Annotated in this window: 53 protein-coding genes and 1 pseudogene (1 of these 54 only partly in view); 32 read left to right on the forward strand and 22 right to left on the reverse strand. The window is 63.7% G+C overall.

What is annotated here, in order from left to right; genetic code table 11:
• Positions 1-278, reverse strand: a 278-nt coding sequence (locus IQ26_RS29375) for a transposase (RefSeq protein WP_145721835.1), incomplete at its 3' end; no start/stop codon positions are given.
• A gap of 83 nt (positions 279-361) precedes the next feature.
• The gene (locus IQ26_RS29380; protein WP_145721836.1) at positions 362-1,954 is read right to left on the reverse strand and encodes a peptide chain release factor 3; all 1,593 of its coding nucleotides are present in this window, start codon (positions 1,952-1,954) and stop codon (positions 362-364) included.
• 142 nt (positions 1,955-2,096) lie between these two features.
• Between IQ26_RS29380 and IQ26_RS29385 the strand changes: the two genes are divergently transcribed.
• Positions 2,097-3,197, forward strand: a complete 1,101-nt coding sequence (locus IQ26_RS29385; protein ID WP_145721837.1) for an NAD(P)/FAD-dependent oxidoreductase — start codon at positions 2,097-2,099, stop codon at positions 3,195-3,197.
• Between the two features lie 489 nt (positions 3,198-3,686).
• On the opposite strand, the gene IQ26_RS29390 is transcribed toward IQ26_RS29385, so the two are convergent.
• Positions 3,687-3,902, reverse strand: coding sequence for a DUF6356 family protein (locus IQ26_RS29390; RefSeq protein ID WP_145721838.1), 216 nt, complete (start codon positions 3,900-3,902; stop codon positions 3,687-3,689).
• 117 nt (positions 3,903-4,019) lie between these two features.
• Between IQ26_RS29390 and IQ26_RS29395 the strand changes: the two genes are divergently transcribed.
• The 6 genes from IQ26_RS29395 to IQ26_RS29420 all read left to right on the forward strand — a co-directional run bounded on the left by IQ26_RS29395 (position 4,020) and on the right by IQ26_RS29420 (position 8,527).
• Positions 4,020-4,490, forward strand: a complete 471-nt coding sequence (locus IQ26_RS29395; protein WP_145721839.1) for an Lrp/AsnC family transcriptional regulator — start codon at positions 4,020-4,022, stop codon at positions 4,488-4,490.
• Between the two features lie 84 nt (positions 4,491-4,574).
• Entirely contained in the window at positions 4,575-5,060 is a 486-nt protein-coding gene (gene dut, locus IQ26_RS29400) for a dUTP diphosphatase (protein WP_145721840.1), read from the forward strand.
• Positions 5,060-5,716 carry an HAD family hydrolase gene (locus IQ26_RS29405; RefSeq protein ID WP_162458110.1) on the forward strand — a complete coding sequence of 219 codons (657 nt, stop codon included), beginning with the start codon at positions 5,060-5,062 and terminating at the stop codon, positions 5,714-5,716. The genes dut and IQ26_RS29405 overlap by 1 nt, the downstream gene beginning before the upstream one ends.
• 81 nt (positions 5,717-5,797) lie before the next feature.
• Positions 5,798-6,646: a hypothetical protein gene (locus tag IQ26_RS29410; RefSeq protein ID WP_145721842.1), complete on the forward strand. Its 849-nt coding sequence runs from the start codon at positions 5,798-5,800 to the stop codon at positions 6,644-6,646.
• 68 nt (positions 6,647-6,714) lie between these two features.
• Complete coding sequence (locus IQ26_RS29415) at positions 6,715-7,518, forward strand: isocitrate lyase/PEP mutase family protein (protein ID WP_145721843.1); 804 nt, start codon at positions 6,715-6,717, stop codon at positions 7,516-7,518.
• 13 nt (positions 7,519-7,531) lie between these two features.
• A complete protein-coding gene (locus tag IQ26_RS29420; protein ID WP_145721844.1) occupies positions 7,532-8,527 on the forward strand; it encodes a proline racemase family protein in 996 nt (331 codons plus the stop codon).
• Here IQ26_RS29420 and IQ26_RS29425 read toward each other — a convergent pair.
• Positions 8,524-9,240: a sulfate transporter family protein gene (locus IQ26_RS29425; protein ID WP_145721845.1), complete on the reverse strand. Its 717-nt coding sequence runs from the start codon at positions 9,238-9,240 to the stop codon at positions 8,524-8,526. The two genes, IQ26_RS29420 and IQ26_RS29425, sit on opposite strands and share 4 nt — an antisense overlap.
• 100 nt (positions 9,241-9,340) lie before the next feature.
• A complete protein-coding gene (locus IQ26_RS29430) occupies positions 9,341-10,243 on the reverse strand; it encodes a DMT family transporter (RefSeq protein WP_145721846.1) in 903 nt (300 codons plus the stop codon).
• A 182-nt stretch (positions 10,244-10,425) separates the two neighbouring features.
• On the opposite strand from IQ26_RS29430, the gene IQ26_RS29435 reads away from it, so the two are divergent.
• Together IQ26_RS29435 and IQ26_RS29440 are read left to right on the forward strand one after the other, a co-directional pair.
• Entirely contained in the window at positions 10,426-11,418 is a 993-nt protein-coding gene (locus IQ26_RS29435; protein ID WP_145721847.1) for an adenosine kinase, read from the forward strand.
• Between the two features lie 401 nt (positions 11,419-11,819).
• Positions 11,820-12,479 carry a hypothetical protein gene (locus IQ26_RS29440; protein ID WP_145721848.1) on the forward strand — a complete coding sequence of 220 codons (660 nt, stop codon included), beginning with the start codon at positions 11,820-11,822 and terminating at the stop codon, positions 12,477-12,479.
• Between the two features lie 178 nt (positions 12,480-12,657).
• Here the strand turns inward: IQ26_RS29440 and IQ26_RS29445 are convergent, their stop codons facing one another.
• Entirely contained in the window at positions 12,658-14,937 is a 2,280-nt protein-coding gene (locus IQ26_RS29445; RefSeq protein ID WP_145721849.1) for an NADP-dependent malic enzyme, read from the reverse strand.
• Positions 14,938-15,183: 246 nt separating this feature from the next.
• Between IQ26_RS29445 and mutS the strand changes: the two genes are divergently transcribed.
• Entirely contained in the window at positions 15,184-17,952 is a 2,769-nt protein-coding gene (mutS, locus tag IQ26_RS29450) for a DNA mismatch repair protein MutS (protein WP_145721850.1), read from the forward strand.
• A 231-nt stretch (positions 17,953-18,183) separates the two neighbouring features.
• Here the strand turns inward: mutS and IQ26_RS29460 are convergent, their stop codons facing one another.
• The 3 genes from IQ26_RS29460 to IQ26_RS29470 all read right to left on the reverse strand — a co-directional run bounded on the left by IQ26_RS29460 (position 18,184) and on the right by IQ26_RS29470 (position 22,059).
• The gene (locus IQ26_RS29460; RefSeq protein ID WP_145721851.1) at positions 18,184-19,029 is read right to left on the reverse strand and encodes an aldo/keto reductase; all 846 of its coding nucleotides are present in this window, start codon (positions 19,027-19,029) and stop codon (positions 18,184-18,186) included.
• 88 nt (positions 19,030-19,117) lie between these two features.
• Positions 19,118-19,504 carry a CopM family metallochaperone gene (gene copM, locus IQ26_RS29465; RefSeq protein WP_145721852.1) on the reverse strand — a complete coding sequence of 129 codons (387 nt, stop codon included), beginning with the start codon at positions 19,502-19,504 and terminating at the stop codon, positions 19,118-19,120.
• 44 nt (positions 19,505-19,548) lie between these two features.
• Positions 19,549-22,059, reverse strand: a complete 2,511-nt coding sequence (locus tag IQ26_RS29470) for a heavy metal translocating P-type ATPase (RefSeq protein WP_145721853.1) — start codon at positions 22,057-22,059, stop codon at positions 19,549-19,551.
• Between the two features lie 334 nt (positions 22,060-22,393).
• On the opposite strand from IQ26_RS29470, the gene IQ26_RS29480 reads away from it, so the two are divergent.
• Together IQ26_RS29480 and murJ are read left to right on the forward strand one after the other, a co-directional pair.
• Complete coding sequence (locus IQ26_RS29480) at positions 22,394-25,195, forward strand: [protein-PII] uridylyltransferase (RefSeq protein WP_145721854.1); 2,802 nt, start codon at positions 22,394-22,396, stop codon at positions 25,193-25,195.
• 66 nt (positions 25,196-25,261) lie between these two features.
• Entirely contained in the window at positions 25,262-26,860 is a 1,599-nt protein-coding gene (gene murJ / locus IQ26_RS29485; protein WP_145721855.1) for a murein biosynthesis integral membrane protein MurJ, read from the forward strand.
• On the opposite strand, the gene IQ26_RS29490 is transcribed toward murJ, so the two are convergent.
• Positions 26,835-27,239, reverse strand: a complete 405-nt coding sequence (locus IQ26_RS29490; RefSeq protein ID WP_145721856.1) for a type II toxin-antitoxin system VapC family toxin — start codon at positions 27,237-27,239, stop codon at positions 26,835-26,837. The two genes, murJ and IQ26_RS29490, sit on opposite strands and share 26 nt — an antisense overlap.
• Positions 27,239-27,484, reverse strand: a complete 246-nt coding sequence (locus IQ26_RS29495) for a type II toxin-antitoxin system VapB family antitoxin (RefSeq protein WP_145721857.1) — start codon at positions 27,482-27,484, stop codon at positions 27,239-27,241. Before IQ26_RS29495 ends, IQ26_RS29490 begins: the two co-directional genes overlap by 1 nt.
• A 400-nt stretch (positions 27,485-27,884) precedes the next feature.
• Here IQ26_RS29495 and trpS point away from each other — a divergent pair, with 400 nt between their 5' ends.
• The 3 genes from trpS to IQ26_RS29510 all read left to right on the forward strand — a co-directional run bounded on the left by trpS (position 27,885) and on the right by IQ26_RS29510 (position 30,286).
• Positions 27,885-28,952, forward strand: coding sequence for a tryptophan--tRNA ligase (gene trpS / locus IQ26_RS29500; protein ID WP_145721858.1), 1,068 nt, complete (start codon positions 27,885-27,887; stop codon positions 28,950-28,952).
• Between the two features lie 97 nt (positions 28,953-29,049).
• Complete coding sequence (locus IQ26_RS29505; protein WP_145721859.1) at positions 29,050-29,541, forward strand: universal stress protein; 492 nt, start codon at positions 29,050-29,052, stop codon at positions 29,539-29,541.
• Positions 29,542-29,716: 175 nt separating this feature from the next.
• Positions 29,717-30,286: a NifU family protein gene (locus IQ26_RS29510; RefSeq protein WP_145721860.1), complete on the forward strand. Its 570-nt coding sequence runs from the start codon at positions 29,717-29,719 to the stop codon at positions 30,284-30,286.
• Positions 30,287-30,406: 120 nt separating this feature from the next.
• On the opposite strand, the gene IQ26_RS29515 is transcribed toward IQ26_RS29510, so the two are convergent.
• On the reverse strand, positions 30,407-31,024 hold the full coding sequence (locus tag IQ26_RS29515) for a L,D-transpeptidase (RefSeq protein WP_145721861.1): 618 nt from the start codon (positions 31,022-31,024) through the stop codon (positions 30,407-30,409).
• Between the two features lie 223 nt (positions 31,025-31,247).
• Here IQ26_RS29515 and cueR point away from each other — a divergent pair, with 223 nt between their 5' ends.
• Positions 31,248-31,670, forward strand: a complete 423-nt coding sequence (gene cueR, locus IQ26_RS29520; protein WP_145721862.1) for a Cu(I)-responsive transcriptional regulator — start codon at positions 31,248-31,250, stop codon at positions 31,668-31,670.
• A 299-nt stretch (positions 31,671-31,969) separates the two neighbouring features.
• Here cueR and IQ26_RS29525 read toward each other — a convergent pair whose 3' ends face one another.
• From IQ26_RS29525 to IQ26_RS29545, 5 genes are all read right to left on the reverse strand, one after another.
• Positions 31,970-32,179, reverse strand: a complete 210-nt coding sequence (locus tag IQ26_RS29525; protein WP_145721863.1) for a hypothetical protein — start codon at positions 32,177-32,179, stop codon at positions 31,970-31,972.
• Between the two features lie 70 nt (positions 32,180-32,249).
• On the reverse strand, positions 32,250-32,528 hold the full coding sequence (locus tag IQ26_RS29530) for a hypothetical protein (protein ID WP_145721864.1): 279 nt from the start codon (positions 32,526-32,528) through the stop codon (positions 32,250-32,252).
• A 275-nt stretch (positions 32,529-32,803) separates the two neighbouring features.
• Complete coding sequence (locus tag IQ26_RS29535; protein WP_145721865.1) at positions 32,804-33,016, reverse strand: hypothetical protein; 213 nt, start codon at positions 33,014-33,016, stop codon at positions 32,804-32,806.
• 240 nt (positions 33,017-33,256) lie between these two features.
• Positions 33,257-33,793 carry a Panacea domain-containing protein gene (locus IQ26_RS29540; RefSeq protein WP_145721866.1) on the reverse strand — a complete coding sequence of 179 codons (537 nt, stop codon included), beginning with the start codon at positions 33,791-33,793 and terminating at the stop codon, positions 33,257-33,259.
• A 57-nt stretch (positions 33,794-33,850) separates the two neighbouring features.
• Positions 33,851-34,804: an IS1595 family transposase gene (locus tag IQ26_RS29545; RefSeq protein WP_145721867.1), complete on the reverse strand. Its 954-nt coding sequence runs from the start codon at positions 34,802-34,804 to the stop codon at positions 33,851-33,853.
• A gap of 117 nt (positions 34,805-34,921) precedes the next feature.
• Between IQ26_RS29545 and IQ26_RS29550 the strand changes: the two genes are divergently transcribed.
• Positions 34,922-35,422 (forward strand): MmcB family DNA repair protein, encoded by a 501-nt coding sequence (locus IQ26_RS29550; protein WP_145721885.1) that lies wholly within the window; start codon positions 34,922-34,924, stop codon positions 35,420-35,422.
• Positions 35,423-35,677: 255 nt separating this feature from the next.
• Here IQ26_RS29550 and nhaA read toward each other — a convergent pair whose 3' ends face one another.
• From nhaA to IQ26_RS41325, 5 genes and pseudogenes are all read right to left on the reverse strand, one after another.
• Positions 35,678-36,898: a Na+/H+ antiporter NhaA gene (gene nhaA / locus IQ26_RS29560; protein WP_145721868.1), complete on the reverse strand. Its 1,221-nt coding sequence runs from the start codon at positions 36,896-36,898 to the stop codon at positions 35,678-35,680.
• A gap of 185 nt (positions 36,899-37,083) precedes the next feature.
• Positions 37,084-37,647 carry an ActR/PrrA/RegA family redox response regulator transcription factor gene (locus IQ26_RS29565; protein ID WP_145721869.1) on the reverse strand — a complete coding sequence of 188 codons (564 nt, stop codon included), beginning with the start codon at positions 37,645-37,647 and terminating at the stop codon, positions 37,084-37,086.
• Positions 37,648-37,733: 86 nt separating this feature from the next.
• Positions 37,734-39,059 (reverse strand): ActS/PrrB/RegB family redox-sensitive histidine kinase, encoded by a 1,326-nt coding sequence (locus IQ26_RS29570; protein WP_162458112.1) that lies wholly within the window; start codon positions 39,057-39,059, stop codon positions 37,734-37,736.
• 135 nt (positions 39,060-39,194) lie between these two features.
• Positions 39,195-41,660, reverse strand: coding sequence for an ATP-dependent helicase HrpB (hrpB, locus tag IQ26_RS29575; protein ID WP_145721871.1), 2,466 nt, complete (start codon positions 41,658-41,660; stop codon positions 39,195-39,197).
• An 89-nt stretch (positions 41,661-41,749) separates the two neighbouring features.
• Positions 41,750-42,639 (reverse strand): annotated as a pseudogene (locus IQ26_RS41325) (DMT family transporter).
• A 507-nt stretch (positions 42,640-43,146) separates the two neighbouring features.
• On the opposite strand from IQ26_RS41325, the gene IQ26_RS29585 reads away from it, so the two are divergent.
• From IQ26_RS29585 to IQ26_RS29655, 15 genes are all read left to right on the forward strand, one after another.
• Entirely contained in the window at positions 43,147-44,478 is a 1,332-nt protein-coding gene (locus IQ26_RS29585) for an ABC transporter substrate-binding protein (RefSeq protein WP_145721872.1), read from the forward strand.
• A 141-nt stretch (positions 44,479-44,619) separates the two neighbouring features.
• A complete protein-coding gene (locus tag IQ26_RS29590) occupies positions 44,620-45,567 on the forward strand; it encodes a carbohydrate ABC transporter permease (protein WP_145721886.1) in 948 nt (315 codons plus the stop codon).
• The gene (locus tag IQ26_RS29595) at positions 45,564-46,514 is read left to right on the forward strand and encodes a carbohydrate ABC transporter permease (RefSeq protein ID WP_145721873.1); all 951 of its coding nucleotides are present in this window, start codon (positions 45,564-45,566) and stop codon (positions 46,512-46,514) included. The genes IQ26_RS29590 and IQ26_RS29595 overlap by 4 nt, the downstream gene beginning before the upstream one ends.
• Entirely contained in the window at positions 46,511-46,717 is a 207-nt protein-coding gene (locus IQ26_RS29600) for a hypothetical protein (RefSeq protein WP_145721874.1), read from the forward strand. Before IQ26_RS29595 ends, IQ26_RS29600 begins: the two co-directional genes overlap by 4 nt.
• Before the next feature lie 3 nt (positions 46,718-46,720).
• Positions 46,721-47,833 (forward strand): ABC transporter ATP-binding protein, encoded by a 1,113-nt coding sequence (locus tag IQ26_RS29605; RefSeq protein WP_145721875.1) that lies wholly within the window; start codon positions 46,721-46,723, stop codon positions 47,831-47,833.
• Positions 47,826-48,845, forward strand: a complete 1,020-nt coding sequence (locus IQ26_RS29610) for an ABC transporter ATP-binding protein (RefSeq protein WP_145721876.1) — start codon at positions 47,826-47,828, stop codon at positions 48,843-48,845. The genes IQ26_RS29605 and IQ26_RS29610 overlap by 8 nt, the downstream gene beginning before the upstream one ends.
• Before the next feature lie 11 nt (positions 48,846-48,856).
• On the forward strand, positions 48,857-49,459 hold the full coding sequence (gene dhaL / locus IQ26_RS29615; protein ID WP_145721887.1) for a dihydroxyacetone kinase subunit DhaL: 603 nt from the start codon (positions 48,857-48,859) through the stop codon (positions 49,457-49,459).
• A complete protein-coding gene (gene dhaM / locus IQ26_RS29620) occupies positions 49,456-49,845 on the forward strand; it encodes a dihydroxyacetone kinase phosphoryl donor subunit DhaM (RefSeq protein WP_127278068.1) in 390 nt (129 codons plus the stop codon). Before dhaL ends, dhaM begins: the two co-directional genes overlap by 4 nt.
• 21 nt (positions 49,846-49,866) lie before the next feature.
• On the forward strand, positions 49,867-50,169 hold the full coding sequence (locus tag IQ26_RS29625; protein ID WP_145721877.1) for an HPr family phosphocarrier protein: 303 nt from the start codon (positions 49,867-49,869) through the stop codon (positions 50,167-50,169).
• Positions 50,153-51,754: a phosphoenolpyruvate--protein phosphotransferase gene (ptsP, locus tag IQ26_RS29630; RefSeq protein WP_145721878.1), complete on the forward strand. Its 1,602-nt coding sequence runs from the start codon at positions 50,153-50,155 to the stop codon at positions 51,752-51,754. The genes IQ26_RS29625 and ptsP overlap by 17 nt, the downstream gene beginning before the upstream one ends.
• 8 nt (positions 51,755-51,762) lie before the next feature.
• Entirely contained in the window at positions 51,763-52,188 is a 426-nt protein-coding gene (locus IQ26_RS29635; RefSeq protein WP_145721879.1) for a hypothetical protein, read from the forward strand.
• A gap of 36 nt (positions 52,189-52,224) precedes the next feature.
• On the forward strand, positions 52,225-53,211 hold the full coding sequence (gene dhaK / locus IQ26_RS29640; RefSeq protein ID WP_145721880.1) for a dihydroxyacetone kinase subunit DhaK: 987 nt from the start codon (positions 52,225-52,227) through the stop codon (positions 53,209-53,211).
• Between the two features lie 66 nt (positions 53,212-53,277).
• Positions 53,278-53,469 (forward strand): hypothetical protein, encoded by a 192-nt coding sequence (locus tag IQ26_RS40040; protein WP_145721881.1) that lies wholly within the window; start codon positions 53,278-53,280, stop codon positions 53,467-53,469.
• 196 nt (positions 53,470-53,665) lie between these two features.
• The gene (locus IQ26_RS29650) at positions 53,666-55,573 is read left to right on the forward strand and encodes a propionyl-CoA synthetase (RefSeq protein WP_145721882.1); all 1,908 of its coding nucleotides are present in this window, start codon (positions 53,666-53,668) and stop codon (positions 55,571-55,573) included.
• Between the two features lie 84 nt (positions 55,574-55,657).
• Positions 55,658-56,520 carry the 5' portion of an acyltransferase family protein gene (locus IQ26_RS29655; RefSeq protein ID WP_145721883.1) on the forward strand. The gene runs 217 nt beyond the window's last position, so only the first 863 of its 1,080 coding nucleotides appear in the window; the start codon lies at positions 55,658-55,660; the stop codon falls past the right edge of the window.

Consider the following 56,520-nt stretch of genomic DNA (forward strand, 5'->3'; position numbering starts at 1 on the left):
CCGGCGAAGCGCCGGAACGACAGCCGGTCGCCAAGCGCCTCCTCCAGTTCGCGATCCGACAGACCATAGAGCGATTGCAGCAAAAGCGCCTTGAACAGCACCAGCGGCGGCCACGCCGCCCGCCCGGGTCCGCCATCGCGCAGCGGGGTGAGCAGCTTCTCGAAACGATACCACTTCACCAGACCCGACAACCGGTCGAGCGGCGAAGAGCCGCCCGACAGCTTGTCGCCCAGAAAAGCCTCTGCCAAGCTCAACTGACCCGTCCGCTTCACCGCCATCGTGATTCCCTCCGAGCTGCCGTCTCACAGAATCACAACCACCGAATTTCGCAACAGTCCCACAAGGGGAGAAGGGGCGCAGTTCAAGCCGCCTTGTCGCGGACCTGATAATCCTTGACCGCGGCGAAACGGATCGCCTTCCAGCGCTCGGCCTCATAGTTGAGCGAAAAGGCGTGCTGGGCGAGAAACACCGGGTCGTTGTCGAGGTCGCGGGCGATGTCGCCGCGATGCGCCTCGATGAAGCGATGCACCTCGGCCTTGTCGTCGGCCGAGATCCAGCGGCAGACGGAAAAGCGCGACATTTCGAAATCGACGGGCAGCGTGTATTCAACGTTCAGCCGCTCTTTCAGGACGTCGAGCTGCAGCGCGCCGACGACGCCGACGATTGCCGGTGAACCGTCCTCGGGCGAGAACAATTGCACGACGCCTTCCTCGGCCATCTGGTGCAGCGCCTCCTTCAGCTTCTTGGCCTTCATCGCGTCGCCGAGGCGGACGCGGCGCAGGATTTCCGGCGCGAAATTCGGCACGCCGCGAAACAGGATCTCCTCACCCTCGGTCAGCGTGTCGCCGATGCGCAGCGTGCCGTGGTTGGGGATGCCGACGACGTCGCCGGCAAAAGCCTCGTCGGCGGTGACGCGGGTGCGGGCAAAGAAGAATTGCGGCGCCGACAGCGACATCGGCTTGCCGGTGCGCACCAGCTTGGCCTTCATGCCGCGCTCGAGCTTGCCCGAGCAGACGCGGACGAAGGCGATACGGTCGCGGTGGTTGGGGTCCATGTTGGCCTGGATCTTGAAGACGAAGGACGTCATCTTGTCCTCGGTCGCCTCGACCTTGCGGGTGTCGGCCTCCTGCGCGCGCGGCGGCGGCCCGTAGGCGCCAAGCGCTTCTATCAGGTCGCGCACGCCGTAATTGCGCAGCGCCGAGCCGAAATAGACCGGCGTCAGATGGCCCTCGCGAAACGCGTCGATGTCGAGCGGACGGCAGGCTTCGCGCGCCAGTTCCAGCTCCTCGATGAAATCCTCGCGCTCGTTTTCCGGCAACAGGCCGGCGACGCGATTGGAGTCGGGACCGTTGACCGGCATGCGTTCCTTCTCCGCGTCGCCCCTGCGCACGGCGTTCAGCGCCAGGTGATAGGTGCCGGAAAAGGTTTTTCCCCGGCCGATCGGCCAGGTGATGGGTGCCGTGTCCAGCGCCAGCTTCTGCTCGATCTCGTCGAGGATCTCGAACGGATCGCGGCTTTCGCGGTCCATCTTGTTGACGAAGGTGATGATCGGGATGTCGCGCAGCCGGCAGACCTCGAACAGCTTCAGCGTCCGCGGCTCGATGCCCTTGGCGGCGTCGATGACCATCACCGCCGCGTCGACCGCCGACAGCGTGCGATAGGTGTCGTCGGCGAAATCCTCGTGGCCGGGCGTGTCGAGCAGGTTGAAGACGTTGTCCTCGTACTCGAAGGTCATCACCGAGGTGACGACCGAAATGCCGCGCTCGCGCTCGATCTTCATCCAGTCCGAGCGGGTCTGGATGCGGTCCTTCTTGGCCTTGACCTCACCGGCAAGCTGGATGGCGCCGCCGAACAGAAGCAGCTTTTCGGTGAGCGTCGTCTTGCCAGCGTCTGGGTGCGCGATGATCGCGAAAGTGCGGCGGCGCGCCACCGCGTGCGTGATGTCTTCAGCCAATTTATGGAATCCCGTGTGGTGCGCGGCTTCTAGCAGCGCTTTTGTGGCCTGTCGAACAGTTTTGGGCGGATGGCCCTCGCCCGGTGTTCAGATAGGATTGCCGTCACTACATCAGAAGACCCGATTCGACAAAGGACCACCCATGAGCGCAGCCAAGCAAGTCATCGTCGTCGGCGCCGGCATCATCGGCGCGTCCATCGCCTGGCATCTGGCGAAAGCCGGGGCGAAGGTGACGGTCGTCGCCGACAGCAGCGCCGGCGGCGTCGCCACGCCGAATTCCTTTGCCTGGATCAATGCCAGCTGGGGCAATCCAGAACCGTATTTCCGGCTGCGCACCCGTTCGATGGTGGAATGGACGCGGCTAGCGCAAGACCTGCCCGGCGTTCCGCTCGCCTGGTGCGGCGGACTGTGCTGGGACTTGCCGCCGGCCGAATTGGAAGCCTATGCCTCAAGACATTCCTCCTGGGGCTATGGCATCGAGCGCGTCGATCGCGCGGGGGCCGCACGCATCGAGCCTAATCTTGCCGAGCTTCCCGAATTCGCCCTGCATGTGCCTGGGGAAGGCGTTGCCGAGCCGGTCGCGGCCACGCAGGCGCTCCTGGCAGATGCCGAGCGCCGCGGCGCGCGGGTGATGGCCGGAACCGCCGTGACCGCGTTGGTGCAGGCCAACGGCAGGGTTTCCGGCGTGGATACATCAGGCGGACGCATTGCCGCCGACGAGGTGGTGATCGCGGCGGGCGCCGGCGCTCCGGCAATCGCCGCGACCGCCGGGATAGACCTGCCGATCAAAACGCCGCCCGGCCTGATCGTCCACTCACGCCCCTACGAAAAGCTGCTCAACGGCCTGGTGATCGGCGACCGGCTGCACATGCGCCAGACGGCGGAAGGCCGCATCATCGCCGGCTCGGATTTCGGCGGCGCCGATCCGGGCATGGACGCCGAAGCCACCGCCCGCGAGCTGTTTGCGGCGATGAAGGGCGTATTGCGCGGCGCGGACGGGCTGGAACTGGATTTCCACACGGTCGGCTACCGGCCGACGCCGATCGACGGCTTTCCGATCATCGGCCGCGCTGAAGGCGTGAGCGGCCTTTATGTCGCGGTCATGCATTCCGGCATCACGCTGGCGCCCGCCGTCGGCCTGTTCGCCACCCGGGAAATCCTGGACGGGGCGCGCGAACCGCTGCTTGAACCTTATGGGCTGGGGCGGTTTGCTCAACAGCTTCCTAGTGTATATTGCGTATAATGGCCCTTTCGTCGACCGTAAACGCAATGGGCATTTTTATCAAGACGCAATCCCGTAATGAATCGCCGTTTATGCTCAGGCTCATAAAAATCTTGATAGTTTTTACTTTTGTTTTTGAGCTATTATGTTTATTTTCTTTGTCAAAAGGCATTGGTGGTTACTTAGTTATATATAACACAGGAAATTTTTCTGAAACTTTTGGACTAAGACGTTTTTTATGGTCTTACTGATGTTTACAACGGTCTATATTTACTTAAAATTTGAAAACAATAACAATAAAATCACCCGAATGAACCTCCCGAACTTATCAATTAAATCGTTGAGGTTTCTCAGATCGGGGCGATTTTTGTAATGGCCTCTATCGCTTGGTTAGTTTCATAAAAAACACTGCCGTAGGAGAAGCGATATGCCGTGCGCATGGCTAATGCCGCCGGGTTAGCGACGCTGTTATCTGGCGCCGGCGAGCAACCGGGCGAGCGTCGGCGTCGCTCACCGTCCCCTGTTGTGCGTCCGCTCGTAAAGTTCGCGGATGATCCGGCTTGCCGTGGAGTCGAACAAGAACGGCAGGAAAGCGTGAACGAGCGCGGCGAACGCCGCCATGAACAATCGTGACGAGAACCAGGCGGCGAAAGCCATATGGCCGAAATAGGTTTCGCCCACCGAGGCCGGGTGAGAGGTGAAAAGTCGTGCAAGCCGTGCCGTCATGTCGATTCCCTCCTGTCGGGCATGCAGCCCCGATAATGAGTAGATTGACACAAAGCTCCGGTTCATCGATCCCAAATCATCCTTGTATTTGGCCAGTTATTGGGACAAAAATCCCACATGACGCTGAACATCGATGAGATCGACCGAAGATTGCTGGCCGAGTTGCAGCGCGACGGCACGCTGTCGGTCGACCAATTGTCGGAAAGGGTGTCGCTGTCGCGCAACGCCTGCTGGCGCCGGGTGAGGCGGCTGGAAGAAGACGGCGTCATCACCGGCCGGGTGGCGCTGGTCGATGCCGACAAGCTCGGCCTTGGCCTCTCGGTATTCATCCTGGTCCGCACCTCCAATCACGATCCAGACTGGCTGCAGAAATTCCGCGCGGCAGTGACCGGTTTTCCCGAGATCACCGGCGTCTACCGCATGTCCGGCGACCTCGACTATGTGCTGCGCGCCCGCGTCGCCGACGTCAAGGCTTATGACCGGCTCTACCAGCGGCTGATCGCCAAGGTGGCGCTGTCGGATGTTTCGGCCTCCTTCGTCATGGAGGAGATCAAGGAGACGACGGTCGTTCCCGTGGAACTGCGCTGAAGCGGAACCGCGCTGAAAGAAAGCCGTTGATAGCATTGCCGCCGAGTTGACCGAATCGACGTTGGCGGCGATAGGATCAGCCTTATGCGCGCAGCACTCTACACCTCCTCCGTCATCGGTCCGGCCGTCGGCTTCGTCAGGCTGCCGCATGGCGAAGGCCTGCCGCTTCCCGCCTATGAAAGCCCGGGCGCCGCCGGCATGGATTTGCGCGCCGCGGTGCCGGACGACCGGCCGTTGCTGATCCTGCCCGGGAAACGCGCACTGGTGCCAACCGGGCTGATCCTGGAGATCCCGGAGGGCATGGAAGGCCAGGTCCGGCCGCGCTCGGGCCTCGCCTTCAAGCACGGCCTCACCTGCCTCAACACGCCGGGCACCATCGACAGCGACTATCGCGGCGAGGTGAAGGTGCTGCTGATCAACCTCGGCGACGAGGATTTCGCGGTGACGCGCGGCATGCGGATCGCCCAGATCGTCTTTGCGTCCGTGATGCAGGCGACGGTCGAGGAGCGCACATTGGCCGGCGGCACGACGCGCGGCTCCGGCGGATTCGGATCGACCGGCACGGCCTGATGGGAATACCTCAGCTCGTCATCTTCGATTGCGACGGGGTCCTGGTCGACACCGAGAACCTGGCCAATCGACGCCTCGCCGAATGGCTTGGCGCCGCCGGCTTCCCGGCGAGCTTCGAATATTGCCGCAAGAATTTCTCCGGCCGCAGCATGGCCTCGGTGCAGAAGGAGGTCGAGGCGACCGGCGTCAGCCTCGGCGCCGATTTCGTCGAACGCTGGAACGCCGGCCTGCCGGACCTGTTCGCGCACGGCGTCGAAGCCATTCCCTACGTCCGGGAGTTCATCGAAGCCGTGCACGCGGCCGATATCGCCAGTTGCGTCGCTTCATCGGCACGGGTGTCGAAGATGCACATCACGCTCGGCCAGACCGGGCTGTTGCCTCTGTTCGAACACGCGCTGTTCAGCTCGAGCATGGTCTCGCGCGGCAAGCCGTTTCCCGACCTGTTCCTGCATGCCGCAGGCACGATGGGCTTTGCGCCCGCCGACTGCATCGTCATCGAGGACAGTGTCGCCGGGACATTAGCCGGCATTGCCGCCGGCATGCGGGTGTTTTCCTATCACGGCGACCCGCATTCCGACCGCGACGGCCTCGCCGAGGCCGGCGGCGTCCTGTTCGACGACATGCGCGAACTGGCCGGGCTGGTGCCGATCCACTGATCTGATATTCAGGCTGCTTATCCGGCTGTACGCCTCACTCGTCCGTGCTAGCTTGCGAACGGTCGACAGTTCGAGGAACGCATGAATTCCATCCTGCTTCGCTTCATCCTCGCCTGTCTGCTGCTGCCGTGTCTGTGGACCGCGGCCGGCGCGCAAGGCGTCAGCTTCCCGGACCTCGGCAGCGCCGTCCCTAGCCACGAGGACACGACCTATCTCGATCTCGCCAGGATGGTCATTCCCGATCTGGCGGCGGACAAGGACGGCTTCTACCGGGGTTCCATGCCGATCGAGATGCGCCATATCGAGGGTCCGGATAGCGGCGGCCCGCCGCCCGAAACGTCGGGCCTTTCCAACGCCGCCGCGCTCGACATCAAGGCCGGCGGCAAGGATCGGCTGACGATGCTGTTCGACCTCGGCGGCTCCGCCGACAGCGCCGAGGGTTTCGCGGTGCTGGTGCTTTACGATCTCGCCGACAAGCCGAGACTGCTCGACGCTGTCAATGTCGCCGTCGACCGGAGCACCTATTTCCGCGATCCGGGCAAGCTGCCGATCGGGCCCGGCGACGACGTCATCATCACGCTGAGCACGCATTTCAATTCGAACCAGGGCTATGTCGGCACGCCGCTGATCCTGGTCCGCGACGACAGGTTCGAACTGATCGACATGATCTATACGTTCGACGAGAACCTGTGCGCCTACAAGCGCACGCAGGAATTGGCCTTTCAGACCGTCGTGGACGGCCAGCCCTATGCGGCCATCAAGGCCACGGTGACCGATGCCACAGTGCCGAACGGCGAAAGCTGCGACGATGCGGCGCCCGACGCTTCCTCGCGCGACATCTCCGTCACCTACCATTGGGACAGGACCGCGTACGTCAAGGATTCCGACGCATTGGACAAATTGGCAGGAGAGAACGCCAAACGCTTCTGAACCCGTCGCATTCGTTTGCCCAGCGGGCAGTGGCGGGATAAAATGGCATCGCACTCTGGGGAGCATCCATGGACAAGGGCAAAATCTTTCGCGACCTGCATGCCTCGATCTTCGTCATGCCCAACCCCTGGGATGTCGGCACGACGAAGCTTTTGGCCTCCTTCGGTTTCGAGGCGCTGGCGACGACCAGCGCCGGTTTTGCCTTTTCGCGCGGCCTGCCCGATGGCGCAGTGACCTTCGATGCAATGATCCACCATTGCCGCGAGGTGACGGCGGCGACCACCCTGCCAGTCTCGGCCGACCTCGAGAAAGGCAAGGGCGACAGCGCGACGAGTGCCGCCGAAACCATCTTCGCGGCCGAAGCGGCGGGCCTCGCCGGCTGCTCGATCGAAGACCATACCGGCGAGCCCGACAAGCCGATCTACGATTTTTCGCATGCGGTCGAGCGCGTCGCTGCCGCGGCTGAGGCGGCGCGGGCGCTGAAGCACGATTTCGTCTTCACCGCGCGGGCCGAGAATTTTCTGTGGGGCAGGCCCGACATCGACGACACGATCAAGCGGCTGCAGGCCTTCGAGAAGGCCGGCGCCGACGTGCTCTACGCGCCGGGCATCAGCGATATCGAGACGGTGCAGACCGTCTGCTCGGCGCTGACCAAGCCGGTCAATGTCCTGGCGAGGCCCGACTTCACCATCGACGACCTTGCCCAGGCAGGGGTCAAGCGCATCTCGCTTGGGTCCGGGCTGACCAATTTCGCCTTCGGCATGCTGGAAACAGCGGCGCGCGAGATCCAGCAGGACGGCACCTTCGGCTTCAGCCGCGCCGCCATGCCTTTCGGCAAACTGCAGGCGTTGTTTGCCGATTCTTTGGCTTAGATAGGCCCGACGCATGACGCTCACCGTCGTCGACATGCACACCGGCGGCGAGCCGCTGCGGATCGTCACCGGCGGTTATCCGCAGATTCCCAAAGGCACGATCCTGCAAAAGCGCGCCTATGTGCGTGATCACCTCGATCATCTCAGGAAGATCCTGATGTTCGAGCCGCGCGGCCATTACGACATGTACGGCGCGCTGCTGGTCGAGCCCGACCTGCCCGACGCCGACCTCGCCGTGCTGTTCATGCACAATGAGGGCTATTCGACCATGTGCGGCCACGCCATCGTCGCGCTCGGCCGCTACGCCGTCGACGAAGGGCTGGTGGCACGGCAGGAGCCGGTGACGACGGTCAACATCGAAGCGCCGTGTGGGCTGGTCGTCGCCGCGGTCGAGGTGCAGGACGGCAAGGCGGGTGCTGTGTCGTTCGAAAGCGTGCCGGCCTTTCTGTTCGCCCGCGACCAGGAGATCGAATTGCCGGGTTATGGTGCGATCGGCTTCGACATCGCCTATGGCGGCGCCTTCTATGCACTGGCCGATTGCCGCCAGTTCGGGCTGGAGTTCGGCAGGAACCGCGTGCACGATTTCGTCGACGCGGCAACGGCGCTGACGGGGAAATTGAAGGCCGAATTCCCGCTGTCGCACCCCGACCATGCCGATCTCGCCTTTCTCTACGGCACCATCCTGACCGACGGACAGGACGTATTTTCCGATGCCCCGACCAAGAACATCTGCGTCTTCGCCGAGGCCGAGGTCGATCGTTCGCCGACCGGCTCGGGCGTCACCGCGCGGCTGGCGGCGATGCATGCCAAGGGCCAGATCGCCGGCCAGACGCGGCTGTTCGAGAGTGTCGCCGGCTCGCGCTTTTCCGGCAGCGTGGCGAGGACCGCGAAAGCCGGGCCGAATGACGCCATCATCGCCCGCGTCGGCGGCCGCGCCTTTTATTCCGGGCGGGCCGAATTCATCGTCGAGCCCGACGACGAGTTGGGACGCGGTTTTCTGCTGCGCTAAGTCCGCCGATATTCAGGCCGCGCCACTTCCCGCACGGATATGGCCTTGTGCAGGTGCACCATCATGGCGGCGGCGAAGAGCGGCGTCAGAAGGTTGAGCAGCGGCACCGCGAGGAAGGCAGCCACAACCAGCCCGGCGAGGAACACCGTGACGGCATGTTTCTTGCGCAACGCCCTGGCCTCGGCCTCCGGGCGAAAGCGCATGGCGGCGAATTCGAAGAACTCGCGCCCGAGCAGATAGCCGTTGACGATGAAGAAGGCGGCGATGTTGATGCCCGGCACCAGCAGAAGCAGCAAGGCGACGACGTTGCCTGACATGACGACGCCGAAGAATTTTATCGCCAGCACCATCGAGCGCAGTGCCGGCATGGCGCGGCCGGGCGGTTCGGCGGGATAGTCGGTACGCTCGACCACCTCTGCGACGTCGTCGAGGAACAGGCCGGCGATGATCGCCGTCACCGGTGCGATGAGCAGCGCCAGCCCGAAGGCAAGAGCGATAGCGGCGATGATGCCGCCCAGCCAGCCGGCCCAGGACGGCAGGCCGGGTATCAGCGTCTCGACCCACGGCAGGGCCAGCCATTCGACAAGGTTGGTCAGCCCGAACCACAGCGCCGCCAGCGCGAGCAAGGTGAGCCCCAGCGTCTTGATGAAAACCGACCGGAATTCGGGCGAGAACAGCCGGCTCAGGGCGGCGCGGGCAGCGTCGAGTATCACGGCGTTTCAAACCCAATATGTGTAACGCGCCCATCTGGGCAGGACGCCCCCGAGATAGGAACGGCAAATCACCAGCGCAACTGCCGATGGTAAACGCAACCTACCGCGCAAGCCTCGCCTGGCGGGCGGGAATGGTCATCGCCGCCACGCCGGCGACGACGAAGGCCATTCCCCACCACGCCGTCGGGCCAAGGCTTTCGCCGAGGAACACCGCCCCGATGCCGACGCCGATCGGCACGCGCAGATAGGCTTGCGAAGTGGTGCCGACGGAGCCCAGCGTATGGATGAGGCGGAAATAGATGCAGAAGGCCAGCGCGGTTGAAAAGACCGAAAGCCCGAGCAGGGCAAGGATCGAGGCTGTCGACGGCGCCAGCGCCCAGGGCCGGTCGAACACAAGGCTCAAGGGGACGAGAATCGCTGCGCCGCAGAGCATCGAACCGGCGGCCGGAATCATCGGATCGAGGCCCTTGAAGCCACGGCCGAAAATGGCAGCACCGGCATAGCAGACCGTCGCTGCGACGACGGCAAGCTGCGCCCATAATTGGTGACCAAGACCGCCAAGCGCCTGGGTGCCGACGATGAGGCATATTCCCGACATGCCGGCGCCGACGCCGAACAGTTTGCGCATGGTCACTGGCTCGTGGCGCGTGATGAGCGCGGTCAGCAGGAAGGTGAAGATCGGCGACGTCGCATTCAGGATCGTGGCAAGGCCGGCGTCCAGCGAGCGCTCGGCCGCAGCGATCAGCGTGAACGGCACGACGCTGTTGAGGCATGCCTGGAACGCGAACCGACGCCAGCTGGCGGCATCGCGCGGCAGGGCAAGGCCACGCCAGCGGATGAGGGCGAGAAGAATTCCACCGGCAACCAAGGTTCGGGCGGCGATCAGCGTCACCGGCGGGATCGTCTCGACGCCGATCTTGATGAAGGTATAGGAAGCGCCCCACAGCACCGCCAGCGCAACGAGGAGCGCCAGCTCGGTCTTCACAGTGGTTTTTGTGGGCATGGCGACTCGCACCTTCAGGGGACATTGATCGACTACGCCATCCCTATAGGCAAGGCACGGAAGAAATGCTTCGATCGTTATCCAACCGTGATTGTTGGCTAGGCAAAGCCGCATCAAATCGCTAGACCCGCCCGCGGCCGGCGTGGCAGAAAGCCGGTGGTTTTATCGCGGAGACATCATTGATGCCGGATTATGACGTGCTTTGTATCGGCAATGCCATCGTCGACATCATCGCCCAGTGCGACGAGGCGTTCCTGGAGACGAACGGCATCATCAAGGGCGCGATGAACCTGATCGACACGAGGCGCGCCGAACTGCTCTACAGCCGCATGGGCCCGGCCATCGAAGCCTCCGGCGGCAGCGCCGGCAACACGGCGGCGGGCGTCGCCAGCTTCGGCGGCCGCGCCGCCTTCTTCGGCAAGGTCTCGAACGACCCGCTCGGCGAAATCTACGCCCATGACATCCACGCGCAGGGCGTCGCCTTCGACACCAGGCCGCTCAACGGCCAGCCGCCGACGGCGCGCTCGATGATCTTCGTCACGCCCGACGGCGAGCGCTCGATGAACACCTATCTCGGCGCCTGCATCGAGCTTGGGCCGGAGGATGTCGAGGCCGACAAGGCGTCGGGTGCGGCGGTCACCTATTTCGAAGGTTATCTGTGGGACCCGCCGCGCGCCAAGGAAGCGATCCGGCAGACGGCGAAGCTCGCGCATGCCGCCGGCCGCGAAGTGTCGATGACGCTGTCGGATTCGTTCTGCGTCGACCGCTACCGCGACGAGTTCCTCGACCTGATGCGGTCGGGCACCGTCGACATCGTCTTTGCCAACACCCATGAGATCAAGTCGCTCTACCAGACCGCCTCCTTCGACGAGGCGCTGGCCCAGATCCGCAAGGACTGCAAGATCGCCGCCGTCACCCGTTCGGAAAAGGGCTCGGTCATCGTGCGCGGCGACGAGACCGTCACCGTCAACGCGACCAAGATCCGGGAACTGGTCGACACCACGGGCGCCGGCGACCTCTATGCCGCCGGCTTCCTCTACGGCTACACGCAAGGCCGCAGCCTGAAGGATTGCGGCGATCTCGGCTCGCTGGCGGCCGGGCTGGTCATCCAGCAGCTCGGGCCAAGGCCGAGGCAGAATCTGCGCCGCGAGGCCGAGCAGGCGGGGCTGATTTAGGAGTTTTCTCTCCCCTTGCGGGCAGGGCAATCGCATATGCCCCCGTCACCCGAATTGCCAACCGAATTGCGAAGGGCAATTCGGGGCAATCCGACCTCTCCCCGAGGGGAGAGGAGCGGCGTTGACGCCAGCCTCTTCTCCCCAGCGGGGAGAAGGTGGACGCGAAGCGGCCGGATGAGGGGGACACCCATATGCGATAGCCCTGCCCTCGCACGGGATGTCGCCGCATAGTGGCGGCGGTTTTGCCGTCGCACTGCACGAGCGAACCGCAACAATTGAAACACTTCAGTCGAGTTTCGGCATTCGTCCGAAACAACCGGGGGCGAAAAGCCGCGCTATGGAGCGTGCCCGACGGGATGGCTCCGCGACCGAGGCCGCCAACCAACTGAAGGACCCAGAAAATGTCTACTTCCGCAACAGTCGACGACGTCGATCCCGGCGCGTTGACGCTGACCCATCACGAGAAGCTCAACACCGGCGCCATGGCGCGTGCGCATCGGCTGAGCCCGGCCGTGCTCGCCAAAGGCATGGCGCGCCTGGCATCGATGTTCAAGATCGAACGCGCCAGCATCGTCTTGCTGCTGGCCGCGATCTTGGGGGCCATGGCCGTCACGAACGGCGCCCACGCCGAACAAAGCAATCTCAAGATGAAGCACGGGATTTCGCAAGCAGTGAAGCAGAGCCCGACGACGCCGCGCCTCGCCCGCCGCACCGAAACCCTCAGGCCGTCAGGCAAACTGCCGTTTGCCGACAAGATCCGCCCCAGGATACAGGCGAAAATCGACTGCGCTGCGATTGGCTGCAAAGCCAAGCCGCCGATCCTTAAGCATCAGCGCAAAGGCCTGCCTTGCAAGATCGTCGGATGCAAGCCTGGCAATGGCGGCCATGGCGGCCACCACGGCAATCACCACAACCACCACAAGCACGGCTCCTGGGCGTGGGGCGGCGTGACGATCGTCGCTGCCGACCATGGCGGCTGCGGCTATGAATTCTGGAAATGGAAGACGACCGGCTGGCGCTATTGGCGGCATGCCTATCTGAGCTGCCGCGACTGGGAATGAGCCGTCCTGTCGCTATGGCAAATGTCTGGCCTTCCCTCGCAAGCGGGGGAAGGCTTTTTGCCTGCCGATCGAATGACGGCGGCGAGCCGAACCACCACAGGGCCCATCGGCGCTCGCGTGAAGAAAGGCCGCCGGCGAACGGCGTGCCGCCGTCCTGGTATCGGCGACGCGGACTGCTTCAAGTCCCCGCTGAATACGCCGCAATCGCCGCCATGTTCACGATGTCGGAATCCTTGGCATTCAGCGAAACGATCTGCACCGGCTTGTTCAAGCCGACCAGCAGCGGGCCTATGACGGTCGAGCCGCCGAGTTCCTGCAGCATCTTGGTCGAGATCGAGGCCGAGTGGAACGCCGGCATGATCAGCACATTGGCCGGGCCGGTCAGCCGGATGAACGGGTATTGCGCCATGGCGCGCGGGTTGAGCGCCACGTCGGCGGCCATCTCGCCGTCATACTCGAAATCGACGCGCCGCTTGTCGAGGATGCGCACCGCTTCCTGGACGCGCTCGGAGCGCTCGCCCTGCGGATGGCCGAAGGTCGAGTAGGCGAGCATGGCGAGCCTCGGCTCATAGCCCATGCGGCGGGCAAAGCCGGCGGCCTCCTCGGCGATGTCGGCGATCTGTTCGGCATTCGGCATGTCGTGCACGGCGGTGTCGGCGACGATCACGGTTCGGCCCCGCGCCAGCACGATCGAGGCGCCGATGACGCGGTGGCCGGGCTTGGCGTCGATGACGCGGCGGATGTCGTCGAGCGCCGTCGAATAGTTGCGGGTGACGCCGGTGACGATGCCGTCGGCGTCGCCCAGCGCCACCATACAGGCGGCGAAATGATTGCGATCGTTGTTGATCAGGCGTTGGCAGTCGCGGAACAGGAAGCCCTTGCGCTGCATGCGCTCGTACAGATAGTCGGTGTAGACGCCGTTGCGGCGCGACAGCCTTGCGTTGATGATCTCGATGCCTTGCCTGTCGAGCTCGATGCCGGCGTTCCTGGCGTTCTCCTTGATGATGTCGTCGCGGCCGAGCAGGATGGCGGTGCCGAGCCGCTGGTTCACATAGGAGACGGCGGCGCGCATGACCTGCTCCTCCTCGCCCTCGGCGAAGACGATGCGCTTGGGCTGGCGGCGCACGCGGTCGTAGATGCGCTGTAGCGTCGAGGCGATCGGGTCGCGGCGGGCGGAAAGCTCCTGCGCGTAGCGGTCTAGATCGAGGATCGGCTTGCGGGCAACGCCGCTGTCCATCGCCGCCTTGGCGACCGCGATCGGAATGGCCGAGATCAGGCGCGGGTCGAACGGCACCGGGATGATGTAGCTGGGGCCGAATTTCGGCCGGTTGCCCTGGTAAGCGGCGGCAACGTCGTCTGGCACGTCCTGGCGCGCCAGTTCGGCCAGCGCCCGCGCCGCGGCGATCTTCATGTCGTCGTTGATGGTGGTGGCGCGTACATCCAGCGCGCCGCGGAAGATGTAGGGGAAGCCAAGCACGTTGTTGACCTGGTTCGGATAATCGGAACGCCCCGTCGCCATGATGGCGTCGTTGCGGATCTTGGCCACTTCCTCGGGCGTGATCTCCGGGTCGGGATTGGCCATGGCGAAGATGATCGGCTTCTCAGCCATCGACTGCACCATCTTGGTGGTCAGCGCGCCCTTGGCGGAGAGGCCGAGGAACACGTCGGCGCCGTCCAGCGCCTCGGCCAGCGAGCGCGCCTCGGTCTTGACGGCGTGCGCCGACTTCCACTGGTTCATGCCTTCGGTGCGGCCCTGGAAGACGACGCCCTTGGTGTCGCAAAGGATGATGTTGTCAGGCGCAAAGCCCATCGCCTTCATCAGCTCGATGCAGGCGATGCCGGCCGCACCGGCCCCGTTGCAGACCATTTTCGTGGTCTTCATGTCGCGGCCGGTGATCTTGAGCGCGTTGATCAGGCCGGCGGCCGAGATGATGGCGGTGCCATGCTGGTCGTCATGGAAGACCGGTATGTCCATCAGCTCGCGCAGCCGCTGCTCGATGATGAAGCATTCCGGCGCCTTGATGTCTTCCAGGTTGATACCGCCGAAGGAGGGCCCGAGGAAACGCACGCAGTTGATGAACTCGTCGGCGTCCTCGGTGTCGACCTCCAGATCGATGGAATCGACATCGGCGAAGCGCTTGAACAGCACCGCCTTGCCTTCCATCACCGGCTTGGCGGCCAGCGCGCCGAGATTGCCGAGGCCGAGGATGGCGGTGCCGTTGGTAATGACGGCGACCATGTTGCCGCGCGTCGTATAGTCGAAGGCGCGGCTGGGATCCTCGGCGATGGCGAGGACGGGAACCGCGACGCCCGGCGAATAGGCAAGGCTGAGGTCGCGCTGCGTCGCCATCGGCTTGGTGGCGACGATCTCCAGCTTGCCCGGCCGGCCCATGACATGGAAATCCAGCGCCTCCTGCGCACTGACGGAGGGGCCGTTGTTTTCGGTTTTCCTGGCCATGATGCTTTCGATTTCCTCACCCGTGCGGCACCGCTTGAGACGGGGTGCGTGCTTTTTTGAAGCTACCGGATTAAGGCTACACGCCGCCGCTGTAAACCGCCAAGCGATCCGCAAACGCTGTTCCTGCGCGGTGCGACCTGGCGCGGGGCGAGCCGGGCAAGTTCCCGCACATGGCCGCGCCGTCTTCCCCTGTTTTTCAAGCTGCCGGCATTAAACCGCGCGAACACATCTGCTAGCGTGCCGCGCATGGACATGCGCACTGCGAAAGACACCGACGCCCCGGCGGCCATGACGCCGACGCCCGCCGCCGCAAGCGGCGCCACGCCGATGATGGAGCAGTATATCGAGATCAAGGCGGCGAACCCGGATTCGCTGCTGTTCTACCGCATGGGCGATTTCTACGAGCTGTTCTTCGACGACGCCGAGAAGGCGAGCCGGGCGCTCGGCATCGTCTTGACCAAGCGCGGCAAGCACCAGGGCCTTGACATCCCGATGTGCGGCGTGCCGGTGCATGCCGCCGACGACTATCTGCAGAAGCTGATCGGACAAGGGTTCCGCGTCGCCGTCTGCGAGCAGATCGAGGACCCGGCAGAGGCGAAGAAGCGCGGCGGCAAATCGGTGGTGCGCCGCGACGTGGTGCGGCTGGTGACGCCGGGCACCATCACCGAGGACAAATTGCTGGCGCCGTCGGAATCGAGTTTTCTGATGGCGCTGGGGCGGGTCAAGGGCGGGGCGGAGCCAAGAGGCGGGGAGCGCGGCAGCGCGACAGGGAACCAAGGAAGTTTTGCGCTGGCCTGGATCGAGATCTCGACCGGTGCCTTCCGCGTCGCCGAGACCACCGCCGACCGGCTGCTCGCCGATGTCTTCCGCGTCGACCCGCGCGAGCTGATCGTCGCCGAGCCGGTGTTCTACGATCCCGAACTGAAACCGGTGTTCGACGTGCTTGGCCGCGTCGCCAACCCGCAGCCGCCGAGCCTGTTCGATTCGGCGTCTGCCGCAGGACGCATCGCCCGCTTTTTCGAGGTGGCGACGCCGGACAGTTTCGGCACGTTTTCCCGCGCCGAGCTGTCGGCGATCTCAGGCGTCATCGCCTATGTCGAAAAGACGCAAAAGGCCGAGCGGCCGCCGCTGTCGCGGCCGGAGCGCGAGGAGCAGGGTTCGACGCTGTTCATCGATCCGGCGACGCGCGCCAATCTGGAGCTGCTGCGCACTCTGTCCGGCAGCCGCGAAGGTTCGCTGTTCAAGGCGATCGACCGCACGGTGACCGGCGGCGGAGCGCGGCTGCTCGCCGACCGGCTGATGGCGCCGCTGACCGACCCAGCGGCCATCGGCGCACGGCTGGACTCGGTGTCGTTCCTCCGCTCCGAGACACGGCTGTGCCAGGCGGTGCGGACGAGCCTGAAGAGCGTCGCCGACATGCCGCGCGCACTGTCCAGGCTGGCGCTCAACCGCGGCGGCCCACGCGATCTCGGCGCGCTGCGCGCCGGATTCGAGGCAGCCGGCGCCATTGCCGAACTGTTTGGGGAAATCGCCCTGCCCGCGGAACTCGCGGCGGCGCTGGCGGCGATCGAGGCGCTGCCACGCCCGCTGGCCGAGCATCTGATGCAGGCGCTCGGCGACGAGCTGCCGCTGCTCAAGCGCGACGGCGGCTTCGTGCGCGGCGACTACAATGCAGAACTCGACGAGATGCGGGCATTGCGCGACGAGTCGCGCAAGGTGATCGCCGGGCTGGAGCGCTCGCTGATCGACGAGACCGGCATCCGCTCGCTGAAAATCCGGCACAACAATGTGCTCGGCTACTACATCGAAGTCACCGCCAACCATCATGCGATCATGACGGGCAGCGACGGGGCGAAGGCGCGCTTCATCCATCGCCAGACCATGGCCAATGCCATGCGCTTCACCACGACCGAGCTGGCCGAGCTGGAATCGAAGATCGCCAACGCCGCCAACCGGGCACTGGCGATCGAGCTTGCCGCCTTCGACAGGCTGACGGCGGAAGCGGTCGGCGAGGCGGAAAAGATCCGCGCCGGCGCCGAGGCGCTCGCGGTGCTCGACGTGTCGGCGGCACTTGCGCTGCTCTCCGAGAGCGAGGCCTGGTGCCGGCCCGTGGTGGACGCGAGCCTCGCCTTCGCGATTTCGGGCGGGCGCCATCCAGTGGTGGAACAGTCGCTGCGGCGTTCGGGCGAAGGCCCTTTCGTCGCCAATGATTGCGACCTGTCGCCGGAAGGCGATGCCAAGAACGGTGCGATCTGGCTGCTGACCGGTCCCAATATGGGCGGCAAGTCGACCTTCCTGAGACAGAACGCGCTGATCGCCATCCTCGCCCAGACCGGCTCCTTCGTGCCGGCGGCATCAGCTCATATCGGCGTCGTCGACCGGCTGTTTTCGCGTGTCGGCGCCTCGGACGATCTGGCGCGCGGCCGCTCGACCTTCATGGTCGAGATGGTCGAAACGGCGGCAATCCTCAACCAGGCCGGCGAACGCGCGCTGGTGATCCTCGACGAGATCGGCCGCGGCACCGCCACCTTCGACGGCCTGTCGATCGCCTGGGCGGCGGTCGAGTATCTGCACGAGAAGAACCGCTGCCGGGCGATCTTCGCCACCCATTTCCACGAAATGACGGCGCTGGCCAGCAAACTGGCTCGACTGCACAACGTCACCATGCGGGTCAAGGAATGGGAGGGCGACGTGGTCTTCCTGCACGAGGTCGGCAAGGGTGCGGCCGACCGCTCCTACGGCGTGCAGGTGGCGCGGCTGGCCGGCCTGCCGGAAGCCGTGGTCGGCCGGGCCAGGGAAGTGCTGCACCAGCTCGAAGCCGGCGAAGTCTCGGGCAAGGCGAACCGGCTGGTCGACGACCTGCCGCTGTTTTCGGTGGCGGTGAGGCGGGAAGCGCAGAAGCCGACCAAGGATGACGCGCTGGGTGCGGCGCTCGGTGCGATCAACCCCGACGAGATGACGCCGAGGGAGGCGCTTGAGGCGCTGTACCGGTTGAAGGGGATGGCGGGGAGGTAGTTGGGCCTCGCCCGATTGCGCTCTACGGCGCCCCCTCTGTCCTGCCGGACATCTCCCCCACAGGTGGGGAGATAGGCTGTCGCCATCGCTTTCGCCAATCTCGAACGCTAGAAAAATGCTGTCTGCGAAGCTGCCAATCTCCCCCCAAGTGGGGGATATGTCCGGCAGGACAGAGGGGGGCGCGAAGGAACGCGACGTTCGTTATGGGTCAGTTCCCCTCCGCCACCATCCTCAAATCATCTCCAAACCACGCTTTCGGGTCGGCGGCGGGAAGGCGCGGTCGATGTCGGCGAAATCTTCCGAGGTGAGTTTGATGTCGAGCGCAGCGACATTCTGGCGGACATGCTCCGGTTTTCCGGCCTTCGGAATGGCGATGACACCTGGCTGTGCCATCACCCAGGCCAGTGCGATTTGCGCCGCCGTGGCATTGTGGCGGGCGGCGATGGCTTCGAGCCTGGTGTTGCGCGCCAATACGCCCTGATCGACCGGCGAATAGGCCATCAGCGGAATGCCGCGCTGCCGGCTCCAGGGCACAAGGTCGAATTCGGGGCCGCGCTGGGTCAGATTATAGAGGATCTGGTTGGTCTGAACGCTGTCGCCGGCCGGCAGGCCGACCAGCGCCTCCATCTCATGGGTGTCGAAATTGCTGACGCCCCAGTGGCGGATCTTGCCGGCCTTTTTCAACGCCTCGAAGGCATCGACCGTTTCCGCCAGCGGTACGCTGCCGGGCCAATGCAGCAGATAGAGATCGATGCGGTCGGTGCGCAGATGCCCGAGGCTTCTGTCGCAGGCCGCCGGCACGCCGGTGCGCGAGGCGTTGGACGGCAGCACCTTGGAGACCAGGAACACCTCGTCCCGGCGCCCGGCAACAGCATCCGCCACCACCTCCTCGGCGCCGCCGCTGGCATACATTTCGGCGGTGTCGATCAGCGTCATGCCGAGATCGAGCCCAAGCTTCAGGGCATTGGCCTCGTCGGCCCGGCGACGGGCGTCCTCGCCCATTTTCCACGTGCCCTGGCCGAGCACGGGAACGGCTTCGCCCGAAGGCAATGTGGTGGTTCTCATCGTTGACGGCATGGCGTGCTCCAGTCGAGATCCGGATGGCATCACACCCTTCGGGAGAAATCCAGATGAAAGTCCTTCCCTCCCGCGGACCGCTTGATGTCTACTTCACCGGGTGGGCGGCGAGCCAATCCTGCATCTGCTTGATCTCGGCTTCCTGCGCCGCGATGACCGCCTCGGCCAGCTTGCGCATCTCCGGGTCCTTGCCGTTGGCGAGTTCGACCTTGGCCATGTCGATGGCCGCCTGATGATGCGGGATCATGCCGCGGGCGAAATCGACATCGGCATTGCCGGAATATTCTATCGCCATCATGTCGGTGTGCATCTTGTCCATCGCCGCCTTATAGCCGTCAGTCGAAGGGCTTTGCGCGCTCATCGCGGCCATATCGTGCTGCATCTCCTGGGCTTGCGACGGAGTGCTTTCGAGGAAAACGGCGAGCAGCATACCTGCCGCCATCAGCAGCAGCACGATCTTCTTGGCCAAGGTCATCCATGATCTCCTTCTTGAGCGAAATTCCTATCTGGGGATCTCGCTCAGAGTTTCAACGTCCTCAGCCGCAGCGCGTTGGAGATGACCGAAACCGACGACAGGCTCATCGCCGCCGCTGCGATCATCGGCGACAGCAGCGTGCCGGTGAGCGGATAGAGCACGCCGGCGGCGACCGGCACGCCAAGCACGTTGTAGAGGAAGGCGAAGAACAGGTTCTGGCGGATGTTGCGGATCGTCGCCTGGGCGAGCGTGCGGGCCCGGACGATGCCGTTGAGATCGCCCTTGAGCAGCGTAATCCCGGCGCTTTCGACCGCGACGTCGGCGCCGGTGCCCATGGCGATGCCGACGTCGGCGGCGGCCAGCGCCGGCGCGTCGTTGACGCCGTCGCCGGCCATGGCGACGCCGGCGCCCTTGGCGCGCAACGCCTCGACCAATGTGCTCTTCTGTTCCGGCAGCATGCCGGCACGCACCTCGTCGATACCGAGTTTGCTTGCGATGGCTTTCGCCGTGCGTTCGTTGTCGCCGGTCGCCATGATGATCCTCAGCCCACGGTCGTGCAGCGCCTTGATCGCCTCGGCCGTCGTCGCCTTGATCGGATCGGCGACGGCGACGATGCCGGCCAGTTTCTTGCCGACGGCGACGAACATCACGGTCTTGCCCTCGGCCTGCAGCGTCTCGGTCCTGGTGGAGATGGATCCGGTATCGATGCCGAGATCGGCCATCATCGCCGCGTTGCCGAGCGCGACCTTCTTTCCCGACACCGTGCCGGAAACGCCCTTACCGGTGACCGCCTCGAAATCACCGGCGTCGGGAATCCTTACCCCGCGTTCACGGGCACCTTCGACGATCGCCTCGGCCAGCGGATGCTCCGAGCCTTTTTCCAGGCCTGCGGCAAGTGCCAAGAGATCGTCTTCCGTCATGCCTTCGGCAGCGACGACGTCGGTCAATCTCGGCCGGCCTTCGGTCAACGTGCCGGTCTTGTCGACGATCAGCGTGTCGACCGAGGCGAAGCGTTCGAGCGCCTCCGCGTCCTTGATCAGCACCCCGGCATGCGCGCCGCGCCCCGTCGCGGTCATGATCGACATCGGCGTGGCAAGACCCAGCGCGCAAGGACAGGCGATGATCAGCACCGAGACCGCCGAGACGATGGCAAAGATCAGGCTGGGTTGCGGCCCGAAGATCGCCCAGGCGATGAACGCGACGATCGCGACCACCACGACGGCGGGGACGAAATAGAACGAGACGCGGTCGGCCAGGGCCTGGATCGGCGCGCGCGAACGCTGCGCCTTGGCAACGAGCTCGACGATCCGCGCCAGCGTGGTTTCGGCGCCGATCCTCTCGGCGCGCATGATCAGCGAACCGTTCTTGTTGAGCGTGCCGCCGGTGAGCGGATCGCCTTGCGTCTTTTCGACCGGCAGCGGCTCGCCAGTAATCATCGATTCGTCGACGGAAGAGCGGCCTTCCAGCACGATGCCGTCGACCGGCACGGCATCGCCGGGGCGGATGCGCAGGCGATCGCCGGCCTTGACCGTGTCGAGCGGCACATCGTTTTCGGAACCGTCCTCGCCGATCAGCCGCGCGGTCTTCGGCGCGAGATCGAGCAGCGCGCGGATCGCCGAGCCGGTTTTTTCACGGGCGCGCAGTTCCAGCACCTGGCCGAGGAAAACCAGCGCCACGATGACGGCGGCAGCCTCGAAATAGACCGGCACCGTGCCCTCATGGCCGCGGAACTGGTGCGGAAATACATCCGGGAACAGCGTGGCGACGACGCTGTAGAGATAGGCGGCGCCAACGCCGAGCGAGATCAGCGTCCACATGTTGGGGCTGCGGTTGAGAACCGAATCCCAACCGCGATGGAAGAAGGGAAATGCCGCCCACACCACAACAGGGCTGGCCAGCGCCATTTCCAGCCAGACCTTCGCCGAATCGCCGATGAAGGCGCTGACCGTCAGGCCGAGCATCGGCCCCATGGCGAAGATCAGCAATGGCACGGACAACACGGCACTCACCCAGAAGCGCCTGGTGAAATCGACCAGTTCCGGGTTCGGGCCTTCGTCACCGGTCGGCACGCCCATCGGCTCCAGCGCCATGCCGCAGATCGGGCAGGCGCCGGGCTTGTCGCGGACGATTTCCGGATGCATCGGGCAGGTGTATTGCGTGCCTTTCGGCATCGCCTGCGGCTCCGGCCGGTCGCCGAGATATTTTGCCGGCTCCGCCTCGAATTTCGTCTTGCAACCGGCCGAGCAGAAATAGAAGCCCTGGCCTTCATGCCGGGAAAAGTGCTTCGCCGTGGCACGGTCGACGCCCATGCCGCAGACAGGGTCGGTGGCGGTAAGATACTGTTCCGGCCCGGCCGTGAATTTCGAACGGCAACGCTCGCTGCAGAAATGATAGAGATGGCCACCATGCTCGGCTGTCGGCTTGCCGGCGGCCGGATCGACGGTCATGCCGCAGACCGGATCGCGAAAGACGGCGTCCGCGACGGCTGGGGCCGATTTCGCCGAACAGCAGGAACCGTGTGTATGGGCGTGATGGTCGTGGTCGGAATGCGTCATGCGGAATGCCTCTATCTCGATGCTGAGGCGGAGGTAGTGCTTCCAGTAACTGGAAGGTCAAGGGCCAAATTCGATTTTCGTGCCGTGGGCGCGATGCCGAACGGCTCAGGCGGAAAATTCCCGCACGCAACCGTACTAGAATATTATGATGCTCCCTCCTGCTATCGCATTGATCTTGCTCAAAACGAAATGTCTGGTCATCGATCTCTCCCGGCTGCGGCAGGAGACGAGCATCGCATTCGATTGCCGTGGAGAGCGTGGCCGTCCGCCCCATACCCAGCGCTGCGAAAACGCGCTATAGACGCCGCCGAAACGGCGAGGCCGAACGGCACTTATGGCAAGAATATCCCTGAAGCTCGATGAACTGATCGACGGCGACGCCTTGCGCCGCGAGATGACAGCGCTGACCGCGGCCACGGCAGGCGACGGCTCCAGCAAGGCTGCGCGCGCCGGCGTTCTCCAGCTTCTCAAGGCCAGGCTGGCCGCCGGCCGCACCACCGCCGAATGCATGCTGATGGACGACGGCAGCGGCACCGCCTGCGCCGCCCGGCTGTCGCATCTCATGAACGAGATCATCCGGGCGCTCTACGACTTCGCCGCCAGCCATGTCTATCGCGTGAAAAACCCGTCATCGGCCGAACGCATGGCCGTCGTTGCGGTCGGCGGCTATGGCCGCGGCACGCTGGCGCCGGGATCCGACATCGACCTCCTGTTCCTACTGCCCTACAAGCAGACGCCTTGGGGCGAGCAGATCGTCGAATACATGCTCTACATGCTGTGGGACCTGGGGCTGAAGGTCGGTCACGCCACCCGCAACATCGACGAATGCCTGCGGCTGTCGCGCACCGACATCACCATCCGCACCTCGATCCTGGAAGCGCGTTTCCTGTGGGGCGAGCAGAAGCTCTATGACGAGCTGCTGCAGCGTTTCGACCACGAGGTGGTGCGCACGACCGGGCCCGAATATGTGCAGGCCAAGCTTGCCGAACGCGACGAGCGCCATGCCAAGGCCGGCGAAAGCCGCTACCTGGTCGAACCCAACGTCAAGGACGGCAAGGGCGGCCTGCGCGACCTGCAGACGCTGTTCTGGATCGGCAAGTATTTCTACCGGGTGCGCACCGGCGAGGAACTGGTCGACAAGGGCGTCTTCACCGGCACCGAATACCGGGAATTTCAGAAGGCCGAGGATTTCCTGTGGGCGGTGCGCTGCCACATGCATTTCCTCACCGGCAAGGCCGAGGAACGGCTGCATTTCGACATCCAGCGCGAGATCGCCGAACGGCTGGGCTACACCACGCATCCGGGCCTATCGGCGGTCGAGCGCTTCATGAAGCATTACTTCCTCGTCGCCAAGGATGTCGGGGATCTCACCCGCATCTTCTGCGCCGCGCTCGAGGAGGAGCAGGCCAAGCATGTGCCGGGCTTCAACCGCATCTTCCTCACCTTCTCGCGCCGCAAGCGCAAGCTTGCCGGCACGTCCGATTTCATTGTCGACAACCATCGCATCAACATCGCCGAGGACCTGGTGTTCGAGCGCGATCCGGTCAATCTCCTGAGGCTGTTCTGGTTCGCCGACAAGCACGGGCTGGAATTCCACCCCGATGCGCTGAAGCTCTTGACACGTTCGCTCGGCCTGGTCGGCAAGGCGCTGCGGCGCGACGAGGAAGCCAACCGGCTGTTCCTCGACATCCTGACCTCGGACCGCAACGCCGAACTCAATCTCAGGCGCATGAACGAGGCGGGACTGCTGGGGAAGCTGATCCCGGATTTCGGCAAGATCGTCGCCATGATGCAGTTCTCGATGTACCATCACTACACGGTGGACGAGCACCTGATCCGCTGCATCGGCGTGCTGGCCGAGATCGAGCGGGGCGACGGCGAAAAGATCCACCCGCTCGCCCACTCGCTGATGCCGGGGCTGAAGAAAAGCCGTGAGGCGCTCTATGTCGCGGTGCTTTTGCACGACATCGCCAAGGGGCGGCCGGAGGACCATTCCGAAGCCGGTGCCCGGATCGCGCGGCGGATCTGCCCGCATATGGGGCTCTCGGCGGCCGACACCGAAACGGTCGCCTGGCTGGTCGACAACCATCTCGTGATGTCGATGACGGCGCAGACCCGCGATCTCAACGACCGCAAGACGATCGAGGATTTCGCCGCGATCGTGCAGTCGGTCGAACGGCTGAAGCTGCTGCTCGTCCTGACCGTCTGCGATATCAGAGGCGTCGGACCGGGCGTCTGGAACGGCTGGAAGGGGCAGTTGCTGCGCACGCTCTACTACGAGACCGAATTGCTGCTGACCGGCGGGTTCTCGGAAGTGTCGCGCGCCAAGCGGACGGCGGCGGCGCGCGAGCTATTGGCCGAGTCGCTCACCGACTGGCCGGAAAAGGCCCGCAAGCGCTATGCCGGCAAGCACTACGAGAATTACCTGCTGACGGTCGATCTCGCCGACCAGCTTCGCCACGCCGAATTCATCCGCGAGGCGGATCAAGCGGGCAAGAAGCTCGCCACTATGATCAAGACCCACCAGTTCGAGGCGGTGACCGAGATTACCGTGCTGGCGCAGGACCATCCCCGGCTGCTTTCGGTCATTGCCGGGGCCTGTGTGGCGGCCGGCGGCAACATCGTCGACGCGCAGATCTTCACCACCTCCGACGGCCGCGCGCTGGACACCATCCTGATCTCGAGGGAATTCGACCTTGACGAGGATGAGCGCCGCCGCGCCGAGCGCGTCGGCCGCCTGATCGAGGACGTGCTGTCGGGCAAGAGCTGGCTGCCGGAGATGATCGAAAAGCGGACCAAGCCGCGGCGCGGCGCCAAGGTCTTCCGCATCCAGCCGCGCGCCGAAATCCGCAACACGCTGTCGAACCGGTTCTCGGTGATCGAGGTCGAGGGGCTGGATCGGCCGGGCCTGCTCTCCGAGATCACCGGGGCGTTGTCCGACCTGTCGCTCGACATCGCGTCGGCGCACATCACTACCTTCGGCGAAAAGGTCATCGACACCTTCTATGTCACCGACCTAACCGGCCAGAAGATCGACAGCCCGACGCGCATCACCGCCATCCACAACAGGCTGATCGCCGCCCTCGAAGGCACCGTGCCCGAGCGCGGCGGCAAGGCCAAGGCCGCCGCCGAGTGAACGCCGTCCTCGATTTGTCCCAATCACCCAGGCAATCTCCACACAAATGAGCCCATCTTCACAACAATGAGCCTGGTCAAAAAATTCGCCACGGTCGCTTCCGGCACGCTGATGAGCCGCGCCCTCGGCTTCGGCCGCGAGATGCTGATGGCTGCGGCTCTGGGCACCGGGCCGATCGCCGACGCCTTCAACGCCGCCTTCCAGTTTCCCAACACCTTTCGCCGGCTGTTTGCCGAAGGCGCCTTCAACGCCGCCTTCGTGCCGCTCTTCGCCAAGGAGATCGAGACCCACGGCACCGACGGCGCCAAGCGCTTTTCCGAAGAGGTGTTCGGCGTGCTGTTCACGGCGCTGCTGGCGCTGACCATCGCCATGGAACTGGCGATGCCGCTGATCGTGCGCTACCTGGTGGCGCCGGGCTTTGCCGACTCGCCGGGAAAGTTCGAGATGACGGTCGGGCTTGCGACCATCATGTTCCCCTACCTGATCTGCATGTCGCTCGGCGCGATGATGGCCGGCATGCTGAATTCGCTGCGTCGTTATTTCGCCGCCGCGGTGGCGCCGGTGTTCCTCAACATCATCCTGATCGGCGTGCTCGCCTATGCCTGGTACCAGGGATCGGACGCGCGCACCGTCGGCTTCGCGCTGGCCTGGGGCGTGCTGGCGGCCGGGCTGGTGCAACTGGCGATCGTCTGGGTGGCGGTGCGCCATGCCGGCATCTCGATCGGCTTTCGCCGGCCAAGGATGACGCCCAACGTCAAGCGGCTGCTGGTGCTGGCGCTGCCGGCGGCGATCACCGGCGGCATCACCCAGATCAACCAGGTGATCGGCACGGCGATCGCCTCGACCCAGGACAGCGCGGTGTCGTCGCTCGCCTATGCCGATCGCATCTACCAGCTGCCGCTCGGCGTCGTCGGCATCGCCGTCGCCATCGTGCTTCTGCCCGAACTGTCGCGGGCGCTGAAGTCAGGCAATCTGATCGAAGCGGCCAATCTGCAGAACCGGTCGGTGGAGTTCACCCTGTTCCTGACCTTGCCGGCGGCGGCGGCACTGCTGGTCATGTCCGAGCCGATCGTGCGGCTGGTCTACGAGCGTGGGGCGTTTGCCGCCAACGGCTCGACGCCAGGCGTGGCGGCGATCCTGGCGATCTTCGGCCTGGGCTTGCCGGCCTTCGTGCTGATCAAGGCGTTCACCCCAGGCTATTTCGCCCGCGAGGACACGCGCACGCCGATGATCTTCGCCGCCATCTCGGTGGCGGTGAACGTCACCATCGCGCTGACGCTGTTTCCGTCGATGGGCGCGCCGGGCATCGCCGTCGCCTCGGCCGTCGCCGGCTGGGTCAATGCGCTGATGCTGCTCGGCGTGCTGATCCGGCGCGGCCATTGGGGCCGCGACGCGCCGCTCATGAAACGCATCCCACGGCTGGTGCTGGCGGCGGCGGTGATGGGGGCGGCGCTCTACTTTGCCGAGCACTGGTTCGCCGCCCAACTGGCCTCGGGCTCGCCGCTGGCGATCAAGGCGACGACGCTTCTCGCGCTGGTCGCCGGCGGGGCGTTGCTCTACTTCGTCGCAGCCTTCGCCACCGGCGGCGCCGATTTCGGCATGCTGCGGCGGAATATGCGGCGGAAGGGGTCGCCGCCCGTCAGGGAACAGTCTCCAGATCCGTAAGCCGGAATTCGTCCGCCGTCGAAAGCATCGGAACGGCGTAGTAGCGCGCGCAAGCGTAGTGAAAACAGTCAGCCATATTCAGGCGGATAGCGTTGTTGCGAAACCGCGACGCGGCCTCAACGGACAGAGATGTGGCGTCAGAGGCAGGCGGAAGCTCCCGCAAGGCAATTGCCCGCTCTTCGAGAAAACGGCTAACTATCTTCAGGCTTACGGCGACCGGTATGGCCAGCTTTTCCGATCGCGAAAGCGCCATCGCGGCTTCCCAAACGGCGATCGCCGACGTGAACGGAGCCGACGCTTCCATGACCGCCTGCGCACAGCGCTGGGCTTCGGCCTCGTGGCTCAGCATCGCGACGATAGCGGCTGCGTCGACAAACATCAGTCTTCGCCGGACAATTCGTCGTAGACCGAGCGCGGCAGCGGGTTGCGCGCCTGCTCGCTCAACTCAATCCCGAACTCGGCTCGGAGCCGTGCCGCCGTCTCCAGCGGCGTTTCGCGGTTGCGCCGGCGCTCCAGGGCTTCACGCATGGCGATCACAATCGCCTCGGTGATGCCGACGCCCTCGATCTTCGCGAACGTCCGCGTCAGCCTGTCTGCCTCCTTGTTGTTGATGTTGATTGTCATCAGCCCTTGCCTCATCAATCAATGTAGTTCGCATTATGTAGCTGCCTACACTGATGTGTCAACACGCCTGACCTGGGGCTTCCGCTTGTCGATTTCGACGCCGCAGCGCAAATCTGAAGCGATGCCCTGCAACTGTGGGTGGTTTCAACTTGACAGGTGACGGCAGTTATGCTAGGAATTTATTCATGGTGCTGAGTTGCGCCAATGACCCGCTAGCGAGGCGGGTTTTTCATTTCATGCTTCGGCAAACAGGCTTTCCCAGGCGTTTTGCCAAACCGGGGCCGAAGCCCTCGCGTCCATCCGACAGCCTCTTGATCCTCTCCTCTCTCTCGTCCATAAGCGCGCCGTCGAAAGACTTTCGCCGCGCGCGAAACGGCCCTCCACAAGCCATGGGGACTTCATGACCGCCTTCAAGCCTCTCGTTTTTTCCGGCGTCCAGCCGACCGGCAATCTGCATCTCGGCAACTATCTCGGCGCCATCAAGAAATTCGTCGCGCTGCAGGAGACCTCCGATTGCATCTACTGCGTCGTCGATCTGCATTCGCTGACCGCGCAGCTCGTGCATGACGATCTCAAGGACCAGACGCGCGCCATCACCGCGGCGTTTCTCGCCTCCGGCATCGACCCGACGAAGCACATCGTCTTCAACCAGTCGCGGGTCATGCAGCACGCCGAGCTTGCCTGGATCTTCAACTGCGTGGCGCGCATCGGCTGGATGAACCGGATGACGCAGTTCAAGGACAAGGCCGGCAAGGACCGTGAGAATGCCTCGCTCGGGCTCTTGGCCTATCCGAGCCTGATGGCGGCCGACATCCTTGTCTACCGCGCCACCCACGTCCCGGTGGGTGAGGACCAGAAGCAGCATCTGGAGCTGACACGCGACATCGCCCAGAAATTCAACAACGACTTTTCCGACCGCATCGCCGGCCTTGGCGTCGGCGTCGAGATGAAGGTCGGCGAGGAGACGGTGAACGGCTATTTTCCGCTGACCGAGCCGATCATCGGAGGACCGGCGGCGCGCATCATGAGCTTGCGCGACGGCTCGAAGAAGATGTCGAAGTCCGACCCGTCGGACCTGTCGCGCATCAATTTGACCGACGATGCCGACACGATCTCGAAGAAGATCCGCAAGGCCAAGACCGACCCCGAGGCGTTGCCAGCGGAATTGGACGGCCTTGCCGGGCGGCCCGAGGCGGAAAACCTCGTCGGCATCTATGCGGGTCTGGCCGAGATCTCGAAGGAAGCGGTGCTGAAAGAGTTCGGCGGCCAGCAGTTCTCGGTGTTCAAGCCGGCATTGGCCGACCTCGCCGTGGAAAGACTGGCGCCGGTCGCCGGCGAGATGCGCCGCATTTCCGACGACCGCGCCTATGTCGACGCGGTGCTCAGGGATGGCGGCGAGCGGGCCGGCGCCCTGGCCGAGGCGACGATGAAGACCGTGCGCGACATCATCGGCCTGCTGCAGGGCTGATCCGCACCAATTCTGTGCCGACATCGCCGCACCCGCCGGTCGCTTGCGGCCGGGCTGTGGCGGTGGCAGATTGCGACCGAAACCATCGAGGTAGAACATGGTCTCCAAACGCCTCAGCCGCGAAGTCGGCCATCGCCGCAAGTTCCTGGCGATCATCGACGATACGCCCGAATGCGAGCGGGCCGTCGCCTACGCCTCGAAACGCGCGCAGAGCACCAGCGGCGTGCTGGTGCTGCTCTATGTGATCGAGCCGGACGATTTCCAGCATTGGCTGGGCGTCGAGAAGATCATGCGCGAGGAGGCCAACGCCACCGCGCGGGCCGCACTTGACGCCTACGCCAACAAGGTGCGCCAGAAGCTCGGCATCGAGCCGGAACTGGTGGTGCGCGAAGGCAAACCGACGGAAGAGATCCACAAACTGATCGAGGAAGACCAGGACATCGCCATCCTCGTGCTGGCGGCCGGCGCCGGCAAGGAAGGGCCGGGGCCGCTGGTCGGCGCGGTCGCCGGCAAGGGCGCCGCCTTCCCCATCCCGGTGACGGTGGTGCCGCAGAACCTGTCGGACGAGGAGATCGACAGCCTCGCTTAGGATATGATCAAAGGCTACAGTGTCCTTGGCGCATCCAAAGGACGCGCGGCGCTGTAGACGAAAATTCATTCCCCTGGCAGGCCGTTCCGGCGATGCCTTTCGCTTGAATGTCCCGCCGATAAGGCCTATTTAGAATTATTCCAAACTATCTGCCCGAATGGGCACGGAGACGGCCATGTTCATCCAGACCGAATCGACGCCAAATCCGGCGACATTGAAGTTCCTGCCCGGCAAGGAAGTGCTTGTCGAAGGCACCGCCGATTTCCGCGATGCCGACAGCGCCGCTGCCGCCTCGCCGCTGGCCGGCCGGCTGTTCGAGATCCCGGGCGTCACCGGCGTCTTCTTCGGCTATGATTTCGTCACCGTGACCAAGGACGGCCCCGACTGGCAGCATCTGAAGCCGGCGATCCTCGGCGCCATCATGGAACATTTCATGTCCGGCGCGCCCGTCATGGCCAAGGCCGGCCCCGCCGCCGAGACCAGCCAGACCGGCGAATTCTACGACAAGGCCGACGAGGAACTGGTCATCACCATCAAGGAACTGCTCGACACGCGGGTGCGCCCGGCCGTCGCCCAGGACGGCGGCGACATCACCTTCCGCGGCTTCGAGAACGGCACCGTGTTCCTGCATATGAAGGGCGCCTGCGCCGGCTGCCCGTCGTCGACGGCGACGCTGAAGCACGGCATCCAGAACCTTTTGCGGCATTTCGTGCCCGAGGTGCAGCAGGTCGAACAGGTGTCTTGAACCAGGGACACGGCTCCAACATCAATCGCCTTCCAGACAAAACAAAAAACCGGGCCAAATTGCCCGGTTTTCTGTTTGCGACGTCTATTTGTTGCCTAGACGGTCCGCGCATGATTCCTTTTACAAAACGATGACCTTGGCGCCGACCGAGGTGCGGTCGTAAAGGTCGATGATATCCTGGTTCATCAGCCGGATGCAGCCCGACGACATCGCCTTGCCGATCGAGTTCCACTCCGGGCTGCCATGCAGGCGGTAGCCCGAATCGCCGCCCTTGTTGAACAGATACAGGGCGCGCGCGCCGAGTGGGTTGGTCAATCCCGGCTCCATGCCGCCGGCAAATTTGGCGAGTTCCGGCTGGCGCCTGATCATCGCCGAAGGCGGCGTCCAGGTCGGCCATTCGCGCTTCACCGCGATACGGGCGGTGCCGCGCCATTCAAAACCCTCGCGGCCGACGCCGATGCCGTAACGCATCGCCTCGCCACCGCCCATGACGTAGTACAGAAACTTGTTCTGCGTATCGACGACGATGGTGCCCGGCTTTTCATCGGTGTCGTAGTTCACCACCTGCCGACGGTATTTAAACGGCACCTTTTCGATTGGAATGCGGGGCAATTGATAGCCCGCATCGGTCACCGCGCCATAGTTGTTGGTGAATATCCGCGAGCCGATGGTGCTGCAACCAGCGATAGCAGCCGACAACGCAAAGGCAGCGACGATTGCAAATGGCTTCATGCGCATAAAAATGTTCGATGCCCCGCCCAAAGAGTGCGGCACGTTACGGCCGCTTTGTCGCCATTATTCATGCTGGCATTTGCTTTGCTTGCCAAGCGCGCGATGCCTATATGCAGGGGCTTACGTGCGGTAAGTCCGCAACTGTGGCTTTTCGGCAACGGCCGTCGCAGGATTGTGAAGCAAATTCAATGGGGCGGTCCGCCAAGCCGCCTGACGTCGAGGACCCGCCATGAATGTCGGAGAAGCCGCCCACCGTTCCGGCCTGCCGGCCAAGACCATTCGCTACTACGAGGAGATCGGCCTGATCCGACCGCAGCGCGCCGGCAACGGCTACCGCGACTATTGCGGCGACGACATCCACCGGCTGGCTTTTCTGCGCCGCGCGCGCAATCTCGGCTTTTCTATCGAAGATTGCCGCCAGCTGATGGCGCTCTATGAGGATCGCGGCCGCGCCAGCCACGACGTGCGCGAGATCGCCGCCGCGCATGTGAAGGCAATCGAGGAGAAGGTGCGCGAGCTGTGGTCGATGCGCTCGACCCTGCAGAAGCTGATCCACGCCTGCCACGGCGACGAGAGGCCGGACTGCCCGATCCTGGACGATATTGCGGGGGCTGCGGAGGCTGACGGCAAGGTTGCTTCGGCGCCAACCTGAAGACATGAATAACTTTCGCTATCCGCGAAGGCTCGCTCACGAAAAGGAACTGACCAAGAGGCACCCTTTGCAACAACGGCCTTCCAATAGTATCTGACCATCTCGCATCGCACCAGAACCCGACCGTTTAGGCGGCCGGTTCGTCAACCAGATAATCGCCCTCAAAAAGGCGATTATCTGGTTGACAAACCCAATGGAGAATAGGAATATGATCCTCGACAGGCCGGCACTTCCAATGAAGACTGTATCCGAGATGCAGGGGGTTCCGCCCGTTCGCTACACGCTATCGGAAATGGCTGCTATTTCCGCTGCCTCGCTTGTATCTGAAGCAGGCCTTCCATCTTCGTCGTCAACACTTCCAAGTTATGATCGATTGCCGAAAGCGCCACGGCGATATGTTCGAGGGCTTCTGCAATTTTTTCGCCGGTCTCCATCTCCCCAGTGAAATCCGGAGATGGAACAAACGGACGGATAGCGTGGTTCGGGCCTGACTTGCGGATACGTTGCATTGTTGTCTCCTGATTAGAGGGAATGGCCGTGGCGGCGAACCAATCAAGCTCGCCGCCCGTTATCGGTTTGTTAGGCTGCTTTCAGGAATGCTGCCTTGAATGCAGCTTCATTGACGAGGAGATTCGTCCATGCCGCACTCTTGGCTTCGATCACCAATAGAAGGTCCTCTGGACCGAGAATGGTTTTCACCCGATCACGAAGCTGCGCAGCCGTACCCGGATAATCAACCCACCATACTGTTTCGAGGATTCGGCCCCGGTTTGCCACCAGCGCTTGCAGGAAAGTGTCCATCTCCTTGTGAGAAGGACGTGGGCCATTCAGGTCGTAACTGAGAACAAAGTTCGACATATAAAGATTTCCTTATGCGGAAACCTCTGACCGGGTTGACAGCGAATCGAATGAAGGACATTTTGTCCCTGTGTCACCAATCAACCGCAACCCGGCCAAAGGTTTTTGCGGTTATCGACACGGAGCCGGGGCGGCAACCCCGGCTTTGTCGTGTCGCGAATCGGCAATTGCGCCGATCCACCGGGAATTAGTGGCGACTCGTTTTGAGTCGTCAAGGATTCGTTTTTTAACGAGGTCGCGGAACAATGCCAGAACCGCGAGTAATGCACAAATATTCAGCCCTTGGTCTGCTCGCGCTTCCGACGCACCAGTTCCTTTATCTGCTCTGCCGTAAGCTTTGGTGTATGGGCGATCTTGTTCACAGACGCCTCGAAAGCAGCGTCTGACTGATCGACCTTTAGTTTCCGAGCGGCATCGCGAAACTTATCAATTTGCGATTTAGGCTCTTCCTGCTTGTCTGTACGGGGCATCGCGAAAATCGGCCTCATGGATGATAATCAGATCCAGTTGAATTTCATAAATCACTTCGATGGAAGGCAAATCGATTGATCGGGCACCGTCCCAGACATAGCCTCTTACGGTCCCAGTTTCGTTCATGGGGAAGCCGCAAGTTTCGTCGTGTAGGATTGTCCAGGTTATCGATTCCCATGCATCGTTTGCCCTTGACCATTTGGTTTCGGCCAAATCCCTCGCGAGGCGCACACGATCTTCCTCGCGAAAGCCCTTCATTATAGCAAGCCAAGTTCCTTCGCGCGGTTGCGCAATCTAGCCGCCTCTACATCAGTGGGTTCTCGGCCTCGTCCAGCTAGGATTGAATGGAACGGTAACGGCTCTTTCATCGCTGCAATTTCCCACCCGTAGTCATGGGAATATTCGCTCACGCTCGTCGCTGTATGGTTGTCGTCGATTTCTTTGATCCACCTGTCGATTTCCTTGATTTCGTCAGGATGGAAGATATTTCGTGCCGGGGGGATACGCGCCTTGAAAACCCATTCGTCGCCAGTCCCGCGCCACTGATCTATCACCCGATCTCTCGCCAACTCATTTCGAACGATAATGCCATCCCGCGGGATGGGTCCGTGCTTTTCGCGTAAATAAGGTGCGCCTGTGATCGATTGGCCTGTGAGGACAAACCGTCGCGCATCGGAAAACCACGCAACCTTGTATAGCTTTGTTGCCCCAAACCCAGCGCGAGCGCCAGCGGCCCATATCACGTAGTGAAATAGGTGCTTTAAGCGCTCTCTGTCGTAAGGCCTATCAACCATAGCTCTTGTGCGCCTTCGCACTAACCATGAGGCGAACCTACCATTAGATAGGTTATCTCATGCCTCCTGACGATACATTAACCGCTTACCTTTTGCACCTGTGAGGGCGATAAAAGCGCGCGTTCCGTCATCAACTCCCAAGGCAATGCGGTTGTTGTAGCGGAAGTCGAATTCAGCCAAATAGCGGTGCAGATGCTGTTCGCCGCAATGCTGGTAAATGCCTTTCATGCCGCGCTTGAAGATCGAATAGTAGCCTTCGACCGTGTTAGTGTGGACGGTCTTTTCGCCTTCGTAGCGGACATATTCGTCCTTGGAATGCGTGACGACATCGTGCGAGGCAAATTCCTGTCCCACGCGGCGATACATGCCGGCCTCGTCGGTCATCAAAGCGCTTTCCTTGGCGATGTTGGCGCGGACGATTGGCATAACCGTGCCGATGCGAGCGGTATCGACGTGGAAGGAACGGGCGCGACCGCCGCGCTCAACCAGCGTAACGACAGTGTTCTTGTGAGCGCCGCCGCCACGCTTAACGGTCGTGCCAGCCAGACGGCCGATGTAGGTTTCGTCAGCCTCAACAGTCTTGCCGTTTCCGCCAAGCGGGGAGAGGTCGCCAGACGCCATTGCAAGGCGAATGCGATGGCACAGGAACCAAGCTGCCTCATAGGTGCATTCGAGTATGCGGTGCATCTGGTGGGCGCTGATACCCTTCTTAGAAGCGCACATGAGGTGGATAGCCTGTAACCACTTGGTTAGCGGCAGATGGCTTTCCTCGAAGATCGAACCCATGCGGACGGTGAACTGCGAACGGCACGCGCCGCACTTGTACAGGCCGTGGCGCTCGACGCCGTTCGGGTTCTTCTTGGAAGGCTTGGTGCGGACGCCCTTCAACTTGTAGTGCTTGTCCACGGAACCGCACTTCGGGCAGACCGGACCATTCGGCCACAAGATCGCCTCGACGTGTTCGAAAGCCTTGGCTTCGTCGTGGAATTCGGGGCGGGACAGGACGGACATGGCGAAAGTTCCTAAGCTGCTGGAATCTTTCTACCTCTCTGGTTTGGGTTTGTCAACCGGATAATCGCCCTCAAAAAACAGGTTCAAACCGTGAACAACATCTGGCATGGTACCGTCATGCCAATCATTTCGCCGATTCCCCTCAACCCCCTGATCGACGGCCGCCAGTCGGAGCGCGCCATGCTGGTGCGGCGCGGCGTGCAGCGGCTGCTCAGGGAAATGGGCGCGCATGTGCTGCCCGAACTGTCGCTGGCCACCGGGCGCCGCGCCGACCTCGTCGCGCTGACCCGCCAGGGCGACATCTGGATCATCGAGATCAAATCCTCGATCGAGGATTTCAGGGTCGACCGCAAATGGCCTGATTACCGGCTGCATTCCGACCGCTTCTTCTTCGCCACCCATCCCGGCGTGCCCTCGGAGATCTTTCCGCAGGAATGCGGGTTTATCCTTTCCGACGGTTATGGCGCCGAAATCCTGCGCGACGCGCCCGAGCACCGCATGGCGGCGGCGACGCGCAAGGCGCTGATGCTGAGGATCGCGCGGGCGGGTGCGGCGCGGCTCTTGGCGGCGGAACTCGCCGGCGTGCCGGTGCCGGCGCTGGAGGGGGAGAGCGAGTAGGGTTTTCGGATCTCTTTGTAACCTTCGACGTTTGCGCCGCCCCTCATCTGCCTGCCGGCATCTTCTGCCCGTATAGTGACGGGAAGAAGGGGCTTGGCCGCAACCTTGGCCCATTCTCAGCAACGCTGGAGATTGGCGAAATCCTCTGCGAAGGCGTCTTTCTCCCCGTCACTATACGGGGAGAAATGCCCGGCAGGGCAATGAGGGGCGGCGCGACGTTTGTCGGCTGCCTCCAAACGGCGCCGATCGACCGCTCTATTCTTCCTCCTCTTCCTCCCCATTCGCGGCCGGCGCCATCAGCAGCACGGCGGCGCCGAGGATCGCGGCTATGACGGATCCAGCGAGGATGCCGACCTTGACCGCGTCCTGCAACTCGACGTTGCTGGCGAAGGCGAGCAGGCCGATGAACAGGCTCATGGTGAAGCCGATGCCGCAAAGCAGCGAAATGCCGACCATGTGCATCCAGCCGGCATTGACCGGCAGATCGGCAAGGTCGAGCCGGATGGCAAGTGCCGAAGAACCGAACACGCCGACCAGCTTGCCGACGACGAGGCCGGCGGCGACGCCCAGTGTCAGCGGTTCGACCAGGGTGGCGGCGCTCAGGCCGGCCAGCGAAACGCCGGCATTGGCGAAGCCGAAGATCGGGATGATGACGAAGGGCACGACGTTGTGCAGGCCATGCTCGAGCCGGTGCAGCGGCGAATGGTCGAGATCATGGCTGATGCCCGGAGTGATCTTCAGGGGGATGGTGAGGGCCAGCGCCACGCCGGCGAGCGTGGCATGGACGCCGGATTTCAGCACCAGAACCCACAGGACGACACCAAGCACGAGATAGGGCAGCAGCGTCAGCACCTGCATGCGGTTGAGAACGACGAGCAGCGCGGTGACGGCGAAGGCGGCGCCGAGATAGGCGAGCGACAGGTCGCTTGTGTAGAACATCGCGATGATGATGACGGCGCCGAGGTCGTCGATGATGGCGAGCGCGGTGAGGAATACCTTCAGCGACCCCGGCACACGGCTGCCGAGCAGCGACAGCACGCCGAGCGCAAACGCGATGTCGGTGGCGGTCGGGATCGCCCAGCCGGACAGAGCGGCAGGGTTGTCGCGGTTGATGGCGACATACACAAGGGCCGGCACCAGCATGCCGCCGGCGGCGGCGATGCCGGGCAGCGCGCGCCGCGGCCAGGTCGAGAGCTGTCCGTCCAGCATCTCGCGCTTGATCTCCAGGCCGACCAGCAGGAAGAACACGGCCATCAGGCCGTCATTGATCCAGTGCGATACGCTGAGCGGTCCCAGATAGGCGTGAAGGGCATCGAAATAGGCCTGGGACAGCGGCGAATTGGCGACGATCAGGGCCAGTGCCGCGGCTGCCATCAGGACGATGCCGCCTGCCGCCTCGCTGGCGAGGAACTCGCGAAAAATGGAGATCGGCCGCTGTCGAAGAATGGAAGCCGGGCGCTGCTTCTGGTCCTGCATGTGCTCTCCGTCCTATCGGCCGGCAGGGCCGGTTTCGCCTGGTGCGATGATGCGCAAACACCAATGGCAGGGCAAGTCTCTACAGCGCCGCGCGTCGTTGGGACGCCGCAGTGGTTTTGCGCATGATCCTCTCCGAACCGAAGGTCAGCGCAGCAAAACCGATTCCGGTTTCGGAGGGTCATGCATCAGCGCGGCGCGCGCTTGGCGAGTATTCGCTGCAGCGTGCGGCGGTGCATGTTGAGCCGGCGCGCGGTCTCGGAGACGTTGCGGTCGCACATTTCGTAGACGCGCTGGATGTGCTCCCAGCGCACGCGATCGGCCGACATCGGATTTTCGGGCGGTGCTGCGCGTTCGCCCGCGGTGCGGGTGAGTGCGGCGAAAATGTCGTCGGCATCGGCCGGCTTCGACAGATAGTCGATGGCTCCCAGCTTCACCGCCGTCACCGCGGTGGCGATGTTGCCGTAGCCGGTGAGGATGATGGCGCGGGCGTCTTCGCGCTTCTCGCGGATGGCGGCGACGACGTCGAGGCCGTTGCCGTCGGCGAGCCGCATGTCGACCACCGCATAGGCGGGCGGGTTGGCGCGCGCCTTGGCCACCGCCTCCTCGACGCTCTCTGCCGTCTCGACCACGAAACCCCTGGTTTCCATGGCGCGGGCAAGCCGGGTGAGGAACGGCTTGTCGTCGTCGACGATCAACAGCGAGGTGTCCTCGCCTTCAACCATTGCGCCAATCGTTTCGTCGCCGTTCATCGTCTTTAGAATTCCTGCTGCCCGATTTTTACGCAGATATAGTTTTGGAGCACTATTGTCCAATTTTTACAGCCTCCGGCAGGCTCTCAAGCCGTGTCGAACATGGTGGGCGAAGCCGATTCAGGATTGAGGAAGACGCCGCGCGGCCACGATATCTGCACGACGGCACCCTCGCCCAGCCCGCTCGAGTTGCGGAAATCGAGGGTGGCGCCGGAGCGTTCCAGCAAGGTCTTGGCGATGAAAAGGCCCAGACCCAGGCCGCCGCCGGCCTCGGTGCCCGGGCGCGTCGACATATAGGGCTCGCCGATGCGGTCGATGATTTCGGGAGGGAAGCCCGGTCCATCATCGATGATCGAGAAGGTGACGGTGGCCTCGTTCCAGCTCCAGCGCACGGTGACGGCCTTGCGGGCGAAGTCGACGGCGTTCTCGACCAGATTGCCGAGGCCGTAGATGACGCCGGGATTGCGCCGCCCGACCGGTTCGGGGCCGATGCGCTCGCCGGGGCGAAGCTTGATCGAGATGCCGAAATCGCGATGCGGGGCCGTCACCTCCTCGACCAGCGAGGTCAGCGGCAGGCGCGAAAGATGCGCCTCGCCCTCGGAAGACAGGCTGGTCAGGCGCTTGAGGATTTCGCGGCAACGCTCGCTTTGCGAGCGCAGCAGCGTCACGTCCTCGCCGTATTTCGGATCGTTGCGGAGCGCCTTCTCCATCTCCTTGGCGACAAGCGTGATGGTGGCAAGCGGCGTACCGAGCTCGTGCGCGGCGGCGGCGGCGAGGCCGTCCAACGCCGACAGATGCTGCTCGCGCTGCAGCACCAGCTCGGTGGCGGCCAGCGCGTTGGCGAGCAGCCGCGCTTCCTCGGCGACGCGGAAGGCGTAGATCGCGGTGAAGGCGATCGAGGAAAACACCGCCATCCACATGCCGGCGACATAGATGAACGGCATCTCCAGCGGCGCGCCCTCATACCAGGGCAGCGGCAAATGGAAGAAGACCAGCAGGGTCGCCGCCACCATCACCAGCGCGCCGAGGATGGCGGTCAGGCGCAGCGGCAGCGACGTCGCCGAGATGACCACCGGCACGGTCACCAGCACCGAAAACGGATTGGTGAGGCCGCCGGTCATATAGAGCAGCCCGGCAAGCTGCAGGCTGTCGAAGGTCAGGATGGCGAACGCCGGCAGCGGGGTGAGCCGATGCGCCGCCGGATAGCGGAAGGTCAGCAGCAGGTTCATCCAGGCCGAGCAGGCGATCAGCGCGAAGCAGAGGCTGACGGGCAGCGGGAATTTCAGCCCGTAGGCAACGACGAGAACGGCCAGGCTCTGGCCGACAATGGCAAGCCAGCGCAGCCTGATCAGCGTGTTGAGGCGCAGCCGCTGGCTTTGCTGGAAATCGGGCGCCCGCAGGATGTTTATCATGGCCAAGGATTATAGCCGGGAAAGGAAAAGCGGTAGATGTTTCTATCTTCTTGTTTGACCATGATCTTCTCCGAAAAATCGGTTTCCACTTTTCGCTAACGCGGACCTTCGGTTCGGGATCATGGTCCGCATGCATCATGTGCCGCGCGGCTTGGCGCGGCTGGTGGCGGTGGCGAGAAGCGGGTTCTCCGGCCAGACATGCTTAGGGTAGCGGCCGCGCATGTCGGCCCGCACATCGGTCCAGGAGCCGCGCCAGAAACCGGGCAGGTCGCGCGTGGTCTGGATTGGCCGGTGCGCCGGCGACAGAAGCTCCAGCGTCAGCGGCACGGTGCCGTTGGCGATTGTGGGATGCCGGTCGAGACCGAACAGCTCCTGGACGCGGATCGCCAGCACCGGCCATTCGCCGTCATAGCGGATCGGCACGCGGCTGCCCGACGGCGCGTCGAAATGGGTCGGCGCCAGCGCCTCGATCCTGCGCTGGAGATCGTGCGGCACCAAGGACATCAGCCCGGCCGAAAGCACGCCCGGATCGATCGCCGCAAACGACGCCGCACCGGAAAGGAACGGCAGCAGCCAGTCGTCGAGGCGGTCGACGAGTGCGGCGTCCGAAACATTGGGCCACGGCGCGCCGAGGCCGCGATGCAGCCAGCCGAGCCGCTGGCGCAGCGTTTCGGCTTCCTTGCCCCACGGCAAAAGCGACAGCCCGTGTTCGCGCAAGGCCTCGAGGATGGCGCGGTCCGCCTCTGCGCCGGCCGGGGCCGGCAGCATGCGTTCGGACAGCGTGATGGCGCCGAGGCGAACGGTTTCACGCACGCGCACCGCGCGCCTGTCGCGGTCGAAGCCGGTTTGGCGGCTTGTCTCGATTTTTTGCGCAAGCGAAGCGCGAATGTCGGCCTCATCTATCGCCGCTGCCGCCGTTATGCGGGCGTTCTGCGCCTTGCCCTGCAGGTCGGCAACGACGAGCCAGGTTTCGCCCGCCAGCGGATCGGCGGCGTCGAGCATGGCGCCCGAGCCGTTGGCCAGCACGAAACGGCCGCGCTCGCCGCGCGCCTTGGCGACACGGTCCGGCCAGGCATGGATGAGGAGCGCGCCGGCGGAAGCCGGTTCATTGCTTTTGATGCCGCCGCCGGCTTGCTTCGCCAACCGTTCGGCAAGCTGCCGGGCAGAAACGGCGCGCGGCGACTTCTCTGCGCTGAACCGCATCAGCCGCCGTTCGAGGTCGGCGCCGTCGCCGCCAAGGCCGCGCTCGGTGAGCAGCATGGCGAGCATGGCCGCCTCGAATGCCTGGCCGGTCTTCGCAGCCTCGGTGACCATGTGAGCCAGCCGCACCGGCAGCGCCAGCCTGCGCATCGCAACACCAGACTCGGTCAAGCGCCCTGCCTCGTCAACGGCGTCGAGCGCACGAAGCAGCGCCCTTGCCTCGGCGAGCGCCGGGGCCGGCGGCGGATCGAGGAAGGAAAGGCTCACCGGGTCGGCGACACCGAAGGCGGCGCAATCGAGCAGAAGCCCGGAAAGGTCGGCTTCGAGGATTTCCGGCGGGGTGAAGGCGGGAAGTGCTGCCGTCTGCTCGGCCCGCCACAGCCGGATGGCGACGCCCGCTTGCGTGCGGCCGGCGCGGCCGGCGCGCTGGTCGGCGGAGGCTCTGCTGACACGCACCGTCTCCAGCCGCGTCAGGCCGCTGGCCGGCTCGTAGCGCGGCAGGCGCGACAGGCCGGAATCGATGACGACGCGCACGCCGTCGATGGTGATGGAGGTCTCGGCGATCGACGTCGCCAGCACCACCTTGCGACGGCCGGACGGCGCCGGCTTGATCGCTGCATCCTGCGCCTTGCCGTCGAGCTGGCCATAGAGGGGCACGATATCGGTGTCGGCACTGACGCGACCCTGCAACCGCACGTCGGTACGCTCGATCTCGCGCTGGCCGGGCAGGAAGGCGAGCAGGCTGCCGCTCTCGTCGGCAAGGGCCACGCGGATCGCCTTCGCCATGGCGTCCTCGATGGCGACGCCGGCCGGCCGCTCGTCATAGCGGATGTCGACCGGAAAGGCGCGCCCTTCACTCTCGATCACCGGGGCGCCGGAAAGCAAGCGAGCGACACGCGCGCCGTCGAGCGTCGCCGACATGACCAGCAGTCGCAGATCGGGCCGCAGCGCACCTTGCACGTCGAGCGCCAGCGCCAAGCCAAAATCGCCGTCGAGCGAGCGCTCATGGAATTCGTCGAAGAACACAGCCGAGACGCCGGGCAGTTCCGGGTCGTCGAGGATCATCCGCGACAGCACGCCTTCTGTGACGACGAGGATTTTCGTCCTTGCCGAGGTGCGGTTCTCCATGCGCATGGCATAGCCGACCGTTTCGCCCGGCTCCTCGCCGAGCAGTTCGGCCATGCGGCGGGCGGCGGCGCGGGCAGCGAGCCGGCGCGGCTCGAGCAGAATGATCTTGCCCGTGCCGAGCCATGCTGCGTCGAGCAGCGCCAGCGGCACCAGCGTCGTCTTGCCGGCGCCGGGCGGCGCTACCAGCACAGCGCTGCTGCCATGGTCGAGCGCACCGGCAAGCGACGGCAGCACGGCGGAAACCGGAAGCTCCGGCAAGGTTCTTCTGGTCATTGTTCCAGGGATGCTTCCATCCAATCGCGGCGGATCCGCAGCGTCCGCATATCAGCGCTGACGGTTGTCACGCAACCGGTGCGGCCAGATCAAAGCCGCGTCCGCGAAAACGGATTCCAGCGCACCGTGCCGAGCCTCACCTCCTCGCGCACCATCGTCAAAAGGCCGGAGCCGCCGAACGACGGCTAGGCCGACAAGCGACAGGAAATCGGGATATTCCTGGAAGAACAGCGCGCCCAGGATCACCGCCCAGAGGATCTGCGAATAATGCGTCGGCGCGATCCGGTTGGCGGGCGCGTATTTGACGGCAAGGAGCTGAAGCAGCTGGCCGCAGGCGGTGAACACACCCGACAGCACCAGCCAGGCCAGCTGCCTTGCATCCGGAAGCGAGAATGAGGTGGCCGCGGCGCCGATGCCGTTGAAGAACAGGCCATAGCCGATCAGCACGCCCACATCGTCGTGCGCTTTTCCCCAGCCGCGAGCGAACGCATCAGGATGACACTGGCGGCGGCGAGGAAGGCAACGCCGAACGCGGCGAGGTGACCGAGATGCAGTTCGCGGAAGCCCGGCCGCACGACCACATGACGCCGGCAAAGCCGGCGACCACCGCCAGCCATCGCCACGGGCCGACCTTCTCCTTGAGGATGACGGTGGAAAGAATGGTGACGCAGAGCGGTGCCAGGAAAATCAGGGCATAGGCTTCCGCCAGCGGGATGGTGGTGAAGGCATAGACGCTGAGCACGCCGGAAGCGATGCCGGACCAGGCGCGGGCCTGCACTGCCCAGGGCCGCTTGGTGCGCCAGAAATCACGCCAGCGTTCGCCGTTCGGCCGGGTGAAGAGAAGAAACAAGCCGGCAAACAATGTCGAGAAAAACCCGATCTCGAACACCGTGAACTGCCCACCCAGGCTTTTGACGACGGCATCGTTGCACGAATAGCTAGCATAGGCGATCAGGGCGAGCAGGATTCCGTTCGTCAAGTTTTTTCATTCCGGGAGAAGGCAGAGCGAAGGTGGGGAGAGTAGAGTGAAGGTATTGGCGCTCGGCGCGCATCCGGACGACATCCTCATGCTCGGTACGATGGCCGCTTAAGCCGCGCAAGGCGCAGAATTGGTTTTTGCGATAGGCATGGATGGTGCCAAGGCGACAAGGGCGGTCCGGGATCACTCGCCGACATACATGCTTTGCTGCCGCCAGCCCCAGTGATCCGGCCGGTGACGGCCAGCACCAGAACGATCAATTGAGCCGACACCCGGCGCGCCGACCAATCCTGCGGCGCCACTTTTCCCGGACCAGCACCCGGTACGGAAGCGCCATGCTGCGGCGCAGCAACGAATTCGCTTGCCTTGTTTAGTAAAAATTGCATCACTAAACAAATTACTAAACATCCGCGGCCAGACCGCGTCGTCATGTTTAGGCCCCTGAGGAGAGGGGTTGAGGTTTCTTGAGACCGCCATCCGGGCGCGTTTCGCAAATGGGAGGAAGGCATGAAATCGACCTTGAAACTGACGTTGGGACTGACCTCGGCGATGTTTGCGTCGACAGCCGTTTCGAACGTCGCGCATGCAGAAGATCTGACGCTTTGCTGGGCGGCCTGGGACCCGGCCAATGCGCTTGTCGAACTGTCCAAGGATTTCACCAAGGAAACCGGCATCGGCATGAAATTCGAATTCGTGCCGTGGACCAACTATGCCGATCGTTTCCTCAACGAACTGAATTCCAAGGGCAAGCTGTGCGACCTGATCATCGGCGACAGCCAGTGGATCGGCGGCTCCGCCGAGAACGGCCACTACGTCAAGCTGAACGACTTCTTCGACGCCGAGAAGATCAGCATGGACGACTTCGTGCCGGCGACCGTCGTCGGCTATTCGCAATGGCCGAAGAACACGCCGAACTACTGGGCGCTGCCGGCCATGGGCGACGTCGTCGGCTGGACCTATCGCAAGGACTGGTTCTCCAAGCCGGAACTGCAGAAGGAATTCAAGGAAAAGTACGGCTGGGATCTCGCCGCGCCGACGACCTTCGACCAATTGAAGCAAATCGCAGAGTTCTTCCAGAAGCACGAGATCGACGGCAAGACGGTCTATGGCGCCTCAATCTATACCGAGCGCGGCTCCGAAGGCATCACCATGGGCGCCATGGACGTGCTCTACAGCTTCGGCTTCAAATACGAGAATCCCGACAAGCCCTACGAGATGGACGGCTTCGTCAATTCCGAGAAATCGGTGAAGGGTCTGGAGTTCTACAAGGCGCTCTATGACTGCTGCACGCCTCCCGGGGCCTCGAACAGCTACATGGGCGAAGGCGTCGACGCCTTCAAATCCGGCCAGGTGGCGATGCACATGAACTTCGCCTTCACCTGGCCAGGCCTGCAGAAGGACGAGAATGTCGGCGGCGACAAGATCGGTTATTTCGCCAATCCCAAGGGTCCCGACGGCGACCAGTTCGCGCAGCTTGGCGGCCAGGGCATCTCGGTGGTCTCCTATTCGGACAAGCAGGAAGCCGCGCTCAAATACATTAAATGGTTCGCCAACAAGGACGTGCAGGCCAAGTGGTGGTCGCTCGGCGGCTATTCCTGCCTCAACGCGGTCGTGAACGATCCGGGCTTCCCGGCCAGCCAGCCCTATGCGCAGACCTTCCTCGACTCCATGGCCATCGTGAAGGACTTCTGGGCCGAGCCCAGCTATGCACCGCTGCTGCAGGCGTCGCAGAAGCGCTTCCATGATTATGTCGTGGCCGGTCAGGGTTCGGCCAAGGATGCGCTGGACGGCCTGGTCAAGGACTGGACCGAAGTGTTCCAGGACGATGGCAAGATGTGATTGGGGCAAGATGTAATCGGGGCCAGATCCAACCGGCCCCTCCCGAGCCACGACCGCCTGTCCCGTGCCGCCCTTGGCACGGGACACAGTTCAGATAAATTCCATTGTCGAGACGACCAAGTGACCGAAGCGGGACTGACCATGCTCAATCGGACTGCGGACAGCGTTGCCCGGGCTACGCCTGAGTCGTTGGCCCGTAAGGTCCGGGGCATCAGCGACAAGGGCCTCGCCTGGCTGTTCATCTCGCCGACGATCCTCTTGCTGCTCGCCATCAACATCTTCCCGCTGTTTTGGGCGATCTATCTGTCCTTCACCAACTACCGCGCCAATCGCCCCAACGAGGTCGTCAAAAATGTCGGCCTTGCCAATTACCGACGCATCCTCGGCGACCAGGACATCTGGATCGCCATGCAGACGACGGCGCATTTCGTGTTCTGGACGATTCTCTTGCAGACGCTGATCGGCTTCACGCTGGCCTGGCTGATCGACCGGAAATTCCGTGGCCACGCCTTCTGGACGACCATCATTCTCGTTCCGATGATGCTGTCGCCGGCGGTGGTCGGCAATTTCTGGCGCTTCCTCTACGAGCCGCAGATCGGTCTGTTCGCCTATGCCATCTCGTTCGTGTCAGGCATTCCGGCAACGCAGATCGGCATGCTCTCCAACGTCTCTCTGGCGCCGTGGTCGATCGTCATCGTCGACACCTGGATGTGGACGCCTTACGTGATGCTGATCTGCCTCGCCGGCCTGCGCTCGATTCCCGAATACATCTACGAGGCAGCCGAGGTCGACCGCGCCTCCAACTGGCGGCAGTTCTGGTCGATCACGCTGCCGATGGCGCTGCCCTTCATCATGCTGGCGGTGCTGTTTCGCGGCATCGAGAACTTCAAGATGTTCGACATGGTCAATCTCTTGACCGGCGGCGGGCCTGGTTCGACCACCGAGGTTGCGTCGATCACGCTGAAGCGACAGGCCTTCGAAAGCTGGCGGACGGGCTATTCCTCGGCCTTCGCCATCATCCTGTTCGTTGCGGTGTTCGGCCTTGCCAACATCTACGTCAAGGCGCTCAACAAGGTGAAGCAGAGATGAGCCTGACGTCAGCCCATTCGGTCGTCGCACCCTCGGCCACGTCGAAGCGCGTCGCCGGCACGATCATCGTGCTCTATGCGCTGATCTCGATCGTGCCGCTGCTGTGGATTTTCGCCACCAGCTTCAAGACACCACCGGACTCGATCGCCTATCCGCCAAAGATCCTGTTCCAGCCGAGCATCGAGGGCTATTGCAATCTGTTCTCGACGCGGACCCGGCAGACGCCGGAGTACATCAACTCGCTGGGACCGGCGACGGGCGTGTGCGACGAGACAGTGCGCAAGCGCAACATGGTGATCGCCGGCCCATCCAACTTCATGCCGCGCTTCGTCAATTCGCTGATCATCGCCTTCGGCTCGACCTTCTGCGCAGTCTTCCTCGGCACGCTGTCGGCCTATGGCTTCTCACGCTTCAAGGTGCCGCTGGCCGACGACCTTTTGTTCTTCATCCTGTCGACGCGGATGATGCCGCCGATCGCCGTCGCCATCCCCATCTACCTGATGTATCGCGAGCTTGGCCTCTCCGACACCGCGCTCGGCATGATCCTGCTCTATACGGCAGTCAACGTGTCGCTGGCGGTGTGGCTGCTGAAGGGCTTCATCGACGAGATCCCGCGCGAATATGAGGAAGCGGCGATGATCGACGGCTATACGCGACTGCAGGCGTTCTGGCGCACCGTGCTGCCGCAGGCGACCACCGGCATTGCGGCGACCGCCATCTTCTGCCTGATCTTCGCCTGGAACGAATATGCGTTTGCCGCCCTGCTGACCTCGGGCACGGCGCAGACCGCACCGCCCTTCATCCCGACCATCATCGGCGAAGGCGGCCAGGACTGGCCGGCGGTGGCCGCCGGCACCACGATCTTCCTGGTGCCGATCCTGGTGTTCACCATCCTGCTGCGCAAGCAGTTGCTGCGCGGCATCACCTTCGGCGCGGTGCGCAAATGAGCCTGACCCAACCCGCAAAACGCAAATCGCGCTGGCCGGTGTGGGCCAGGCGCGGCCTGATGGAGAATATCGCCACCGCGATCATCGCCATCGGTTTCCTGATGCTGTTCCAGCCCTTCGCGCTGCCGCTCTATACCTACTCCTTCGTCACCATGCTGGCCGGCACGGCGATGTTCATCATCGTCTCGAAGTTTCCGGAGTAGACGATGGCGGAAATCAGGGTCGAGCATCTGAGAAAGGCATTCGGCGATTTCGTCGCGGTGCAGGATTCCAACTTCGTCGTCGAAGACGGCGAGTTCTTCGTCATGCTGGGGCCGTCGGGCTGCGGCAAGACGACGACGCTCAGGATGATCGCCGGGCTCGAATTGCCGACTGGCGGCAAGATCCTGCTCGGCGGCGAGGACGTCACCATGCGGCGGGCGCGGGAGCGTGACATCGCCTTCGTCTTCCAGCTGTTCGCGCTCTATCCGCACATGAATGTGCGTAAGAACATCGGCTTCCCGCTATTAGCGCAAGGCATGCCAGGTGCTGAAATCCGCCAGCGGGTCGAGGAGACGGCGAAGCTGTTGCGCATCGACCATCTGCTCAACAAATCCGTCTCCGGCCTTGCCGGCGGCGACCGCCAGCGCGTGGCGCTCGGACGCGCCATCGTGCGACGGCCAAAATGCTTCCTGATGGACGAGCCGCTCGGCACGCTCGACACCGAATTCCGCGATCTCATGGTCCATGAGCTGCGCGAACTGCATAATCGCATCCACGCCACCACCGTCTACGTCACGCATGACCAGATGGAAGCGATGTCGATGGCCGACAAGATCGCGGTGATGAACCACGGCGTCATCGAGCAGTTCGGCACCCCACGTGAGATCTATGACCGGCCGGCGACCATGTTCGTCGCCGATTTCATCGGCTCGCCGCCAATGAATTTCCTCGGCTTCGGCGGCGGGCTGGCGAAAGGTTCGAAAGAGATCACCGTGCAAGGCGCCAAGGTGGCGGTGCCGGAGGTGCGCGAGGACATCGCGCCGGCCGACATGGCGCTTGGCATCCGGCCGGAACACATCCGCTTCGACGATGCTTCGAAGCTGCGCGGCGCCATCTACGGCACCGAATATCTCGGCACCACGCAGATCGTGGCGGTGGAGACTGCAGACGGCATCATCAAGGCGCGGGTCCCGGCCGAAATCCGGCTCAATGCGGGCGACCATGTCGGCCTGGCGCTGAGAAGCGCGCGGCTGTCGCTGTTCGAGAAGGGCTCCGGCCGCGCGGTGCGCACCGCCATCCATGACGCGGCCTCTCAGGGGAGAGCGCAGCATGGCTGACGTGCACATCAAAGGGGTGACCAAGAGCTTCGGCGAGCAGATTGCCGTGGACACTCTCGACCTGCGCATTGCCGACGGCGAATTCGTCGTGCTACTCGGCCCGACTGGGGCTGGCAAGACGACGACGCTCAGACTTATCGCCGGATTGGAACGGCCCGACACGGGTTCGATTCATATCGGCACCCGCGATGCGACAGCACTCTCGCCGTCCGAGCGCGACACCGCCTTCGTCTTCCAGCAATATTCGCTCTATCCGCATCTGTCGGTCTACGACAACCTCGCCTTTCCGCTGCGCTCGCCGGCGCGAAAGATGCCGGAAGACAAGATTCGCCACCGCGTCGAGGAGGTGGCCAGGATGGTGCGCATCCACCACAAGCTCTCCAACCGCTCGACGAAGCTCTCCGGTGGCGAGATGCAGCGCGTCGCCATCGGCCGCGCGCTGGTGCGCAAGCCTTCGATCTACCTGATGGACGAGCCGCTGTCGTCGCTTGACGCCAAGCTGCGCGCCGACCTCCGGCTCGAGCTGAAGCGCATCCAGGCCGAGCTCGGCGCCACCATGCTCTATGTCACGCACGACCAGATCGAGGCGATGACCATGGCCGATCGCATCGGCATCCTCGCCGACGGCGTTCTGGTGCAGATCGGCACGCCGCGGACGATCTATTCGGAGCCGGCAAATCTCCATGTCGCCGCACGGCTAGGCCAGCCGGCGATCAATCTGCTGCCGACCGGGCTGCTGCCCGACGGCGACGTGCCGGCGGGAACCAAAACGATCGGCGCGCGTACAGAACATCTGTCGATTGGCAAGGCGTCGAACGGCCACGCCGACGGCGTTGTTGACTGGGTCGAGCATCTGGGCGACCAGAACCACCTGCATGTGAGCGTCGGGACAAAAAAACTAGTGACGCTGACAGACCCCGACACGCAACTGGAAAAGGGCGACAAGGTGACGATCCGCTACCGGGCGCCGCTGTTTTTCGACCAGGCCGGCAACAGGATCGCAAACCGATGAGCGCTGGGACGATGGACAAGGTTGATCTGAAGGCGCTGATATCAGCGACCGCCGACGCGATTGCCGCCCACGCGGAGGAGCTGACCACGCTCGACCAGGCGATCGGCGACGGCGACCATGGGCTGAACATGAAGCGCGGCTTCGAGGCGGTGCGCGCCGAGGCCGACGCATTCGCTGCAAAGCCATTGCCTGACGCATTGAAGGCGATAGGCACCAAGCTGGTGATGACTGTCGGCGGGGCTTCGGGGCCGCTTTTCGGCACGCTGTTCATGGCGCTCGGCAAGGAAATTTCCCCAGAGACCAATCGCGCCAATCTGGCAGCAGCCTTCGGCAAGGCGATCGAGGCAGTGGCGGCACGTGGCAAGTCGCAGGTCGGGCAAAAGACCATGCTCGACGTGCTGCAGCCGGTGCATGAGGCGCTGCTACAGGGAAAGACCGGAGCGGAAATCACCGACGCCGCCGACAGTGCGGCCGACGCCACCGTGCCGATGAAGGCCTTGCGCGGACGTGCCTCGTTCCTCGGCGACCGCTCGATCGGCCATATGGACGCCGGGGCGCGCTCGACCGCACTGCTGGTGCGGGCCGTTGCCGAAACAATCGAGGCGCACGCATGAGCAATGTCGGCATCGTCATCGTATCGCACTCGCCGCTGGTCGCCGAGGGCACTGCCGACATGGTGCGCCAGATGGTCGGCGACGAAGTGCCGCTTGCATGGTGCGGCGGAAACGGCCATGGCGGGCTGGGAACCAGTGTCGAGGCGATCATGGGCGCCATCGACAAGGCCTGGTCGGAGGCGGGTGTCGCCATCCTCGTCGATCTCGGCGGAGCCGAGACCAACAGCGAGATGGCGGTCGAGATGATCGGCGAGCCGCGCGCGCAGAAGATCATCGTCTGCAATGCGCCGATCGTCGAGGGCGCGGTGATGGCGGCGACGGAGGCTTCCGGCGGCGCTTCGCTCAGGGAAGTGGTGGCGACCGCACACGAATTGTCGCCGTCGTGAATGAACAGGAATTTTGACTCGATGTCCGCATCCGCCGAAGCCACCGTCCTGATCACCCACGAGGTCGGTCTGCATGCGCGCCCGTCGGTGAAGTTCACCAAGCTGGCCAAGACGTTCGCGGCCGAGGTCGAAGTTGCGCTCGCCGCCAACGGGCCGTGGTTCGACGCCAAGAGCATCGTCAAGGTGATGGCGGCCAAGGCGCCGAAAGGCACGGTGCTGCATATCAGGGCCAGGGGCGCCGGCGCCGGCGAGGCGGTCGGCGCGCTGGTCGAGCTGGTGCGGCGCGATTTCGACGAGGGCGCGGATCATGCCCGAACCGCTTAGGCTGACGGGGATTTCGGCTTCGGCCGGCTATGCCGAGGGGCCGCTGTACATCCTCGATCCGGTTGCCGCGCCCTACGCCGGCAAGGCGAGCGCCGCGGACGAGAGGCTCGCGCTCGAAACGGCAATCGAGGCAGCCACAAGCCGGCTTGCCACTCTGATTGAGGCGGTCGAGGGCGACGCCGCCGACATTCTCGAATTCCAGATCGCCATGCTGGAGGACGATGCGCTGACCGGCCCGCCCTTTGCCGCGATTGACTCGGGTCAGCCAGCGGATGCGGCATGGCGACAGGCGCTCGACGCCGAAATCGTCGGCTACGAGACGTCGGACCAGGACTATTTCCGGGCTCGCGCCGCCGATATGCGCGATATCAGGGACCAGGTGCTGCGCGCGTTGACCGAGGACAGCGAGGCTGGCGCGCCGGCGGGCGCCATCTTCTACGGCGAGGATATCGCGCCGACGCGCTTCCTCGAAACCGACTGGAGTTCCGGCGGCGGCATCGCGCTGAAAGCAGGGAGTGCCGCCAGCCACGTCGCCATGCTGGCGCGTTCGCGCGGCGTGCCGATGGTCGTGGGGCTTGGGGCGGTTGGGCTCGGTGCTTCGCCGGCTCATCTTGCCGGCGTCGCCCTGCTCGACGCCGAGCATGGCGGCATCGTGCTGGCGCCATCGAAGGCCGAGATCGAGGCGTTCCGTCGATCGTCGTCCTCATTTGCCGCGCGTCGCGACAGGGCGGAAACTTTCCTGGCACGGCCGGCGGCGACGAAAGCAGGTACGGCGGTGCGGGTGCTGGTCAACATCGCCGATCCGTCCGATGTCGAGGCTATCGATATCTCGACCTGCGACGGCATCGGACTGATGCGCACCGAATTCCTGTTCGGCAAGACGCTGCCGGACGAGGAAACGCAATATCGCGCCTATCGCAAGGTGTTGGAATGGGCGGGCGAAAAGCCGGTGACCATCCGTACCGTCGATGCCGGCGGCGACAAGCCGGTGCCGGGGTTCACCGTCGAGGAAGGCAATCCGTTCCTCGGCCTGCGCGGCATCAGGCTGTCGCTGGCGCGGCCGGAGATCTTCCGCGTGCAGATCCGGGCGCTGCTGCGCGCCGCCATGCATGGCAACCTCAAGGTGATGTTCCCGATGATCGCCGTCATGGACGAATATCAGCGAGCAGCCGCGCTGTTTGCGGAAGAGCAGTCCGGGCTTTCCGCGCGCGGCGTCGCGCAAAAAATGCCGCCACTCGGCATCATGGTGGAAGTGCCGTCCGTGGCGATTGCGCCCGAGGCATTTTCCGGTGTCGCCTTCTTCTCGATCGGCTCGAACGACCTGACGCAATATGTGATGGCGGCGGCGCGCGACAATGCTTCGGTGGCGCATCTCAATTCAGTCAGATACCCGGCCGTGCTTCGGCTTATCGCCTCGATTGCCGCGTTCGGCCAGGAGAGAAAAATACAGGTCAGCCTGTGCGGCGACGCCGGCGGCGATCCGGCGGCGATCCCGGCGCTGATCGAGGCTGGCCTGCGCGACCTGTCCGTGGTTCCCGCCCAGCTCGCAATGGCCAAGGCGGCCATCGCGGACGTCTCGATCTAGGCGCAGGCATGGCCGAGAAGACGCCTGAAGCCAATTCCGAAGAGGCGATCCGCGCCTACAAGACGATCCTGTCGCAGGTCATCGACCAGCGCCCGTCCGGCATGCGCCAGCGTCTCGCCGACGCGCTGGGCAAGCACCGCAGCTTCGTTACGCAGATTTCCAGCCCGGCCTATTCGATCCCGATCCCGTCAAAACATTTGCCGGCTATTTTCTCCGTCTGCCATTTCAGCCCAGCCGAACGCGACCATTTTCTTGCCGCCTACCATCAGGCGCATCCAGGAAAAATGTCGGTGGCAGCAGGCATGCGAAAGACGCGGCATGTCTCGTTGATCGTTCCCGATTTCGGCGACGACAAGCAGAACGCGGCGCTCGACCGGGCGGTCAACGATTTCATCCAGAAGATCACCAGCATCGCCGGTAAGGGCGGGACATAGTCGCGCCACGTGCAGCTATTTCGGGAGGAGACGGCTATGAAGAAGTTTCTGAATTCTGTGGACACGGTGCTGACCGAAAGCCTCGACGGCTTCGTTGCAGCCCATGCCGACATACTGGCGCTTGGCGACGAGCATAAATTCGTCCGCCGCAAGATACTCAAGCCGGGCAAGGTGGCGCTGATCTCCGGCGGCGGTTCGGGGCACGAGCCGCTGCATGGCGGGCTGGTCGGACATGGCATGCTGGATGCCGCCTGCCCCGGCCAAGTGTTCACCTCGCCGACGCCGGACCAGATGATGGCGGCCGCGGAAGCGGTCAACACCGGTGCCGGCTGCCTGTTCATCGTCAAGAACTACGAGGGCGACGTGATGAATTTCGACATGGCCGCCGAGATGTCGGAGGGCGTCATGCAAGTCGTGACCAATGACGACGTCGCGGTCGAGAACTCGTCCTATACCACCGGGCGGCGCGGCGTCGCCGGCACGCTGGTGGTCGAGAAGATCGTCGGCGCCGCAGCCGAGCAAGGCATGGCGCTGAAGCCGCTGAAGGCGCTTGGCGAACGCGTCAACGGGGCGACGCGCTCCATGGGCGTGGCGCTAACCAGTTGCACCGTACCGGCGGCCGGCAAGCCGACCTTCGACATCGGCGACGGCGAGATGGAGTTCGGCGTCGGCATCCATGGCGAGCCCGGCCGCCGCCGCGACACATTGAAGAGTGCCGACGCCATCGCCGAGGAGATCTGCGCGGCGATCGCCAGCGACCTCGGCGACAAGGCAAAGGGTCCGGCGCTGCTCTTCGTCAACGGCTTCGGCGGCACGCCGCTGATGGAGCTTTACCTGATGTACAACAGCGCCCGCAGAATTTTCGAGAGGAACGGCGTGACGGTCACCCGCTCGCTGGTCGGGTCCTACGTGACTTCGCTCGACATGGCCGGCTGCTCGATCACGCTGACCATGCTCGACGACGAGACGACCGAATTGTGGGACGCGCCGGTGCATACGGCGGCGTTGCGCTGGGGCATGTAGCGCACTCCAGAAATAGCCGGTGGCAAAACTGTCACGTGTTTTGCCGAGGATTGTCAGGCCAGTGTGGTGGATTCAGGCAACGATGTTCCTTTCTTTACCTTTGGTAAGGTAAGGAATCCGGTGGGTTTTGAGAGGCAGAACATGCGTTACAATTGGGATCGGGCACCGACGGGTTTCCAACGTCACAGGAAAGCGTTGGCCGCCGTTTTGCTGATCGCCGGCGGTGTGGGTCTTATGCTCGCCGCGCTGCCGCTCTAGAACCAATCCGAATGAACGCAGTCGAGATCGCGCTGGGGTGCCCGGGCGCGCGAAGATCCCCAATCACGGCGCGGCACGTTTGCGACCAAGGCGAGGTCGCCAAAAGACGAAATTGCACATGCTTGCAAAAACAGCATACGCTGTTTCAAAGACAGCAAACATTCTTCAAAGCAAGCATTCCTGGGGAGGAAGCTGGATGGCGTCACGCTACCACGAGGTCTATGACGGCTGGAAACGCGATCCGGAAAAATTCTGGGCGGATGCGGCCAAGGCCATCGACTGGTTCTCGCCCTTCGACAGCGTGTTCGATCCAACAGCCGGCGTCTATGGGCGCTGGTTCGGCGGCGCCTCGTGCAACACCTGCTTCAACGCCGTCGACCGCCACGTTGCGGGTGGCCGCGCCGACCAGATCGCGCTGATTCATGACAGCGCGATCTCAGGCACGGTCAGGAAATTCACCTATGCCGAACTGAAGCGCGAGGTGGTCGCGCTGACGTCGGTGATGAAGAACCGCGGCGTCCAAAAAGGCGACCGGGTCATCATCTACATGCCGATGGTGCCGGAAGCGGCCTTTGCCATGCTTGCCTGCGCCCGGATTGGCGCCGTGCATTCGGTGGTCTTCGGCGGCTTTGCCTCGCACGAGCTCGCCACGCGCATCGACGACGCCAAGCCGAAGCTGATCATTTCCGCCTCCTGCGGCCTGGAGCCCGGGCGCGTCGTTGCCTACAAGCCGCTGCTCGACAAGGCGATCGAGATGTCCCGGCACAAGCCCGATGCCTGCCTCATCCTGCAGCGCGACCAATTGCGCTGCGAGATGAAGGAGAACCACGACATCGACTATGCCGACGCGGTCGCCCGCGAGCGGGCCGCAGGCGCCAATGTCGACTGTGTTGCGGTGCTCGCCACCGACCCGCTCTACATTATCTACACATCAGGCACGACGGGCCAACCCAAGGGCATCGTGCGCGACAATGGCGGCCACATGGTCGCACTGAAATGGTCGATGGAGAACGAGTTCGGCGTCAAGCCGGGCGAGGTGTTCTGGGCGGCTTCCGACGTCGGCTGGGTGGTCGGCCATTCCTACATCGTCTACGGCCCGCTGCTGCATGGCTGCACGACCGTCCTGCTCGAGGGCAAGCCAGTCGGCACGCCCGACGCCGGGACCTACTGGCGGGTTATATCGGAGCATGGCGTGGTCACCCTGTTCACCGCGCCGACCGCCTTCCGCGCCATCAAGGGACAGGATCCGAAGGGCGAGTTCGTCCCGAAATACGACCTCTCGAAATTCCGCACGCTGTTCCTCGCCGGCGAGCGCGCCGATCCGGAAACCATCAAATGGGCGGAGCAGCAATTGAACGTGCCGGTGATCGACCATTGGTGGCAGACCGAGACCGGTTCGCCGATGACCATCAACCCGGCCGGCTTGGGCCTGCTGCCGGTGAAATACGGCTCGCCCGGCGTGCCGATGCCCGGCTACGACATCCGCGTGCTCGACGATGCCGGCCACGAAGTGCCGCGCGGCACGCTGGGCAATGTCGTGGTCAAGCTGCCGCTGCCGGCCGGCTGCCTGCCGACGCTGTGGAACGCCGATGACCGGTTTCGCCAAGCCTATCTCGATGAATTCCCCGGCTTCTACAAGACGGCGGATGCCGGCATGGTGGATGAGGATGGCTATCTCTATGTCATGGCCCGGACCGACGACATCATCAATGTCGCCGGCCACCGGCTGTCGACCGGCGCCATGGAGGAAGTGCTGGCCGCGCATCCGGACGTTGCCGAATGCGCCGTCATCGGCGTCGCCGACGCAATGAAGGGCCAGGTTCCGCTCGGCTTCGTCGTGCTGAATGCAGGTGTCTCGCGCGACACCGGCACTATCGAGACCGAGGTTGTCACCCTGGTACGTGAGCGGATCGGCCCGGTCGCCGCCTTCAAGACGGTGGTGACAATCAAGCGCCTGCCAAAGACACGCTCCGGCAAAATCCTGCGCGGCACCATGCAGAAGATTGCCGACAAGGAAGATTGGACGATGCCGGCGACCATCGACGACCCGGTCATTCTCGACGAAATCACCGCGGCGCTGAAGGGACGCGGGATCGGCCGGTAAAGACATCGGGCGGTAGCCAATTGGCTGTTGTGCGGTGCAGCAAATGGCCATACAGTTTGCTGGGGGGCCAACCGACGATATGGCATGGCTCAGCAAAAGACTACATTTGGCGGTGTCGACATCCTTCGATTTCTCGCCGCCGTCCTCGTGATGTTCTACCACTACGGTTACTGGGTGTGGGCCTTTCCCGCCGGCGTTTCGGCACGGGCCACCGGCGGCATCCCGCAGCATCCGTATCTGGAGATGCTCGGCTCAGGATGGGTCGGCGTACAAGTGTTTTTCGTCATCAGCGGCTTCGTCATCGCCTTCAGCGCCGAAAACTCGACACCTTTGCGGTTTTTCGAGGCAAGGGTGAAACGATTGGTGCCGGCGGTCTGGATCTGCGCGCCCATCACCGCGGCCGTGCTGCTCCTGGTCGACCTCAGTTGGCCGACGGATGCCGTGATCAGGCTCATTCGCACGGCATTGTTCGTTCCCTACTCCCCGTGGGTGGACAGCGTCTATTGGACGCTCGGCATCGAGATTGCCTTTTACGCCGTCGTCTGGACCTTGCTGCAGCTGCGGCGCTTTCACCTGATGGAGGTCGTGGCCATCGTGATCGGCATGGTCAGCACGCTCTTCTGGTGCCTGTACTATCCGCTCGACTGGTCGGATCTTGCCGAGACGCGCTGGCTTGCCCTGCTGCTGGTGCATCACGGATGTTTTTTCGCGGTCGGCGTTATGATCTGGCTGATGCGATTCAAGGCGGTGACACGCCCCCGTCTCGCCCTGTGTGCCCTGTTTCTGGCCGGCTGCGTCCTGCAGATCGCCAGTTCGGTCGATGTTCACACCGTAAAGGTCGAAGAGCAGATGCCATACGCGCCACCCATCATTTTCTTCCTCGTTGCCGTTGCCCTGATGGCGTGGTCGTTGCGGCTCGACCTGTCGTGGAGCGGCTGGCGCCGGAT

Source organism: Mesorhizobium tianshanense (assembly GCF_007830515.1).
Lineage (GTDB): Bacteria > Pseudomonadota > Alphaproteobacteria > Rhizobiales > Rhizobiaceae > Mesorhizobium > Mesorhizobium tianshanense.

Bases quoted from the DNA above. Each gene is read 5' to 3' on its own strand.
- IQ26_RS29385 (WP_145721837.1), top strand. From the start codon at position 2,097: ATGAGCGCAGCCAAGCAAGTCATCGTCGTCGGCGCCGGCATCATCGGC.
- IQ26_RS29390 (WP_145721838.1), bottom strand. From the start codon at position 3,902: ATGACGGCACGGCTTGCACGACTTTTCACCTCTCACCCGGCCTCGGTG.
- IQ26_RS29395 (WP_145721839.1), top strand. From the start codon at position 4,020: ATGACGCTGAACATCGATGAGATCGACCGAAGATTGCTGGCCGAGTTG.
- dut (WP_145721840.1), top strand. From the start codon at position 4,575: ATGCGCGCAGCACTCTACACCTCCTCCGTCATCGGTCCGGCCGTCGGC.
- IQ26_RS29405 (WP_162458110.1), top strand. From the start codon at position 5,060: ATGGGAATACCTCAGCTCGTCATCTTCGATTGCGACGGGGTCCTGGTC.
- IQ26_RS29410 (WP_145721842.1), top strand. From the start codon at position 5,798: ATGAATTCCATCCTGCTTCGCTTCATCCTCGCCTGTCTGCTGCTGCCG.
- IQ26_RS29415 (WP_145721843.1), top strand. From the start codon at position 6,715: ATGGACAAGGGCAAAATCTTTCGCGACCTGCATGCCTCGATCTTCGTC.
- IQ26_RS29420 (WP_145721844.1), top strand. From the start codon at position 7,532: ATGACGCTCACCGTCGTCGACATGCACACCGGCGGCGAGCCGCTGCGG.
- IQ26_RS29430 (WP_145721846.1), bottom strand. From the start codon at position 10,243: ATGCCCACAAAAACCACTGTGAAGACCGAGCTGGCGCTCCTCGTTGCG.
- IQ26_RS29435 (WP_145721847.1), top strand. From the start codon at position 10,426: ATGCCGGATTATGACGTGCTTTGTATCGGCAATGCCATCGTCGACATC.
- IQ26_RS29440 (WP_145721848.1), top strand. From the start codon at position 11,820: ATGTCTACTTCCGCAACAGTCGACGACGTCGATCCCGGCGCGTTGACG.
- IQ26_RS29445 (WP_145721849.1), bottom strand. From the start codon at position 14,937: ATGGCCAGGAAAACCGAAAACAACGGCCCCTCCGTCAGTGCGCAGGAG.
- mutS (WP_145721850.1), top strand. From the start codon at position 15,184: ATGGACATGCGCACTGCGAAAGACACCGACGCCCCGGCGGCCATGACG.
- IQ26_RS29460 (WP_145721851.1), bottom strand. From the start codon at position 19,029: ATGCCGTCAACGATGAGAACCACCACATTGCCTTCGGGCGAAGCCGTT.
- copM (WP_145721852.1), bottom strand. From the start codon at position 19,504: ATGACCTTGGCCAAGAAGATCGTGCTGCTGCTGATGGCGGCAGGTATG.
- IQ26_RS29470 (WP_145721853.1), bottom strand. From the start codon at position 22,059: ATGACGCATTCCGACCACGACCATCACGCCCATACACACGGTTCCTGC.
- IQ26_RS29480 (WP_145721854.1), top strand. From the start codon at position 22,394: ATGGCAAGAATATCCCTGAAGCTCGATGAACTGATCGACGGCGACGCC.
- murJ (WP_145721855.1), top strand. From the start codon at position 25,262: ATGAGCCTGGTCAAAAAATTCGCCACGGTCGCTTCCGGCACGCTGATG.
- IQ26_RS29490 (WP_145721856.1), bottom strand. From the start codon at position 27,239: ATGTTTGTCGACGCAGCCGCTATCGTCGCGATGCTGAGCCACGAGGCC.
- IQ26_RS29495 (WP_145721857.1), bottom strand. From the start codon at position 27,484: ATGACAATCAACATCAACAACAAGGAGGCAGACAGGCTGACGCGGACG.
- trpS (WP_145721858.1), top strand. From the start codon at position 27,885: ATGACCGCCTTCAAGCCTCTCGTTTTTTCCGGCGTCCAGCCGACCGGC.
- IQ26_RS29505 (WP_145721859.1), top strand. From the start codon at position 29,050: ATGGTCTCCAAACGCCTCAGCCGCGAAGTCGGCCATCGCCGCAAGTTC.
- IQ26_RS29510 (WP_145721860.1), top strand. From the start codon at position 29,717: ATGTTCATCCAGACCGAATCGACGCCAAATCCGGCGACATTGAAGTTC.
- IQ26_RS29515 (WP_145721861.1), bottom strand. From the start codon at position 31,024: ATGCGCATGAAGCCATTTGCAATCGTCGCTGCCTTTGCGTTGTCGGCT.
- cueR (WP_145721862.1), top strand. From the start codon at position 31,248: ATGAATGTCGGAGAAGCCGCCCACCGTTCCGGCCTGCCGGCCAAGACC.
- IQ26_RS29525 (WP_145721863.1), bottom strand. From the start codon at position 32,179: ATGCAACGTATCCGCAAGTCAGGCCCGAACCACGCTATCCGTCCGTTT.
- IQ26_RS29530 (WP_145721864.1), bottom strand. From the start codon at position 32,528: ATGTCGAACTTTGTTCTCAGTTACGACCTGAATGGCCCACGTCCTTCT.
- IQ26_RS29535 (WP_145721865.1), bottom strand. From the start codon at position 33,016: ATGAGGCCGATTTTCGCGATGCCCCGTACAGACAAGCAGGAAGAGCCT.
- IQ26_RS29540 (WP_145721866.1), bottom strand. From the start codon at position 33,793: ATGGTTGATAGGCCTTACGACAGAGAGCGCTTAAAGCACCTATTTCAC.
- IQ26_RS29545 (WP_145721867.1), bottom strand. From the start codon at position 34,804: ATGTCCGTCCTGTCCCGCCCCGAATTCCACGACGAAGCCAAGGCTTTC.
- IQ26_RS29550 (WP_145721885.1), top strand. From the start codon at position 34,922: ATGCCAATCATTTCGCCGATTCCCCTCAACCCCCTGATCGACGGCCGC.
- nhaA (WP_145721868.1), bottom strand. From the start codon at position 36,898: ATGCAGGACCAGAAGCAGCGCCCGGCTTCCATTCTTCGACAGCGGCCG.
- IQ26_RS29565 (WP_145721869.1), bottom strand. From the start codon at position 37,647: ATGAACGGCGACGAAACGATTGGCGCAATGGTTGAAGGCGAGGACACC.
- IQ26_RS29570 (WP_162458112.1), bottom strand. From the start codon at position 39,059: ATGATAAACATCCTGCGGGCGCCCGATTTCCAGCAAAGCCAGCGGCTG.
- hrpB (WP_145721871.1), bottom strand. From the start codon at position 41,660: ATGACCAGAAGAACCTTGCCGGAGCTTCCGGTTTCCGCCGTGCTGCCG.
- IQ26_RS29585 (WP_145721872.1), top strand. From the start codon at position 43,147: ATGAAATCGACCTTGAAACTGACGTTGGGACTGACCTCGGCGATGTTT.
- IQ26_RS29590 (WP_145721886.1), top strand. From the start codon at position 44,620: ATGCTCAATCGGACTGCGGACAGCGTTGCCCGGGCTACGCCTGAGTCG.
- IQ26_RS29595 (WP_145721873.1), top strand. From the start codon at position 45,564: ATGAGCCTGACGTCAGCCCATTCGGTCGTCGCACCCTCGGCCACGTCG.
- IQ26_RS29600 (WP_145721874.1), top strand. From the start codon at position 46,511: ATGAGCCTGACCCAACCCGCAAAACGCAAATCGCGCTGGCCGGTGTGG.
- IQ26_RS29605 (WP_145721875.1), top strand. From the start codon at position 46,721: ATGGCGGAAATCAGGGTCGAGCATCTGAGAAAGGCATTCGGCGATTTC.
- IQ26_RS29610 (WP_145721876.1), top strand. From the start codon at position 47,826: ATGGCTGACGTGCACATCAAAGGGGTGACCAAGAGCTTCGGCGAGCAG.
- dhaL (WP_145721887.1), top strand. From the start codon at position 48,857: ATGGACAAGGTTGATCTGAAGGCGCTGATATCAGCGACCGCCGACGCG.
- dhaM (WP_127278068.1), top strand. From the start codon at position 49,456: ATGAGCAATGTCGGCATCGTCATCGTATCGCACTCGCCGCTGGTCGCC.
- IQ26_RS29625 (WP_145721877.1), top strand. From the start codon at position 49,867: ATGTCCGCATCCGCCGAAGCCACCGTCCTGATCACCCACGAGGTCGGT.
- ptsP (WP_145721878.1), top strand. From the start codon at position 50,153: ATGCCCGAACCGCTTAGGCTGACGGGGATTTCGGCTTCGGCCGGCTAT.
- IQ26_RS29635 (WP_145721879.1), top strand. From the start codon at position 51,763: ATGGCCGAGAAGACGCCTGAAGCCAATTCCGAAGAGGCGATCCGCGCC.
- dhaK (WP_145721880.1), top strand. From the start codon at position 52,225: ATGAAGAAGTTTCTGAATTCTGTGGACACGGTGCTGACCGAAAGCCTC.
- IQ26_RS29650 (WP_145721882.1), top strand. From the start codon at position 53,666: ATGGCGTCACGCTACCACGAGGTCTATGACGGCTGGAAACGCGATCCG.